Annotated in this window: 50 protein-coding genes and 1 tRNA gene; 37 read left to right on the top strand and 14 right to left on the bottom strand. The window is 46.7% G+C overall.

Annotated features, from left to right (window positions below; translation table 11 throughout):
• Window positions 1-320: 320 nt before the first annotated feature.
• From Q0386_RS06315 to waaC, 6 genes are all read right to left on the bottom strand, one after another.
• A complete protein-coding gene (locus Q0386_RS06315) occupies window positions 321-578 on the bottom strand; it encodes a hypothetical protein (RefSeq protein ID WP_299028662.1) in 258 nt (85 codons plus the stop codon).
• Window positions 575-892 carry a glycosyltransferase family A protein gene (locus Q0386_RS06310; protein ID WP_299028660.1) on the bottom strand — a complete coding sequence of 106 codons (318 nt, stop codon included), beginning with the start codon at window positions 890-892 and terminating at the stop codon, window positions 575-577. The genes Q0386_RS06315 and Q0386_RS06310 overlap by 4 nt, the downstream gene beginning before the upstream one ends.
• 139 nt (window positions 893-1,031) lie before the next feature.
• Window positions 1,032-2,117 (bottom strand): putative lipopolysaccharide heptosyltransferase III, encoded by a 1,086-nt coding sequence (gene rfaQ / locus Q0386_RS06305; RefSeq protein WP_299028659.1) that lies wholly within the window; start codon window positions 2,115-2,117, stop codon window positions 1,032-1,034.
• Window positions 2,114-2,878, bottom strand: a complete 765-nt coding sequence (locus Q0386_RS06300; protein WP_299028657.1) for a glycosyltransferase family 2 protein — start codon at window positions 2,876-2,878, stop codon at window positions 2,114-2,116. The genes rfaQ and Q0386_RS06300 overlap by 4 nt, the downstream gene beginning before the upstream one ends.
• On the bottom strand, window positions 2,872-3,765 hold the full coding sequence (locus tag Q0386_RS06295) for a lipid A biosynthesis lauroyl acyltransferase (protein WP_299028654.1): 894 nt from the start codon (window positions 3,763-3,765) through the stop codon (window positions 2,872-2,874). The genes Q0386_RS06300 and Q0386_RS06295 overlap by 7 nt, the downstream gene beginning before the upstream one ends.
• A complete protein-coding gene (waaC, locus tag Q0386_RS06290; RefSeq protein WP_299028651.1) occupies window positions 3,758-4,744 on the bottom strand; it encodes a lipopolysaccharide heptosyltransferase I in 987 nt (328 codons plus the stop codon). Before waaC ends, Q0386_RS06295 begins: the two co-directional genes overlap by 8 nt.
• Before the next feature lie 63 nt (window positions 4,745-4,807).
• On the opposite strand from waaC, the gene Q0386_RS06285 reads away from it, so the two are divergent.
• Complete coding sequence (locus Q0386_RS06285; RefSeq protein WP_299028648.1) at window positions 4,808-5,725, top strand: 3'-5' exonuclease; 918 nt, start codon at window positions 4,808-4,810, stop codon at window positions 5,723-5,725.
• Window positions 5,726-6,064: 339 nt separating this feature from the next.
• Here the strand turns inward: Q0386_RS06285 and Q0386_RS06280 are convergent, their stop codons facing one another.
• Window positions 6,065-7,387 carry a right-handed parallel beta-helix repeat-containing protein gene (locus Q0386_RS06280; protein WP_299028646.1) on the bottom strand — a complete coding sequence of 441 codons (1,323 nt, stop codon included), beginning with the start codon at window positions 7,385-7,387 and terminating at the stop codon, window positions 6,065-6,067.
• Between the two features lie 220 nt (window positions 7,388-7,607).
• Here Q0386_RS06280 and Q0386_RS06275 point away from each other — a divergent pair, with 220 nt between their 5' ends.
• Together Q0386_RS06275 and Q0386_RS06270 are read left to right on the top strand one after the other, a co-directional pair.
• Window positions 7,608-8,666 (top strand): NAD-dependent epimerase, encoded by a 1,059-nt coding sequence (locus Q0386_RS06275; protein WP_299028643.1) that lies wholly within the window; start codon window positions 7,608-7,610, stop codon window positions 8,664-8,666.
• Entirely contained in the window at window positions 8,663-9,574 is a 912-nt protein-coding gene (locus Q0386_RS06270) for a DNA ligase (protein ID WP_298790477.1), read from the top strand. The genes Q0386_RS06275 and Q0386_RS06270 overlap by 4 nt, the downstream gene beginning before the upstream one ends.
• On the opposite strand, the gene Q0386_RS06265 is transcribed toward Q0386_RS06270, so the two are convergent.
• The gene (locus Q0386_RS06265) at window positions 9,571-10,611 is read right to left on the bottom strand and encodes an LLM class flavin-dependent oxidoreductase (RefSeq protein ID WP_299028638.1); all 1,041 of its coding nucleotides are present in this window, start codon (window positions 10,609-10,611) and stop codon (window positions 9,571-9,573) included. The two genes, Q0386_RS06270 and Q0386_RS06265, sit on opposite strands and share 4 nt — an antisense overlap.
• Window positions 10,612-10,801: 190 nt before the next feature.
• Between Q0386_RS06265 and galE the strand changes: the two genes are divergently transcribed.
• From galE to Q0386_RS06140, 25 genes are all read left to right on the top strand, one after another.
• Window positions 10,802-11,788: a UDP-glucose 4-epimerase GalE gene (gene galE, locus Q0386_RS06260; protein WP_299028635.1), complete on the top strand. Its 987-nt coding sequence runs from the start codon at window positions 10,802-10,804 to the stop codon at window positions 11,786-11,788.
• Window positions 11,785-13,107 carry a UDP-glucose/GDP-mannose dehydrogenase family protein gene (locus tag Q0386_RS06255; protein WP_299028669.1) on the top strand — a complete coding sequence of 441 codons (1,323 nt, stop codon included), beginning with the start codon at window positions 11,785-11,787 and terminating at the stop codon, window positions 13,105-13,107. The genes galE and Q0386_RS06255 overlap by 4 nt, the downstream gene beginning before the upstream one ends.
• Window positions 13,104-13,547, top strand: coding sequence for an ecotin family protein (locus tag Q0386_RS06250; RefSeq protein ID WP_299028632.1), 444 nt, complete (start codon window positions 13,104-13,106; stop codon window positions 13,545-13,547). The genes Q0386_RS06255 and Q0386_RS06250 overlap by 4 nt, the downstream gene beginning before the upstream one ends.
• Window positions 13,544-14,776: a Vi polysaccharide biosynthesis UDP-N-acetylglucosamine C-6 dehydrogenase TviB gene (gene tviB / locus Q0386_RS06245; RefSeq protein ID WP_299028629.1), complete on the top strand. Its 1,233-nt coding sequence runs from the start codon at window positions 13,544-13,546 to the stop codon at window positions 14,774-14,776. Before Q0386_RS06250 ends, tviB begins: the two co-directional genes overlap by 4 nt.
• Entirely contained in the window at window positions 14,776-16,290 is a 1,515-nt protein-coding gene (locus Q0386_RS06240; protein ID WP_299028626.1) for an MATE family efflux transporter, read from the top strand. The genes tviB and Q0386_RS06240 overlap by 1 nt, the downstream gene beginning before the upstream one ends.
• Window positions 16,287-17,042 carry a glycosyltransferase family 25 protein gene (locus Q0386_RS06235; protein ID WP_299028623.1) on the top strand — a complete coding sequence of 252 codons (756 nt, stop codon included), beginning with the start codon at window positions 16,287-16,289 and terminating at the stop codon, window positions 17,040-17,042. The genes Q0386_RS06240 and Q0386_RS06235 overlap by 4 nt, the downstream gene beginning before the upstream one ends.
• A gap of 93 nt (window positions 17,043-17,135) precedes the next feature.
• Window positions 17,136-18,200, top strand: a complete 1,065-nt coding sequence (locus tag Q0386_RS06230) for a glycosyltransferase (RefSeq protein WP_299028621.1) — start codon at window positions 17,136-17,138, stop codon at window positions 18,198-18,200.
• Window position 18,201: 1 nt separating this feature from the next.
• Window positions 18,202-19,179, top strand: coding sequence for a glycosyltransferase family 2 protein (locus tag Q0386_RS06225; RefSeq protein WP_299028619.1), 978 nt, complete (start codon window positions 18,202-18,204; stop codon window positions 19,177-19,179).
• Window positions 19,176-20,303 (top strand): glycosyltransferase, encoded by a 1,128-nt coding sequence (locus Q0386_RS06220; protein WP_299028616.1) that lies wholly within the window; start codon window positions 19,176-19,178, stop codon window positions 20,301-20,303. Before Q0386_RS06225 ends, Q0386_RS06220 begins: the two co-directional genes overlap by 4 nt.
• Window positions 20,293-22,653 carry an STT3 domain-containing protein gene (locus Q0386_RS06215; RefSeq protein ID WP_299028613.1) on the top strand — a complete coding sequence of 787 codons (2,361 nt, stop codon included), beginning with the start codon at window positions 20,293-20,295 and terminating at the stop codon, window positions 22,651-22,653. Before Q0386_RS06220 ends, Q0386_RS06215 begins: the two co-directional genes overlap by 11 nt.
• 29 nt (window positions 22,654-22,682) lie before the next feature.
• Window positions 22,683-23,810 (top strand): N,N'-diacetylbacillosaminyl-diphospho-undecaprenol alpha-1,3-N-acetylgalactosaminyltransferase, encoded by a 1,128-nt coding sequence (pglA, locus tag Q0386_RS06210; protein ID WP_299028608.1) that lies wholly within the window; start codon window positions 22,683-22,685, stop codon window positions 23,808-23,810.
• Window positions 23,803-24,408, top strand: a complete 606-nt coding sequence (gene pglC, locus Q0386_RS06205; RefSeq protein WP_122871037.1) for an undecaprenyl phosphate N,N'-diacetylbacillosamine 1-phosphate transferase — start codon at window positions 23,803-23,805, stop codon at window positions 24,406-24,408. The genes pglA and pglC overlap by 8 nt, the downstream gene beginning before the upstream one ends.
• Window positions 24,395-25,000 (top strand): UDP-N-acetylbacillosamine N-acetyltransferase, encoded by a 606-nt coding sequence (gene pglD / locus Q0386_RS06200; protein ID WP_299028600.1) that lies wholly within the window; start codon window positions 24,395-24,397, stop codon window positions 24,998-25,000. Before pglC ends, pglD begins: the two co-directional genes overlap by 14 nt.
• Window positions 25,001-25,234: 234 nt before the next feature.
• On the top strand, window positions 25,235-26,323 hold the full coding sequence (gene pglE, locus Q0386_RS06195) for a UDP-N-acetylbacillosamine transaminase (RefSeq protein ID WP_299028597.1): 1,089 nt from the start codon (window positions 25,235-25,237) through the stop codon (window positions 26,321-26,323).
• Window positions 26,324-28,102: a UDP-N-acetylglucosamine 4,6-dehydratase (configuration-retaining) gene (pglF, locus tag Q0386_RS06190; protein WP_299028594.1), complete on the top strand. Its 1,779-nt coding sequence runs from the start codon at window positions 26,324-26,326 to the stop codon at window positions 28,100-28,102.
• Window positions 28,103-28,104: 2 nt separating this feature from the next.
• The gene (locus Q0386_RS06185) at window positions 28,105-29,001 is read left to right on the top strand and encodes a PDC sensor domain-containing protein (RefSeq protein WP_299028591.1); all 897 of its coding nucleotides are present in this window, start codon (window positions 28,105-28,107) and stop codon (window positions 28,999-29,001) included.
• A complete protein-coding gene (hisH, locus tag Q0386_RS06180; protein WP_299028589.1) occupies window positions 28,998-29,609 on the top strand; it encodes an imidazole glycerol phosphate synthase subunit HisH in 612 nt (203 codons plus the stop codon). The genes Q0386_RS06185 and hisH overlap by 4 nt, the downstream gene beginning before the upstream one ends.
• Complete coding sequence (gene hisA / locus Q0386_RS06175) at window positions 29,609-30,319, top strand: 1-(5-phosphoribosyl)-5-[(5-phosphoribosylamino)methylideneamino]imidazole-4-carboxamide isomerase (protein ID WP_299028666.1); 711 nt, start codon at window positions 29,609-29,611, stop codon at window positions 30,317-30,319. Before hisH ends, hisA begins: the two co-directional genes overlap by 1 nt.
• Before the next feature lie 66 nt (window positions 30,320-30,385).
• The gene (locus Q0386_RS06170) at window positions 30,386-30,751 is read left to right on the top strand and encodes a chemotaxis response regulator CheY (RefSeq protein ID WP_002952918.1); all 366 of its coding nucleotides are present in this window, start codon (window positions 30,386-30,388) and stop codon (window positions 30,749-30,751) included.
• A 12-nt stretch (window positions 30,752-30,763) separates the two neighbouring features.
• Window positions 30,764-31,594, top strand: a complete 831-nt coding sequence (locus Q0386_RS06165; protein ID WP_299028585.1) for a 50S ribosomal protein L11 methyltransferase — start codon at window positions 30,764-30,766, stop codon at window positions 31,592-31,594.
• Window positions 31,595-31,612: 18 nt separating this feature from the next.
• The gene (gene ftsH, locus Q0386_RS06160; RefSeq protein WP_299028580.1) at window positions 31,613-33,538 is read left to right on the top strand and encodes an ATP-dependent zinc metalloprotease FtsH; all 1,926 of its coding nucleotides are present in this window, start codon (window positions 31,613-31,615) and stop codon (window positions 33,536-33,538) included.
• A gap of 4 nt (window positions 33,539-33,542) precedes the next feature.
• On the top strand, window positions 33,543-34,187 hold the full coding sequence (locus Q0386_RS06155; protein WP_299028576.1) for a phosphatidylserine decarboxylase: 645 nt from the start codon (window positions 33,543-33,545) through the stop codon (window positions 34,185-34,187).
• Window positions 34,168-34,947, top strand: a complete 780-nt coding sequence (gene pssA, locus Q0386_RS06150; protein WP_299028573.1) for a CDP-diacylglycerol--serine O-phosphatidyltransferase — start codon at window positions 34,168-34,170, stop codon at window positions 34,945-34,947. The genes Q0386_RS06155 and pssA overlap by 20 nt, the downstream gene beginning before the upstream one ends.
• Window positions 34,948-35,070: 123 nt before the next feature.
• Window positions 35,071-36,588: a 2-isopropylmalate synthase gene (locus tag Q0386_RS06145; RefSeq protein WP_299028567.1), complete on the top strand. Its 1,518-nt coding sequence runs from the start codon at window positions 35,071-35,073 to the stop codon at window positions 36,586-36,588.
• 218 nt (window positions 36,589-36,806) lie between these two features.
• Window positions 36,807-37,505 (top strand): vWA domain-containing protein, encoded by a 699-nt coding sequence (locus Q0386_RS06140; RefSeq protein ID WP_299028564.1) that lies wholly within the window; start codon window positions 36,807-36,809, stop codon window positions 37,503-37,505.
• A gap of 222 nt (window positions 37,506-37,727) precedes the next feature.
• On the opposite strand, the gene Q0386_RS06135 is transcribed toward Q0386_RS06140, so the two are convergent.
• The 6 genes from Q0386_RS06135 to der form a co-directional block, all read right to left on the bottom strand.
• Window positions 37,728-40,118, bottom strand: a complete 2,391-nt coding sequence (locus Q0386_RS06135) for a tetratricopeptide repeat protein (RefSeq protein WP_299028561.1) — start codon at window positions 40,116-40,118, stop codon at window positions 37,728-37,730.
• Window positions 40,118-41,362, bottom strand: a complete 1,245-nt coding sequence (gene serS, locus Q0386_RS06130; protein ID WP_299028558.1) for a serine--tRNA ligase — start codon at window positions 41,360-41,362, stop codon at window positions 40,118-40,120. Before serS ends, Q0386_RS06135 begins: the two co-directional genes overlap by 1 nt.
• A 9-nt stretch (window positions 41,363-41,371) precedes the next feature.
• The gene (locus Q0386_RS06125) at window positions 41,372-41,812 is read right to left on the bottom strand and encodes a copper resistance protein CopD (RefSeq protein ID WP_299028554.1); all 441 of its coding nucleotides are present in this window, start codon (window positions 41,810-41,812) and stop codon (window positions 41,372-41,374) included.
• 15 nt (window positions 41,813-41,827) lie between these two features.
• The gene (gene trpS / locus Q0386_RS06120) at window positions 41,828-42,856 is read right to left on the bottom strand and encodes a tryptophan--tRNA ligase (protein WP_367272396.1); all 1,029 of its coding nucleotides are present in this window, start codon (window positions 42,854-42,856) and stop codon (window positions 41,828-41,830) included.
• Window positions 42,857-43,198: 342 nt separating this feature from the next.
• Complete coding sequence (locus tag Q0386_RS06115; protein WP_299028548.1) at window positions 43,199-43,726, bottom strand: shikimate kinase; 528 nt, start codon at window positions 43,724-43,726, stop codon at window positions 43,199-43,201.
• Window positions 43,719-45,122 (bottom strand): ribosome biogenesis GTPase Der, encoded by a 1,404-nt coding sequence (gene der / locus Q0386_RS06110; protein ID WP_299028545.1) that lies wholly within the window; start codon window positions 45,120-45,122, stop codon window positions 43,719-43,721. The genes Q0386_RS06115 and der overlap by 8 nt, the downstream gene beginning before the upstream one ends.
• 102 nt (window positions 45,123-45,224) lie before the next feature.
• Between der and Q0386_RS06105 the strand changes: the two genes are divergently transcribed.
• The 9 genes from Q0386_RS06105 (at window position 45,225) to Q0386_RS06065 (ending at window position 49,853) form a co-directional block, all read left to right on the top strand.
• Window positions 45,225-46,154: a DMT family transporter gene (locus tag Q0386_RS06105; RefSeq protein WP_299028542.1), complete on the top strand. Its 930-nt coding sequence runs from the start codon at window positions 45,225-45,227 to the stop codon at window positions 46,152-46,154.
• Window positions 46,154-46,960: a 3-deoxy-8-phosphooctulonate synthase gene (gene kdsA / locus Q0386_RS06100; RefSeq protein WP_299028539.1), complete on the top strand. Its 807-nt coding sequence runs from the start codon at window positions 46,154-46,156 to the stop codon at window positions 46,958-46,960. The genes Q0386_RS06105 and kdsA overlap by 1 nt, the downstream gene beginning before the upstream one ends.
• Window positions 46,950-47,279: a multidrug efflux SMR transporter gene (locus Q0386_RS06095; protein ID WP_002949808.1), complete on the top strand. Its 330-nt coding sequence runs from the start codon at window positions 46,950-46,952 to the stop codon at window positions 47,277-47,279. Before kdsA ends, Q0386_RS06095 begins: the two co-directional genes overlap by 11 nt.
• The gene (locus Q0386_RS06090; RefSeq protein WP_299028535.1) at window positions 47,276-47,599 is read left to right on the top strand and encodes a multidrug efflux SMR transporter; all 324 of its coding nucleotides are present in this window, start codon (window positions 47,276-47,278) and stop codon (window positions 47,597-47,599) included. The genes Q0386_RS06095 and Q0386_RS06090 overlap by 4 nt, the downstream gene beginning before the upstream one ends.
• 11 nt (window positions 47,600-47,610) lie before the next feature.
• A complete protein-coding gene (gene ribH / locus Q0386_RS06085; RefSeq protein WP_103576413.1) occupies window positions 47,611-48,081 on the top strand; it encodes a 6,7-dimethyl-8-ribityllumazine synthase in 471 nt (156 codons plus the stop codon).
• A 1-nt stretch (window position 48,082) separates the two neighbouring features.
• Window positions 48,083-48,478, top strand: a complete 396-nt coding sequence (gene nusB, locus Q0386_RS06080; RefSeq protein WP_299028531.1) for a transcription antitermination factor NusB — start codon at window positions 48,083-48,085, stop codon at window positions 48,476-48,478.
• Window positions 48,475-49,161, top strand: coding sequence for an orotidine-5'-phosphate decarboxylase (gene pyrF / locus Q0386_RS06075; RefSeq protein ID WP_367272395.1), 687 nt, complete (start codon window positions 48,475-48,477; stop codon window positions 49,159-49,161). The genes nusB and pyrF overlap by 4 nt, the downstream gene beginning before the upstream one ends.
• 214 nt (window positions 49,162-49,375) lie before the next feature.
• Window positions 49,376-49,618 carry a helix-hairpin-helix domain-containing protein gene (locus Q0386_RS06070; protein ID WP_299028664.1) on the top strand — a complete coding sequence of 81 codons (243 nt, stop codon included), beginning with the start codon at window positions 49,376-49,378 and terminating at the stop codon, window positions 49,616-49,618.
• 144 nt (window positions 49,619-49,762) lie between these two features.
• Window positions 49,763-49,853: transfer RNA gene (locus tag Q0386_RS06065), tRNA-Ser, on the top strand.
• The last annotated feature ends 803 nt before the right edge of the window (window positions 49,854-50,656 follow it).

Here is a 50,656-nt window from a genome sequence, read left to right as displayed (position 1 = left end):
TTTACTAGTACTGATGGATCTCTTAAGATTGATATAGATGAAGGTGAATTTAAAAAATTAAAAGATGATAATACTTATGTATATACATATGCTCAGTTGCTAGAAAATGCAAAGAATATGTATAAAGAATTTATGAATGTCATAAAAAAACAAAAAATAATTCCAAATTTATCATAAACTATAACTTTTGCGAACGGCGTTAATTAAAAATTAATGCCGCAAAAACCAAGGCATTCCGTGTTTTTTATCTTTGATATTTTGCGGAGTGTTTTCTCTTAAAATTTGCCAAGTAAAATTTAAAAACAATCTTGAATGCGCCGTTAAAGCGCCGAAATTTTGCATTTTTTCTCATAAATTTCTCTATTTTGACTATCGTCGCGGCGCAAAGAGCGATACGAGCCGTCGCGATTTACGTCGTCATTGTCTCTTTCGTGGTAAAAATATCTGCGTTTTGTAAAATATTTTCGTTTAAATGCAAGCGCTTCAAAATACTGGGCGTAAAAATTATCTTCGTGTCCGTAATTCCCGGCAAATTCTTCATCATATCCAAAGTGCGTCAAAAATTCGCCACGTCTCATCGCAAATACATTGCCGTGGATGGGTAATTGCCTGCGATAAAGCCATTTTTGTGAATGTGCGTACGTCTGAATTTATAAATTTCACCCCTTTTAAAATCACTATCCACCATAAATTTCAAAGTATCTTCATAAAAAACGTGGTCTAAATCAGTGATTATAAATTTATCGCTTTTTGCGCTTAAAATGCCTAAATTTCGAGCTCCTGCTTGATTCCATTTGATCTTTATCCAGCGCAAATTTAGATTAAATTCTGGGATTTCATGGTGCAAGGGTGATTTATTGTAGATTGTGATAAATTCAATAACATCTAGCAAATCAGGGCTGTATTTTTCATAGACTTTAAGTAAATCAAAACAGAATTTATATCGTTTTGATTGCATTAAAAGTGAGTAATATAGCTAAGCTTTATATGCGAGTAATAGTAATGGGGGGGGGTAATATGTGAAATCGTTTTTATCCTTTCAAACTTCCTCTGATTTTGCTCTTTATCGCCTCTAGCTCCTCGCCCTCAAACCTCATCAGCGTTCGCTCTACGCCGTGCTTTATCATCCCCTCTTTGTCGCACGGCACGAAGTCCCAGTCTTTTTGAAATACCGCGTGCTTGCCCATAGTTTGGTTGCCGTTGCGCTGTGTGTAGCCGTTTTCGTTTAGATCGTTATCCCACGGCCCCCACTCAAACGCCCCGCTAGGCCCAAACAGCGCGATCACGGGCACGTCGTTGGCCGCGGCTAGGTGCATGATCGCCGTATCTACGCCGATAAACATCGCGGAGCGCTTTGATAGCGCGGCGGTCTGTTTTAGAGTAAGCTTGCCGCCTAGATTTACGGGACTGGAGGAGCACAGCGCCAGCACGTCGTCCAGCTTTTTTAGCTCGGCGTCGTTGTTATCGGCCGTTAGCACGACCCGCACGCCAAGCCCTTCGCAAAAGTCGATTATCGCGGCCATAGTTTCGTCGTCCGCGCATTTAAACATCCAGCGGCTAGTTAGGTGCACGTGGATAAATTTGGGCGGCAAATTTAGATGGCTGATGCAGTCCGGATCAAAATACACGCTAACTCGTTTGCCGCTAGGCTCAAATCCTAGCGCGGCCAGGGCGTCTAGGTTTCTATCCACGGTGTGGCGCAGGCCGCCTATTTTAGGGGCTTTGTGCGTGATTATTTTATTTACGGCTTTGTTTTTGCCCTCAAAGCCCACGATGGTTTTTATCTTGGCGTATTTGGCGACGATGATACCGCGGTCGCCCGTCGTGGTTTGCACGGCGATGTCGTATTTTTGCTTTTTGATAGCGCGGATAAACTTTAGCTCGCGCCAAAGTCGTTTAAAAAAGCCGACCTCTTTTATATTTGCGCGGTCGTAGATGTGGATGTTTTGGATGTTTGGGTTGCCCTCGATCATCGCCTCGGTGCCCTTGTTTAGCGCGAAATCTATCTGCGCGTCAGGGTAGATGCGGCGCAGGTTTTCGATGAGCGGAGTCGTGAGCAGCACGTCGCCGATGTTTCTAAATTTCATAACTAGGATTTTGATTTTTTTATCTTTCATTTTACGTACTTCCAAAATGTATATTGCGCGTAAAGCCTTGCTATCACGTAGCCGCGCCAGCCCTCGCGCCAGCCGCCTTTTAGGAAAAATAGCTTAAAAAACGTCCATGCGGGATTTAAAACGGCCTTAAATTTGCTTGATTTAGCGCCCTTTGCGCCAAGGCTCGAGTAGCGATTTTGCTTAGCGATAAACTGCTCGATACTGTCGTAGGCATAGTGTTTGAAGTGGTTTTTTAGCCTGCCGATTTGATTTTTGGCGGCGGTTAAATTTGCGCCGTCTGCTTGGATTTGTTCGCCTGTATTCGCCGCGCTTTTTAAAACGACCTTTTCGTGTATCTCGCGCCCGTCAAACTCCGCCCGCGTCTTGTCAAAAAGTCTAACCGTGCAGTCCGGGTAAAGCCCCATCGTGCGCACTTCTTTGCCGAAAAATATATTTGCGCGCGCCACCTCGTATGCGCAAAACTCGGGGCGCTGTAAAACCTGCAAAATTTCCTCCCTCAGCGGCTCTAAAATCACCTCGTCGCTATCTAGCACGAAAACCCAGCGATTACGCGCTAGATCGACGCCCAGCTGCTTTTGCGCGCTAAATCCCAGCCATTTTTGCTTGTGAAATTTGACGTTTTTAAACCCAGAGCAAATTTGCTCCGTAGCGTCCTGCGAGCCGCTATCGACCACGACGACTTCATCTGCGAATTCGCAGCTTTTTAGCGCTTCGGCGAGGTATTTTTCGCTGTTAAGCGTGAGGATAACGACGCTTAGCATTTATAAATTTCCTCATTAAAATGCTTAAAGCGTTTATGAAACCAAAAATACTCGTCCGGCTTCTCGCGTACAGCAGCCTCGGTGGCGTCTGATTGAGCTTGCGTGGCTTTTAGTGCAGCGCCTTCTTTGTCAAAATCCCTAACGTCAATCGGCGGAAAAAAGCAAATTTCGCTGAGGTTTGCCCCTTTTTCGCGGATAAAGGCCGGCACGATGAGCGCGTTGGTTTTTTGCGCGAATATGCTAGCCGCAGGCGTATGCAGGACCTTTCGTCCGAAAAATTTAACCTCTACGCCCTCGTCTTTGGCGGTGTTTTGATCGACCAGAATGCCGACTAAGCGGCGCGCCTTGACCGCTTTTAGGATTTGCTTGGCACCGCCCATTTTGTCGATGAGTTCAATATCAAAGCGGGTGCGATTTGCTGCCAAAATGCGCTGCATGACCGCGCTATCAAGCGCGCGTCCGACGATGCTAACGCCGCCAAATTTCGCCGCCATCGCCAGCGAAAATAGCTCCCACTGCCCGTAGTGCGCCGTTTGCACGATGATCGGGCGACCCGAGGCAAGTGCGTTTTGAAAGATTTGCTCGTTTTTAAATTCGACTTTTTCTAGGATTTTTTCCTTGCTCGCGTTTTGATTTTTTATAAAATTTACTGCAAATTTGGCGTAGTTGCGGTAGGTGTCTTTTATGATTTGTTCTTTTTGCTCGGCCGTTAGCTCGTTTACGTAGGCGAAATTTAGATTTGCCCTGATGATTTTGGTGTGTTTGGCGTCAAATTTATAAAACAAAAACGCAATGAAATTTAAAAAAGGATCAAGCAAAAACGCGGGCGTAACGGTAAAAATAAATTTAAAAAATCTATAAAGCCAAAGGTAAAATAAATCACGCATCAAGTAGCCTTTTTGCCGCGTTTGCGATAGCTTGCGGCGCGATATCTCGCACGCAAAAGTCGCTTTTATCTATCTTTTTTGCGTCTATTTTTTTGCCCGCGTCGATGGTTAAATTTACGGGCGTCGCGTAGGCGTTTCGCTCTGCAGGCCGGTTACCAAAAAGCGTGATAGAGGGGCGATTTTGCGCCCAGGCGATATGTGTCACGCCGCTATCGTTGCCGATAACAAGATCGCAGCTTGAGATGAAGCTTACTAGCTCTTTTAGGCTCAAATTTAGAGTTTTTACGTTTGAGTTTTTTATCAAATTTAGAGCCTCTTTTTCCTCTTTTTCGCCGTTATAGCAGACGAAAATTTCATTTTTCGGCTCGTCTAGCAGCGCGATAACATCGCCAAATTTATCGTAAATTTTACTCGGCTCGCTAGCAAAAGGCGCTATCAAAATTTTCTTTTTTAAGCTTTTAAATTTACTTTGCGAGGCGCTAAAGCAAGGCTGTTTGGCTAAAATTTCATCCTCGCTAAAACTAAACCCCAAAGCAAAAGCCGTAAGGCTCAAATTTCGCAAGATAATATTTTTGGCGTAGTCGCAATTAAATTTATGCCTGTAAAACAGCGCCGCAATCGGCTCTTTCACGCTAAATTTATCAAATCCGTAGCTATTTTTGCCAAGAAGCTTCGCAACCGCGGCGGATTTGATCAGCCCTTGCAGGTCGATGACGTAGTCAAATTTGCCTTCTTTCTTAGCAGAGGCGATCAGCTCCAAGCTTTTTTTGTATTCGCCGTTTTTTAGCGGTAGCGATACGACGCGCGAAATTTGCGGGCAAAGAAACAAAATCTCGCTAAATTTAGCGTCGGCAAACCACGTTATTTTGGCTTTTGGCAGGTGTTTTTCGATAAACTGCAAAATAACTACCGCGTGGACGATGTCGCCCAGGGCGGAGAGCTTGATAACGGCGATGTTTGGGCTTAAATTTTTACTCATTTACCGCTTTTATAAAGATTTTTAGCTATCATTTTAGGCAAAAATAGCTAAAAAAGGTTTGAAATGGCTAAAAATTATATCTGCGTTTTTGACTGCGAGACGGTGCCCGACACCGCACTTTTGCGTAAAATTTACGGCTTTGAGGGAAGCGACGCGGAGGTGGCGAGGCAGGCGTTTGCCGCGCAAAAGGCAGCAAGCGGAAGCGAGTTTTTGCCAGTGATGTTTCACCGCGTCGTGGCGATTTCAGCTGTGATGGCGGACGAATACGGTAAATTTTTGCGCGTAAGTACGATGAAGGGTGCAAATGAGCGTGAAATCCTAAATAAATTTATCGGCTTCGTAAACTCGCACAACCCGCGCCTAGTGAGCTTTAACGGACGGGGCTTTGATCTGCCGATGATTTTAACTCGCGCGATGAGGTACAACGTCTCGTTTCCGAGCTTTTACGAGGTCGAAAACAAGGAGCTTGGCAAGGGCAAATGGGACGGCAACTACCGCGACCGATATAGCGGCAAATTTCACTTTGATCTGCTCGATCACGTGAGCGAGTTTGGCTCCGTGCGCGGGCTAAAGCTCGATACGCTGTGCGCTAGCTTAAATTTGCCCGGCAAATACGACGTCCACGGCGATCAGGTGATGGAGCTGTTTTTTGACGGTAAGATCGACAAGATCAACGAATACTGCGAAAGCGACGTGCTAAACACATACTGGCTTTTCCTAAAATACGAGCTTTTGCGCGGAAATTTGATGCTTGATGATTACGCCGACGACATCTCGGTGATGAGCGAGTGGCTAGCGGCAAACTGCGCGCAGATGGGCTATACGCCGGTATTTTGCGAGGCAGTCGAGCGCGAACTAGTGCGCCTCGAAACGCAAAACTACGAGGATGAGCCGGAGCTTGATGAAGACGGCGAGCAGATCGGGGCAGAGGAGTACTACACCGAAGAAAATATGCCTGAGATAAATTTGGATGAGCAGTGAGAGGTTTGGAAAATTTGGCGAGATAAAACGGGCTCGAAGCGGCACGGGCTTGGTAATTTTGACGCGCATTTTGTTTTTAGGGTGCGGTCAAATTTGACGTAGCTTGGCGAGCGATTAGTAAATTTGGCTTTTACTGGGCAAATTTTATTTCGCTTTAGCGGCTACAGCATCAAATTTGACGAAAAAGACACGCAACCTAACGCCGCAAAAATAGCTGCAAATTTGCAAATTTGACCGCGACTAAATCAAATTTGACTAAAGACGGCACGAAAACAAACCGCCAAAATAGCTAAAACCGATCTCACAAACGTCAAATTTCTAGACAAAACGCCTGGCAAATCAGTACTTTATCTCCTGCGCGCCGTAGCCCTCTACCGCGCCAAAGAGCCTAACCGCGTCTTTTAGCGGATATTTGTTGACAAACATCGATATTTCGCTTTGTCCCGTTGCGATTTGATTTATCCCAAACACCCTTCTTAGCTCATTTGTAAACGAATTTGGATCGTAGTCCACGCTCTCTTTGTATGAAGCGTCCAAAAATCCTTCCATATATGCCTTGTTTATGGCTTTTCTTAGCGATCTGTCGTCCTTTAGCTCCTCATTACCGACCGCCTCGTCAAAGAGATCCACATCTGCAAAATCCTTTGCAAATACGGTCTCGAAAAGTCCGAGCCCCGGCAGGATGACGTCGGCTTTTTTGTTGAGGAAAAAGCGGTTGTCGTTGACGCGTACTTTTCGCCCTTTTTCCATGGCTACGGGACTATCGATGCGGGCGCGTTCTATTGCCGCAAAGGCCGAGAGACCGATGATGTTGCGGTGTATGATGACGTCTGCTTTGGTCATGATCTTAAAGCCTTGGCCGCCGTCGCCAAAGCTAGCCGTTCGCGGCCAGGTAAAAAGCATGGTGTTGTAGCTAAAGTCGATTTTGACGGCGTCGGCTTGATTTTTCGCGCCCCAGATTTCGCAGGCGCTGATGGCGTTTGCGACAAAGACGTTGTTTGTGATATTTACCTCGCCGTGAGCGCCTAGTCTAATCGCCGAGTTGTTGCCGTTGCCAAAGACGCTGTTTCGTATCGCAAGCTCTCCGCCGCCTAAAAATTTACCGCCCAAAAGCGGTTTTGCCGCAGTGATGACGTTTGTAGCCTTACCGTTTTGACCAACTCCTGGCGGCAGGACTAGCATGCCCGTTTCTACGCCTCTTGGCTTGCCTCTGCTTGGATCATAGGCGTTTGAGTCGCCCTTGTCAAAGATAATGCCGTCAAAAACGAGCCTCTCTCTGGGCGCTGCGACGACGTCTAGCTCGACTAGCGGATTTGACGAGCCTGTGCCGTTAACGGACGCAGGCGGCATGATGCGGGTTTGGTACTTTAAAACATCGCGCGCGACGAAGTCCTTGGAGTAGCCGCCGTAGATCTCGACGGGCTTTTTGACGATGATAAAGCCCTTGTCTCTTAGCCCGTAGTAGTTGCCCTCGGCGACGTAAATTTTATCGCCTATTTGGGCTATCTGGGCGGCTTTTTCTATATTTTTTAACGGCGCTTCTTTGGTACCCGCGTTTGCGTTGTCGCCCAGATCTTTTGAGACGTAGAGCTCGGCTGCGTGTCCGAGCAGGGCAAATGTGCTAAAAAGGCAAGGCAGAGCGGCTTTTTTGATACTAAGCATCGTCGTCTCCTCATGTAAATTTGGCTAGTTGATTATAGCAGTAAAATAGTAAAATTTTTAAAAGTTCGTTTAAGAATCTCCGCTTAAATTTGCAAATTTAAACGTCAAATTTGACCCCAAGGCCGCGCAAATTTGCTCAAATTTTACCTCGAGGTGCGCAGGCTAACGGCGAAATAAATGAGATTGTGCTAAAATAACGTCAAATCACAAAGGAAAAAACATGAAAATTTTAGTAACCGGAACGGCGGGATTTATAGGATTTCATTTGGCAAACGCCCTCGTAAAAAGGGGCGACGAGGTCGTCGGATACGACGTGATAAACGACTACTACGACGTAAATTTAAAGCTCGCGCGCCTAAAAACGGCCGGTTTTGATGTGAGCGAGATAGACTATGGCAAGCTTACCACCTCAAAAACGCAGCCTAATTTAAAATTTATAAAAGCCGATCTAGCAGACGGGGAGACGATGAAAAAGCTTTTTGAGAGCGAGAAATTTGACTGCGTCGTAAATTTGGCCGCGCAGGCAGGCGTTCGCTACTCGCTAATAAACCCGCAAGCCTACATCGACAGCAACGTCACGGGATTTATGAATATCCTTGAGTGCTGCCGCCACAACCAAACTAAAAATCTAGTCTACGCAAGCTCGAGCTCGGTCTACGGCCTAAACGAAAATATGCCATTTAGCACGCACGAGAGCGTAAATCACCCGATCAGCCTCTATGCCGCGACTAAAAAAAGCAACGAAATGATGGCGCATACGTACTCGCATCTCTTTGGCGTACCTACTACGGGACTGCGATTTTTCACCGTTTACGGTCCGTGGGGACGCCCTGATATGGCGCTATTTTTGTTCGTCGACGCCGCGCTAAAAGGCAAGAAAATCGACGTCTTTAACTACGGCAAGATGAAGCGCGACTTTACCTACGTGGACGACATCGTAAAGGGCATCATAAAATGCATCGACAACCCTGCCAAGCCAAATCCTGCGTGGGACGCAAAGTATCCCGATCCCGCCACCTCTAGCGCGCCGTTTAAGGTCTATAATATCGGCAACAACAGCCCCGTAGAGCTCATGGACTACATCAAGGCCGTCGAGCTTAAAATCGGCCGCGAGATAGAGAAAAACTTCCTCCCGCTTCAAGCCGGCGACGTGCCTGCGACCTATGCGGACGTGAGCGATCTGGTAGCAGACTTTGACTACAAGCCAAACACTAGCGTAAATGACGGGGTGGCTAGGTTTATCGAGTGGTACTGCGAGTTTTACGGGGTTAAAATTTGAGATTTTTCGCGCTATTGCTGGCCGCCTTTTTAAATTTCGCTTTGGCGGCGCAGAGCGAAAACCTAAGCGACGCGGGTGTAGATACTGCTAAAAAAGATAAATTTGAGCTTTTAAAACTTAGCGAATACAAAGGTCAAAACGTCGGCGGCTGGCTAGCTAGCGAGAAACTAGACGGCGTGCGCGCCTACTGGGATGGGCGAAATTTGCTATCCAGAAACGGTAAAATTATAGCCACGCCAGGGGGCTGGAGCGCGCATTTTCCGCCGTTTGCACTTGACGGTGAGCTTTACACTGCGCGGGGCGAATTTGAAAAAATCCAATCGATCGTAATGGATAAAACGCCAAATGAGGCAGCGTGGAGTGAGATCAAATTTTATGTTTTTGACGTACCTGAGGCTAGCGGCGGGCTTTTAGAGCGGCTTAGCGAGCTTGAAAAATTTATCTTGCAAAATCCGCAGGCAGGGCAAAATTTAAAGATAATCAAGCAAGTAAAAGTAAAAGATAACGCCGAATTTGAGGCGTTTGCGGAGGCTGTCATCGCAAAGGGCGGCGAGGGTGCGGTCGTGCGCGAGCCAAACGCGCCGTATGAGCGAAAACGAAGCAAAAATGCTCTGAAATATAAAAAATTTAAAGACGCCGAGTGCGAGGTTGTCGCCGTAAATAAAGGCAGCGGCAAATACGAAAAATTTGTAGGCTCGCTTACCTGCAAGGCGCTTGGCGGCAAAGATGATAAAGAAAGAGCTGGCGAGCCAAAAGAGGGCACTATCTTTAAAATAGGCTCAGGACTAAGCGACAAAAATCGTCAAGATCCCCCAAAGATAGGCTCTATCATCACATATAAATTTCAAAATTTAACCGCCAACGGCAAGCCAAGATTTCCTATATTTTTAAGGGTTAGAGAGGATTAAATTTGATCCGTGATCTCTTTTAACGCCCCAAAAGAGTCAAACTGCGCCTTTTCATCAAAAATAAAGCTTTGAGCCATGATCTCATCGACTGCTAGTCTATTTTGAAACTCTAAAATTTGCTCTTTAACGCTTTGCTTTGAGCCTATAAAAGAACACGCCATCATCTCTTCTGTGACGCTTCTTTCTCTATTTTTTAGCTCTATTTGCCTAAAGTCGATCGGCCCAAAATGTGGAGCCTTGGCACCTGTTTTGTAAGACATAGCAAAGACTTCGTCGTTATCCTTTTTTGGTGGCTGCAAATACTCTTTTTCGCCAGTTACTACGTTTAAGAAAAACTGCGTTTGCGTAGTGGCTAAACTCCTTGCTAGCTCGTCACTTTGGGCTATTATCACATTTGCTCCTGCGATGACATAGGGCGCTTTTAAAAAGGGCGATGATTTGAAATTTTGACGATAAATTTCTACCGCTTTTTCTAGCGCACGCGGTGCAAAGTGCGACGCAAAGGCGTAAGGCAGGCCAAACTCAGCCGCCACGTATGCGCTATATATACTTGAGCCAAGTATGTAAATAGGCGGAAAATTTTCAATTTTTGGATAGGCTTTTACGGCTCTTTTGGCGTTAAAATAGTCCATTAATTCGTTTATTTGCATGTTAAATTCCATCTCTCTTGCGCCACGTCTAAGCACTGCAGCCGTATCTTGATCAGTCCCTGGAGCTCTGCCTAGTCCAAGATCTACGCGGTTTGGAAATAGCGTCTCAAGAGTGGCATACTGCTCGGCGATAGAATAGGGGCTGTGGTTTGGTAGCATCACGCCGCCAGAGCCCACACGCAAGCTTTTTGTGTGCTCTAAGATGTGTGCGATGATGAGCTGCGTGGCTGAGCTAGCTAAGTTTTTCATATTGTGATGCTCTGCGACCCAGTAGCGCTTTATTCCGATATCTTCGGCAAATTTAGCCAGTCTGAGGGCCGCATCTATGGCATCTTTTGCGTCACCGCCTTGTTTTATCGGTAGTAAATTTAAGATTGAAACATTCATTTTTATCCTTTTTTTGTAGATGAGGAATTATAAAGATTAAATTTAAAACAGATTGTAAGTATATTTTAAATTTCTAAAGATAGATATCTATTTTGCAGCTTTTAGGCAAAATTTAAAAACTAACCTTGCTTTACTTTTGCTTTACTCTATTTTTGATAAAATTAACCACTTTTTTATGAAAGGCTTAAACTTGAAAATTTTAATAACAGGCGGAGCGGGCTACATCGGCTCTCACGTGTTAAAGGCGCTTTTAAAACAAGGCGGGCACGAGATAACGGTCGTGGATAATCTCTGCAAAGGCACTACAAAGGCGCTTGACGCGCTTGAGAAAATCGGTAAATTTAAGTTCGTAAAGGCAAATTTGGAGGATGATTTAAGCGGGATTTTTGCGGAGGGCAAATTTGACGCAATCATCCATTTTGCCGCATTTATCGAGGTTTTTGAAAGCACGCAAGAGCCGCTAAAATACTACCTAAACAACACCGCAAACGTAGCTAAAATTTTGACCTATTGCAAGCAGTACGGCGTAAATAAATTTATATTTAGCTCCACTGCAGCCGTTTACGGCGAGCCCGAGATCGGCGAGGTCGATGAGCAAACCGCGGCAAATCCGATAAATCCCTACGGCCGAAGCAAGCTAATGAGCGAGTGGATCATCAAAGACTACGCCGCTTCAAATGAAAATTTCAAATTTGCGATTTTGCGTTACTTTAACGTCGCGGGCGCCGACGAGGAGGGGCTCATCGGGCAAAACTATCCAAACGCCACGCACCTGATCAAAGTCGCCACGCAGACGGCTCTGGGCAAACGCGAAAGCATGGGAATTTTTGGCAGCGACTATCCGACGACAGACGGCACCTGCGTGAGGGACTACATCCACGTGAGCGACCTAGCCGACGCGCATCTAAGCGCGCTGGAGTATCTAAACGAGCATGAAAAAAGCGAGACCTTTAACGTCGGCTACGGCCGCGGTTTTAGCGTAAAAGAGGTTATAGAAACGGCTAAAAAAGTAAGCGGGGTTGATTTTAAAGTAGTTAGCGCGCCTCGTAGAGAGGGCGATCCGGCGTGCCTCATCGCAAAGCCGGGAAAGATAAGAAAATTAACTAACTGGCGGCCTAAGAGAGAGGATCTGGCGCTCATCATAAAAACCGCGCTTGAGTGGGAGAAACGGCTGTGAGGATCGCAGTCGTAGGCACGGGCTACGTGGGGCTAGTTAGCGGCGCGTGCCTAGCTAAAATGGGCAACGACGTCATATGCGTGGACGTGGACGAAGCAAAGATAAACGCTCTAAACAGCGGCGTTATACCGATCTATGAGCCCGGACTTTCTGAAATCGTGGCTGAGTGCAGGGCAAACGGCGCGCTCAAATTTAGCGTCGATATAAAAGAAGCCTTGGCGCACGCTAGCGTGCTATTTATCGCGGTGGGTACGCCTATGGGCGCGGACGGGCAGGCCGATCTGCGATACGTGCTAGAAGTCGCAAAAAGCATCGGGCAAAATTTAACCTCGCCGTTAATCGTCGTGGATAAATCAACCGTCCCCGTGGGTACGGCGGAGAAGGTAACCGAAGTGATCGCGGGCGAGCTAAAAAAGAGAAACATAGACGTCAAATTTGAGGTCGTCTCAAACCCCGAGTTTTTAAAAGAGGGCGCGGCGGTTGAGGACTTTTTAAAGCCAGACCGCGTCGTAGTGGGCGCTAGTAGCGAGTGGGGGCAAGGCGTTATGCGCGAGCTTTATGCGCCCTTTATGAAAAATCACGATAGATTTATCGCCATGGACGTAAAGTCCGCCGAGATGACCAAATACGCCGCAAATGCGATGCTAGCGACTAAAATCAGCTTTATAAACGAGATCGCGGGGATCTGCGAACGCGTGGGAGCGGACGTAAATTTGGTGCGAAAAGGCATCGGCAGCGACTCTCGCATCGGTTATAGCTTCATCTATCCTGGCTGCGGATACGGCGGCAGCTGCTTTCCAAAAGACGTCGAGGCGCTCATCTACACCGCTAGGCAAAACGGCTTTGAGCCGCAGGTTTTAAGTGCGGTTGAGGCTAGAAATGCGGCGCAAAAAACGGTACTTTTTGAAAAAATTTCAGCATTTTTCGGCGGAAATTTGAGCGGCAAAACGGTGGCGATTTGGGGTCTAGCTTTTAAACCAAATACCGATGATATGCGCGAGGCTAGCTCGCTAGTGCTCATAAAGGCGCTAGAAAACGCGGGCGCAAACGTCGTCGCCTACGATCCAAAGGCTGCAAACGAAGCAAAAAAATATCTACCTAACTCAAATTTAAAATTCGCCCCAAACAAATACGACGCGTTAAACGGCGCCGATGCTCTCGCGCTCGTGACCGAGTGGAGCGAGTTTAGGTCGCCTGATTTTATGGAGATGAAACAGCGGCTAAAAAATGCCGTGATCTTTGACGGACGCAATCAATACGACGCGAAAAATCTGGCAAATTTAGGCTTTAAGTATTTTCAAATCGGAGTAAAGGCATGAGGAAAATTTTACTTTTTATCGCGGCTTGCGCGTTGCCGTTTGCGCTTTTGGCGGGCGAAAATGCGGCAAAAACCGAGGAAAATATTTTCGAGCTACCTATCTCAAAGATGCCGCCTGATTATTTTAAATACGAAGTCGCATTTTTTAAAGAGATGCTAATCGACTGCAACTATGCCTATTTACTCGGCGGAAAACTCGAGGAAAAAGAGGGCGCGCGCGGGATTTATTACGAATTTAGCGGCGGAGATGAGCTGGCGCAGACGATGATGCTTTGCAAGGACGGAAAGAAAAAGAGGCGGGTTTATTATGAGCTCACTCAAATTTTACCCGGCGTTAGCCCTATTAAAATCATAACTCCGCAAGGCGTAGGCGCGGAAATAAGAATGTATGAACGCGTAAAAACGATAGAACCAAAAAAATTAAAAAGGAAAAATAAATGAAAATAGCCGTTATCGGACTAGGATACGTCGGGCTGCCTTTGGCGGCTGCATTTAGCGAGAAATACGAAGTCACGGGCTTTGACGTCAATGCCGCCCGTATCGAGGAGCTTAAAAGTGGGTATGACCGCACGCTAGAGCTAAGCGCTGAGCAGATGAAAAAAGCGATAGAGAACGGTATGAAATTTAGCCTAAATTTGGACGATATAAAGGAGTGTAATTTCTTTATCGTTACCGTTCCGACGCCGATAGATAAGAACAAACGTCCCGATCTAACGCCCGTCGTAAAAGCCACGCAAAGCGTCGCTAAGGTGCTAAAAAAAGGCGATATCGTCGTGTATGAAAGCACGGTGTATCCGGGCGTTACGGAGGAGATTTGCGTGCCGCTACTTGAGCAAAGCGGGCTTAAATTTAACGAGGACTTTTTCTGCGGATACTCGCCTGAGCGCATAAACCCGGGCGACAAAGAGCATACCGTAACTAAAATCAAAAAAATCACTAGTGGTTCGACGCCGGAAGTCGCCGAAAAGGTCGACGAGGTCTACCGCTCGATTATTACGGCTGGCACGCACAAAGCGCCTACTATCAAGGTCGCCGAGGCCGCCAAAGTCATCGAAAACACGCAGCGCGATATAAACATCGCCTTTATGAACGAGCTTGCGATGATATTTAACAAGATGAACATCGACACGAACGCTGTTTTGCAGGCTGCGGGCACGAAGTGGAATTTCTTAAATTTCCGTCCTGGGCTAGTGGGCGGCCACTGCATCGGCGTGGATCCGTATTATCTCACGCACAAGGCGCAGGAGCTTGGCTTTCACCCCGAGATGATCCTAGCCGGACGTCGTATAAACGATAATATGGGCAAATACGCCGCCGACCAGGTCGTAAAACTAATGATAAAAAGGGGCATTTTGATAAATTCGGCTCGCGTTTTGGTGCTTGGGCTTACGTTTAAGGAAAACTGCCCCGACATCCGTAACTCGCGCGTGATAGACGTGATCGAGGAGCTTAGAGATTTTGGATGCCGCGTGGACGTCTACGATCCGTGGGCGGATGAAACCGAGGTGAAGCGCGAATACGGTATCGCGCCGCTAAAAAGCTTTGACGAGGCGGACTACGACTGCGTCGTGATCGCCGTCGCACACGATAAATTTAAAGGGTTAAAATTTAGCAAAGCGCTCGTTTACGATATCAAAAACGTTTACGAAAACGCCGACGCAAGGCTGTAATGCTCGTAAATTTGATCAGCTCCATCGTCGTTTTTATCGTCTCGATGGGGATAAATTTTTTCCTCACGCCCTACATTCTAAAAAGCCTAGGCAACGAGGCCTACGGCTTTGTCGGGCTATCTAACGCTATCGTGGCTTACGCCCTAGTCGTGACTGCTGCGATAAACTCCGTTAGCGGCCGCTTTGTCGCGTACGAGTGGCACAGAGGGGGCACCCGCGCGGCAAACGCCTACTACTCGTCGGTTCTAGTCGTAAATATCTTTTTTTGCGTTCTGATTTTGCTGGGTGCCGGCATTTTTATCTTAAATTTACAAAGCGTGCTAAACGTGAGCGACGCGCTGCTAGGCGACGTACGGCTTACTTTCGCGTTTTATTTTATAAATTTTTGCGTCGGACTTTTTAACGGTGTCATCAGCGTCTCGATGTTTATCAAAAACAAGCTCTACATCATCTCCGTTCGCAACGCCGCGTCTAGCGCCATTTTGGCCGCTCTCATCGTCGCGCTTTTTTATTTTTTCAGACCGATGATCGCCTATATCGCGATCTCCGCTCTAGTCGCGTCGCTCTTTGTTTTTTTTACGAGCGTTTGGGTTTCGCGCCGCATCACGCCCGAGCTTAAATTTAACCCAAGCGAATTTGACTTTACGCGGATAAAAGAGCTGCTAAAATCAGGCGTCTATAATAGCTTTAACGCCCTAAACCGCGTGCTTATGAGCGGTATGGATCTGTTTATCTGCAATATCTTTTTAAGCGCGAACGCGACTGGAATTTTAGCTGTTTCAAAGGCGGCTCCGATCATTTTGGAGAGCTTCGTGGCGCAGCTTAGCGCGATATTTGCGCCAAAATTCGTCGAGCACTACTCCAAATCAAATTTGACCGCGCTTGTTGCGGAGGCTAAATTTTCGATGCGAGTTACGGCTTTTGTCATGAGCGTACCGGCGGCTATTTTCGTAGCTTTCGGGCGCGAATTCTACATGCTTTGGTTGCCGTTTAAAAGCGCGGACGAGATAAGCCTAATCTATAATCTCTCGATGATAACTCTAGTGCCGATTATATTTATTAGCTATGTTTTTTCGCTTTTTAATCTCGACAGCGCGACAAATAAACTAAAACGTCCTGCGATAGCAAACACGATTTTGGGTGCCGGCACGATTTTGGCGCAGATTGCCGTGCTTAAATTTACGACTTACGGCATTTACGGTATGGCGATCGTCGGCGCCGCGCTTTATTCGGTACGCATTTTGGGATTTGACCTCATAAACGCTGCGTTAAATTTGAGCTTGCCGCTTACGACTTTTTACGGCGTTTATTTTAAAAATTTAGCCGTTTTTGCGGCAGTTTGCGGACTGTTTTTTTGGCTGCGAAATTTCGTGCAAATTTCAAACTGGGGCGAATTTGCCGCATATTCGGCGGTTTTACTTGCAGTGGGATACGCCGCGAGCTTGTTTTTGATATTTGACAAAAGAGAACAACTAATCGTGATAAATAAAATCAAATCGAAGTTTAAAAGATGAAAAATTTAGTATTCGTTATTTCGCTAAAAAGCGACGAGGCGCGCAGGCAAAAGCTAAAAGAGCGGTTTAAAAACTACGGCGAATTTAAACTCGTCGAGGCAACCGACGGTAGAACAATGAGTGCAAAGGAGTACTACGGCTACGCGCTGCCTAGCCTCGAGGCTTACGGCAGACTATTGAGCCCGTCCGAGGTCGGCTGTTCGCTATCTCACGCGCGCGCTTACGAGGAGTTTTTAAAAAGCGACGCCCGGTTTGCGCTCATCTTAGAAGACGACGTCATCGGAGATGAAAGCGGCGTAAAAAAGGCGTTTGAAAAAGCTGCCAAGATGGACGAGGGTTCGGCTCTAATCTGCGGTGCGCAAGACGGGCTAGAGGGGCGATTTAGCGCATTTGGCAAAAAGCTGAATGAGGATTTTTGGCTAGTCTCAAAGCGATCTTACGGCACGATTTACCGAGCGGCTGCTTACGTGCTTGATAGGCGCGCGGCGGAAAAGATCTTGCAAACGCACAAAAAGGCGCTTTGCGTGGCTGATTTTTGGCGGATTTTGCTTTTACAAAACGGCTTAAAGATGTATTTTAGCGATATTTTTGCGCATCCAACCGATCTAACAGACTCAAATATCCAAGCCGAGCGAGCGCAAAGAGCGCAGGCAAAAGTCTCTCCGCTAGCTCGCCTAAATAGCTTAAAATATGTCGCCGCAACGCGCTTTGAAGCGGCAATTTTGGGCTATGAGCGGATATTTAAAAGATAGGAAACTAAGCGATTATAAAGCTCAAAATTTATAAAATCAATAATTTTGAAGATTTATTAAATTTTCACGCATTGATTAAAATTTGGAGAGAGAATGAAGGTTTTATTTATAATTTCGACCCTGCAAGCAGGCGGCGCCGAGCGTGTGATGAGCTTGCTAGCGAGCTATTTTGCGAAATTTCACGACGTAACGCTTTTAAAATTTGACACCAAACCACCGTTTTACGAGCTAGACGAGAGGATAAAGCTGATAGATCTGCCTTTCCCGATGGTGAAAAAAGGGTTTTTTGCAAATTTAATAAGGCGCGTGAAAAAGTTTTTTTATCAGCGAAATTTGATCAAAAACGGCGGCTTTGACGTCGTTATCTCCTCGATGGACAGCACCAATATCAACGTGATTTTGTCGAATTTATTTATCGGTAAGCCGCTTTTTATCAGCGAGCATTCAAGCGCCGATTTTTTCAAGGGGCGCGGCTGGCTGTTTTTACGCCGTATGCTCTATCCGCTAGCTAGCGGACTCACGGTACTTACGAAAGAAGACTACGAGTACTATAGCTTCGTAAAAAATAAAACCGTGATGTATAATCCGATGTTTGAAGCCAAAAAACAGGGCTTGCCGAAGGAAAATATCATCCTTTTCGTCGGTCGTCTCATCTCGCTTAAAGGCTGCGACGTATTTTTAAAAGCCATGAGCCTAGTCGATAAAGAGCTTTTAAAAGACTGGAAAATCGTGATAGCGGGCGCTGGCGAAGAGAGGCAAAGGCTAGAGCTTATCGCGCACGAGCAGCTTCATCTGGATGCCGAGTTTATCGGGCAAACGAGCGATGTAGCTTCGCTTTACGAAAGGTCTAAAATTTTAGTCTCAAGCTCCAAAACCGAGGGCTTGCCAAACGTTTTAATCGAGAGCGTATTTTTTAACTGCGCCAGGGTGGCGACTGCGACAAGCGGCGCAAAAGAGCTCATCGAGGACGGCAAGGACGGATTTTTAGTGCCGATAGACGACGTAAAAGCGCTCGGAAGCAAAATCGAACTTTTGATGCGCGACGAGGGGCTAAGACAAGAGCTTGTAAGTAATGCTAGCGAGCGTGAAAATAGCTTTAAAACCGATCAAATTTATCAAAAATGGATGGATTTTATCACTCAAAATATAAAGAACTAAAATGCTAAAAGTAAGCATAATAATCCCAACCTACAACCGCAAAGAGCTTTTTGAAGCCGCCCTAAAAAGCGCGCTGGCTCAAGACTACGAAAATAAAGAAATCATAATCAGCGACGACAACTCAAACGACGGCACGCGCGAGCTCGCGCAAAGCTATGTCGCTAAATTTGACAACGTAAAATACGTCCTAAACCAAACCTACGATCGCGGTCCAAACGGCAATAAAAACAACGGTTTTGACCACGCTAGCGGCGATGTTTTCGTGATACTAGACGACGATGACTTGCTGATAGAAGGCGCTATAAGCAAGATGGCGGCCGTGCTGGAGCAGGGGTATGCTAGCGTCTGGGCGAACTGTTACTTTGAGATTGACGGCGAGCTGACGACGAAATTTTCGGGATTTGGACTAAGTAAAAGCGGGGAAATTTCGCCGCAGGACTATTACGACGGCAAGATAACTGGCGAGTTTTTGATAATGTTTCGCCGCGACGCGATCGGTCAGAGGCGCTTTGAAAAGGGGCTTTACGGTAGCGAAAATACGCTTTGGATCTACCTTTTTGATTTTCCTGCTTACTATCTACACGATGCAGTGCGTATTTACCGCTTTCATCGCAGCGATAGCGTCACGATAAACTCGTTTAAGCGCCCGCTTTGCATCATGAAAGGCTACGCGATGACTGCGGAGCTCATTTTGCAAAAGATCGCCGAGAAAAACGCGCAAGCAAGCAACGCAAATTCGGCCGAGCCGAAATTTCGCGTAAACGATGCTCACATCGCGATCCTGTATAAAATGGCGGCGTATTATGCTAAATTTGGTGGCGAGTACAAAAAAATGTACGAGTATCTTTTTAAAAGCCTCAAATTTAAATTTACTAAAGAAGCGCTGGCGATGCTGATTTTAAGCCCGTTTCCAAAGTCTATGATTTTGTTTTTAACTAAAATTCGCGTTTGGATATACAAAAAAACGCGCGGCGAATGAAAAAATTAGCCGTTTTTCTCTACTCGATGGGGCCAGGCGGCGCGGAGCGCGTGGTCTCAAATTTACTCCCCGCTCTGTGTGGAAAATACGAAGTTCATCTCGTTTTGATGAGCGAGGTCGTGGCCTACGAGATACCAAGCGCGGTAAAAATTCACTTCCTCGAGCGCTCAGATCCCTATGAGAGCGGCGTCAAAAAGCTTTTTCGACTAGCTTTTGCGCTACCCTCTTTGGCTCTAAAATACAAAAAACTTTGCGAAAATTTGGGTATCGACGCGCATTTTGTCTTAATGAACCGGCCTTGTTATATCGCACTTTTAGCAAGGATCGCCGGAGTAAAAGGACGCATGGTGATAAGCGAGCGCAGCTGCCCGTCGGTCATCTATAAAAGCGGCCTTAGCGGGCTTGCTAATAGAATTTTAGTTAAGGCGCTCTATCCTAGAGCCGATCTTATCCTTGCTAACGCACAGGGAAATGCCGAGGATCTCGTGCAAAATTTCGGCTGCGACAGGGAAAAGACGAAAGTGCTATATAACGCGGTTGATTTGGCTGCGATAAAAACTCTTGCCGATGAGCCGATAGAGGGCAAATTTAAGCCGTTTTTTCTAAATATCGGGCGACTTGATAGCGGTAAAAATCAAGCGATGCTAATAAAAATAATCGCAAATTTAAACGACGAGCGCGCGACGCTTGGAATTTTAGGCAAGGGGCCTTTACAAGGCGAGCTTCAAAATTTGATCGACGAGCTTGGCGTGAGCGAGCGAGTAAAGCTGCTAGGCACGGATAAAAATCCGTTTAAATTTATTAGAAACGCCGAGTGTTTCCTCTGCGCTTCGCGCTTTGAGGGCTTTTCAAACGTGCTTTTAGAGGCGCTTGCTTGTGAGAGATTTATCATCTCTACCGATCACAAAAGCGGCGCTAGAGAACTTCTTGGTGATGACAAATACGGCATCCTTGTGCCAGTTGATGACGAAAAAGCGATGGAGTCGGCGATGAGGCGAGCGCTTGATGATGAAAATTTAAGGCAAGCTTATGAAAAAAGAGCTTATGGCCGCGTAGCAAAATTTGATAGAAACGCCGTCGCGGCGCAGCTCATAGGATATTTAGAGGGTGAAAATGGCGAGTAAAATTTCGGGACTCTTGGATAAATTTAAATTTTCAAAACAGACTTTCTTTTTGATGCTTGCGGCGTTTATTTTTAGCGTGGTTTGCAGGCTGTACTGGGTGTATTGGGCGGGCGAGTATCAGCACTTTTTCTGGAACGATCAGCTTATGATCAGCACGAACGACGGCTACGCCTTTGCCGAGGGCGCGCGCGACATGATAGCGGGCTTTCATCAGCCAAACGACCTTAGCTACTACGGCCGCTCGATGCCCACACTTACGTATTTTTTGTATCAAATTTTGCCTTTTAGCTTCGAGAGTATCTTGCTTTATATGAGCGTGTTTTTTAGCTCGCTTATCGTCATTCCAGTGATTTTGATAGGCAAAGAGTACGAGATGCCAGGAGTCGGCTTTGCGGCGGCCTTGCTAGCTAGTATCGCAAACAGCTACTACAACCGCACGATGGCCGGCTACTACGACACCGACATGCTCACTATCGTGCTGCCCGCGTTTAGCGTCTGGGCGATGATACGTCTGGTGCAGAAAAAAAACGTAAACGATCTTATTTTTATCCCGATTTTTATCCTGATAAACGACTGGTGGTATCCGAGCTCTTACTCGCTAAATTTTGCGATGCTGGGCGCATTTTTGCTCTATACTTTGGTTTTTGATAGAAAAAACGCGCTAAATTACGAGGCTGTCATTTTGATGATAGTGGCGCTTACGTATATCGATTTTTACGCTAAAAGCGCTCTTACGGTCGCGCTTTATCTAGCGATGAGATTTCGTCCACAGATCTGGGATAAACGCGTAGTAGCAGCATGCCTGGCTCTGGCCGTAGGTTTGCTTGGCTTTAGCGGCGGGCTAAATCAAATTTTATTTCAGCTTAAATTTTACATATTTCGCGGAGTTTCCGAGAGTAGCGAGCCGGTTTTTCATTTTTATAACGTAAATAAAACGATAATGGAAATGAGCGATTATTCGTTTGAGTTTGAGTCGATAAACGCCTTTGCTAAGCGTATCAGCGGTCATATCGTTACTTTTGCTTTATCACTCGTAGGAGTCGCGGCGCTTTGTCTTAAATTTCGCTCCTTTTTACTCGCGCTTCCGATGCTGCTACTTGGTTTTTTGGCGCTAAAAGGCGGGCTTAGATTTACGATCTACTCCGTACCCGTGATGGCAATAGGATTTGGATATTTTGCGGTGCTTTGCGTGAGTTTTTTTAAAAAAGATAAAATTTTAGACAAATTTTGCACCGTTTTCGTTACGGCGTTTTTCGCGTTTTTCTTTTTATATTTTGATAAATACTACAGCCTTTTGCATGGTAAATCTCCCGTTTTCGCGCCAAATTTTGACGGCGAGGCGAGCTTTGGCGTATATCTAGCCACGTTTGCCGCGGCGGCTCTTGTTTGCGGGGCGGCTTATTTTATGGTCTCAGGCCTAAGCTCGCTCAAAAAGCACGCGCTTTTAGAAAAAATTTGCGTCTTTTGTATCGCCGCGCTATCCTTGATGCCGTGCCTTGAGCATATTTACGGCTACAAAGTCGGCACGGTCTTTGCCAAAAGCGAGGTCGAGAGCCTAGATAAACTACACAAGATCGCGGGGCGCGAGGACTACGTGCTGGCGTGGTGGGACTACGGCTATCCGATCCGCTACTACGCGGACGTCAAGACTCTCATTGACGGCGGCAAGCACCTGGGCAGAGATAACTTCGCCGTGAGCTTCGCGCTAGCGGCTAATCAACGCATGTCGGCAAATATGGCGCGTCTAGAGGTCGAGTACACCGAGCGCAATTTTAGCGAGAAATTCGGGCTAAATTTGGCGCAGATGATGAAGGACTATAACGCGACTAACGTAAATTCGTTTTTGTATTCGCTAAACGACAAGGATTTTCGCCCGCCGCAAAAAACGCGCGAGATTTACTATTATTTACCGGACTCCATGCTTGATATTTTTAGCGCCGTTTTGCGCTTTTCAAACCTCGATCTAAACAGCGGCGAGGAGTACGGAGCGATATTTTATCCGGGTAAACCTTACTCGGTGGACGGCGATACGATAAATATCGGCGGAGGGTTTAGCGTATCTGGCGACGCGTCAAAAGTCTATATCGGCGAGCGCGAAATGCCCGTAAATACGTACTTTGAAACAAGCTACGACGAGAAAGACAAGCTGGTCGTCAAAAAGCATGAGATGGACTCGGACGGTAAAATTTATCTTATTTTTATGAAGGATTACAGGCGGTTTTTGGTGCTTGACGAAGCTGTGCTAAACTCGGCCTACATACAGCTTTTCGTGCTCGAAAACTATGACAAAGAGCTATTTGAGCCGGTCGTTTTAAACGGCGCGGTTAAGATTTATAGGCTGCTAAGATGAGGGCGCAAAATTTAAAGGATATTTTTTAAATGGTTAAATTTGGATTTTTATCTCACGCCGATATGAGCATCTACTTTTTCCGCGCGCCGATCATGCGCGAGCTAAAGCGGCTCGGGCACGAGGTTTTCGCTATCGCGCCAAAGGGCGACTACACGGATAGGCTAAAAAGCGAATTTAACTGCGTGATGTACGAGCTTGACCGCGCGAGCCTAAATCCTTTAACCGTGCTTGAAAACTCAAAAAAGCTCGCCGAGATTTTACGCGAGTTAAATTTAGATCTACTACAAACCTCGGCGCATAAATCAAACGTATTTGGCACCTTTGCGGCTAAAAAAGCGGGCATAAAGCACGTGATAAATTTGGTCGAGGGGCTGGGTAGCTTTTATATCGATAACGACTTAAAAACCCGTCTAGTACGCGCCGCGATTGAGACGCTTTATAAAAAAGCGCTAAATATGAGCGACGGCTGTGTGTTTGTAAACGAGGCCGATCCGGCGTATTTTCTAGCTCGCGGACTAATTGCCGAAGAGAAAATTTTTAAGATAAAAAGCGTGGGCGTAGATACGCTCAAATTTGACGAAAGCAGCGTGTCGGCTGCAAATTTAGGCGAGGATCTGCACGGCAAAAAGATCGTGCTGATGATAGCGCGTGCGATGTGGCACAAGGGCGTGCGCGAGTTTTATGAGGCCGCCGAGCTTTTACGCGGGCGCGAGGACTGTGCGTTCGTCTTTGCGGGCGAAGGGTTTGAGGGCAACAAAAGCACGGCCGACGCAAAGTTTTTAAAAGGCGGAGCCGTGCGGTATCTGGGTGCTAGAGACGACGTGCCCGAGCTTTTAAAGGCTAGCTATCTGCTTGCGCTTCCAAGCTACAAAGAGGGCTTTCCTCGCACGGTTTTAGAGGCGATGAGTATGGGTAGGCCAGTCGTTGCTAGCGACGTAGCGGGATGTAACGAGGCCGTGACGAACGGCTTTAACGGCCTGCTTTGCGAGGCGAAAAACTCGGCCGATCTAGCCGCAAAGATAGAAATTTTACTAAACGACGAAAATTTGGCCGCACAGATGGGACGAAACGGGCGGGAGCTCGCCGTGCGCGAGTTTGACGAGCGAGCGGTCGCTAGGAAATATGTAGAAATTTATAGGAAATTTATCGATGTATAGGGCGTTTTTCAAGAGATTACTGGATATTTGCGGCGCGATTTTTTTGATCGTGCTTACGTTGCCGATTATGGCGGTCGTCGCGGTTTTGATATATTTTAAGGTTAGCAAGGACGTCATTTTTACGCAGGCACGCCCGGGCTTGCACGCTAAAATTTTTAAAATTTACAAATTTAAAACGATGAGCGACGAGCGCGGCGCGGACGGCGAGCTACTACCCGACGAGATGCGTCTAAGCGGCGTCGGCAAGACTATCCGAAGCCTCAGCCTTGATGAGCTACCGCAGCTTTTTAACGTGCTAAAGGGCGATATGAGCTTTATCGGGCCGCGTCCGCTTTTGGTCGAGTACCTGCCTCTTTACGACGCCGAGCAGGCGACCCGCCACGACGTGAGGCCCGGTATCACGGGTCTAGCGCAGGTAAACGGTCGCAACGCGATAAGCTGGGCTGAAAAGTTTAAATTTGACGCGAGATACGTTCGCGAGCTTAGCTTTGCGCTGGACGTTAAAATCGCGATTTTAACCGTGCAAAAGGTGCTAAAACGAAGCGGCGTGAGTAAAGAGGGTATGGCTACGACGGAGAAATTTAATGGCCGCAACTAAAATTTACGTTTATGGCTTTAGCGGACACGGAGCCGTCGTCGCGGACGTAGCAAGAGCCTGCGGATACGGCGAGGTAGTGTTTTTGGACGACTCCAAATTTGACGGCAAAAACGTGCTCAAATTTGACCCGAGTCTGGAAAAAGCCGACATGATCGTGGCTATCGGAGATAATAAAATCAGACGTATCCTGCAAGAAAGAGTAAAAAACGCGGGCTTTGTCTTAGTAAATTTGATCCATCCAAGCGCGGTGGTAAGTAAGAGCGCGCAAATAGGCGAGGGTGCGGTCGTGATGCCAAATGCCGTCATAAACGCGCGAGCGGTGGTAGGCGAGGGGGCGATAATAAACACTGGCGCGATCATCGAGCACGACTGCGAGATCGGCGATTTTGCGCACGTTAGCCCAAATGCGGCGCTAGCAGGAGGCGTGATCGTGGGTGCAAATACGCACGTAGGCATAGGATCTTGCGCAGTGCAGTGCATAAAAATCGGTGCAAACTGTATCATCGGAGCGGGCAGCGTCGTAGTACGAGATATCGCAGACGGTAGCGTCGCCTACGGTAATCCCGCTAAAGTTAGGCGAAATTTGAGCTAAATTTGAGAGCCAAAATATCGCTCGTCAAATTTACGTCCGTAGCGACAAAAGTCGGCACAGGCAAAATATATAAATATCATTTGCTGCGTCAAATTTGCAGTTCCAAAATACATTTTGACGCAAAATTTAACAAAATCCCCATTTTCTACGGCCTAAAAGCAAATTTAAACGAGTTTTTATAAAAATATTTAGATTTTAAGTGCTACAATGCGTAAATTTATTTAAGGAATAATAATGCAAAGAATTTTCCTAAGTCCGCCGCACATGAGCGGCAAAGAGCAAGAGTACATAAACGAGGTCTTTAAGAGCAACTACATCGCGCCGCTTGGCGAATACGTGAATAAATTTGAAGCGAGCGTCTCAAGCTACGCGGGAGCGCCCGATGCATTAGCGCTAAATTCGGGCACGTCGGCAATCCACTTAGCGCTAAGGGTGCTTGGTATCGGCGCAGGAGACGTGGTACTAGCATCTACGTTTACCTTTATGGCGTCCGTTAGTCCGATACTCTATCAAGGCGCTACGCCCATTTTCGTAGATAGCGACGAAAGCTGGAATCTAAGCCCCGAGCTACTAAAAAAGGCGATCGCAAACTCGCCTAAAAAGCCAAAAGCGCTCGTCGTCACGCACCTTTACGGTCAGGCGGCAAAGATGAAAGAGATCTGCGAGATCTGCGAGCGGGAAAATATCGCCGTCGTCGAAGACGCAGCCGAGGCGCTGGGTGGCTTTTATAACGGCAAGGCGCTGGGCACTTTCGGACGGCTGGGCGCATATAGCTTTAACGGCAACAAAATCATAACTACAAGCGGCGGCGGTATGCTAGTGGGCGAAAGAGATCTCGTGGAAAAGGCGAGATTTTACAGCACGCAAGCTAGGGAGCCCTTTTTGCACTACGAGCACAAAGACTACGGCTACAACTACCGCCTGAGCAACGTCCTGGGCGCGATCGGAACGGCACAGATGGAGGTGCTCGAGCAGCGCGTGATAAAAAAACGAGAAATTTTTGAAAAATATAAAAAAGAACTTCCCGAGCTTGAGTTTATGCCAGAGATTGCAAATTCTCGCGGTAACCGTTGGCTAACGACCGCGCTGTTTAAAGAAAAAGGCGCGCACTTGCGCGTGATAGAAGCGCTTGCCAAAGAAAACATAGAAAGCCGTCCGCTTTGGAAGCCGATGCATATGCAGCCGGTGTTTGAAGGGGCGCTAGCGTTTACGGACGGCGCTAGCGAGGAGATGTTTGCGCGCGGTATCTGCCTGCCTAGCGGCACTGCGATGGGGGATGAGGAATTCGCGCGAGTGGTAAAAATCGTAAAGGAAAATTTATAAATGTTTAAAGCGACGAAGCTAAAGCGGCTTGCGTTTTTTCTAACCTTTGACATCGTGATATTTGCAGCGTCGTTTTATCTAGCGTATTTGCTTAGATTTAGCGGCGTGCTGCCTGATTATTTTAGGGGTGGGCTAGTCGCGGGCTGCGCTACGATGGTGGTTTTAAAGCTATTTTTTATGTGGCTTTTTAAAATTTATAAGGTGCCGTGGAGATTTTTCGGACTAAACGAAGCGAGGAAAATTTTCCTCGTTCATCTTTGCGCGATAGTTTGCTTTTGGATCGTTTATTTTGCGATGCCAGCCGTTTTCAACCCGTTTCCGCGAAGCGTGGTTTTTATAGACTTTATCATCTCGTGCCTGCTAATCGGAAATTTAAGAATCGCTAAGCGTATGTTTTTAGACTTTTCTAAAAAGCCTCATACGGGCGAGCCATGCGTCGTTATCGGTGCTACGTCAAAGGCGCTGCATGTTTTAAAGGGGCTTAGGCAGGGCTACATCGACCTTTATGCCGTGGGCGTCGTGGATGGTAGGAGCGATCTAGTCGGTACTTACTGCGACGGATTTTTGGTGCAGCCAAAGAGCGAAATTGCAAATTTGATCAAAGAATACAACGTAAAAACCGCTATCATCGCGCTAGCTCTGGGTCAAGACGAGCTAGCCGAGCTTTTTGACGAGCTTACGGCTTACGGTATCCGCGATATCAAGATTTTTTCTATGTTTGGCACTGGCAAGGACGCTATCAAGGACATCTCGATCGAGGATCTGCTAGCTAGAAAGCCAAAAGACCTAGATAGTAGTGCGGTGGAGAAATTTTTAGGCGGTAAGGTCGTTTTGGTTACGGGTGCGGGAGGTAGTATCGGTAGTGAAATTTGCAAGCAGTGCCTAAAATTTGGCGTTAGCAAGCTAATCATGATCGATCATAGCGAGTTTAATCTCTATAAAATCGGCGAGATAACCCACAGCGACAAAACCGTGAGCAAGATGATAAATATCGTAAACGAGGATGATCTGCGCGCGGTATTTGAGGAGTTTAGGCCGCAGATCGCTATCCACGCCGCAGCCTATAAGCACGTGCCGCTTTGCGAAGCAAACCCGAAAGCAGCTGTCGTAAATAACATAATCGGCACTAAAATTTTGATCGATTTATCTATCGAATACGGCGTTAGCAAGGTCGTGATGATATCCTCCGATAAAGCTGTGCGCCCGACAAACATCATGGGCGCGACTAAACGCGTGTGCGAGCTTTACGCGCTAAACTCAAATTTGCCAGCTAAAACCGAGATCGTTGCAGTGCGTTTTGGCAACGTTCTAGGCTCAAGCGGCAGCGTAATACCGAAATTTAAAGAACAAATCGAAAATAATAAACCGCTAACCGTCACACATCCTGATATCACGAGGTACTTTATGCTGGTCTCCGAGGCCTGTCAGCTCGTGCTTCAGGCTGCCTCGATCGCAAAAGGCGGCGAGCTTTTCGTGCTTGATATGGGTGAGCCGATAAAGATCGCCGATCTAGCTAAAAAGATGCTGATTTTATCAAACAAAGAGCACCTGGGCGTCGAATTCGTCGGCCTTCGCCCTGGAGAGAAGCTTTACGAGGAGCTTTTAATCAATAAAGACGACGTAAAAACCGAATTTCAGTCTATTTTCGTGACGCACTCGGGCGAATACGACCTAGCTAAACTAAACGAGCAAATTAAAAATTTAACGCACGCGGACGATGTCGCGGCGGCGCTTAAAGAGATCGTGCCCGAGTTTAATCACGCGCTAAATAAGGAATAAATTTGACGTTACAAGATATACAGAGGTTTTCGGAGTTAAGATACAAGGCTAGAGCCTATATATGCTATCTTTTTAGTAAAAATTTACCAAACAGGCTACCAGGGGTAAACGCCGAGTCGATAAAAAGCGGCTTTGATAAAATGGCTCACGAGATAGAGGGCTTTGACGCGTTTTACGTGCTTGACGCAAACGGCGTACAAATAGGCGACACCGTAAGCCTAAACGAAAAATACAAAGCCGGCGGCGGCGAAAACTGTAGCAATAAGTCTTATTATTACACCGCGGTGCGCGAGAAGCGCTGCGTGCTAAGCGACCCGTATCCGTCCTCGCTCACGGGCGAACTGTGCGTGACGGCGTCCACTCCGATATATGATGATAAGGGAGAGCTAAAATTCGTCGCGTGTATCGACGTTTCGCTAGAAAATATCCTAACCATCGTCTCCCACGGCAAGCTAGAGAGCTACTTCGGTAAATTTCTTAAGGTCGTTTACGCCGCATTTTCGGTCGCGCTTTTTACCATAGCCTTGTTTTTGTTCGCCGACGCGCTCAAGGGGCTTTTGGCTAATGATCTTTTAAATATCGAAGTAGAAAAGATGTTTGAGCACACGATCGTGCTGACGCTGGCGCTTGCGATCTTTGATCTGGTTAAAGCGATATTTGAAGAAGAGGTGCTGGGTAAAAGCAAGCGCAATGAAGATATGGAAAACAAAACGATGATTAGATTTATCGGGTCGATCATCATCGCGCTTGCTATCGAGGCGCTGATGCTCGTGTTTAAATTTGCCATCACGGCGCCCGATCACATCATAAACGCGATCTATCTCATCGGCGGCGTTGCGATATTGATGATCGCGCTTAGCATCTATCTTTTTGCTACCAAGCAAAGGAGCTCGCATTGATCGGCATCATCGACTACGGCGCGGGAAATTTAAGAAGCGTTTTAAACGCGTTTGAGAGTTTAAATTTAAAGGCGAAACTCGTCGGTCGCGGCGAGGAACTGGGTAAATTTGACAAGATTATTTTGCCTGGCGTCGGAGCTTTTGGCGAAGCGATGGATAAGCTAAAAGATAGAAATTTTATCCCCGCGATAAAAGAGGCCGTAGCCGGCGGAAAGCCGTTTTTGGGCATTTGTCTGGGTATGCAGCTGCTTTTTGAGCAAAGCGAGGAGTTTGGCGTAAATGAGGGGCTCGGGCTCGTAAAAGGGCGAGTGGTTAAATTTGACCCGTCCAAATTTGACGCTCCGCTAAAGGTGCCGCACACCGGGTGGAATACGATAAATTTTACCAAGCAAACACCGATAAATAAGGATCTAGCGGCTAGCGAGTATTTATACTTCGTGCACTCTTATCACGTAGTTTGCGATGATGACGCGGCGCTTGGCTTTACCGAGTACGGCTATAAATTCGTAAGCGCGGTACATAAAGATAACATTTTCGGCTTTCAGCCGCACCCCGAAAAGAGCCATGAGACGGGACTAAAAATTTTACGAAATTTCGGAGAGATGTGATGGAAATTTTCCCTGCGATAGATTTAAAAGAGGGTAAGGCGGTTCGGCTTTTTAAAGGCGAGATGAATAGTGCGAAAATCTACTCGGACGCGCCGTGGGAGCTAGCCAAAAGATTTGAAGATATGGGCGCAAAGTGGCTTCACGTCGTCGATCTTGATGGTGCGTTTGCGGGCGAAGCGGTAAATCTAAAAACCGTAGAAAAGATCGCAAAAGCCGCAAATTTACAAATCCAAATCGGCGGCGGGATACGCGACGAAGCGCGAATAAAAAGCTACCTTGATAGCGGCATAACGCGCGTTATCTTGGGCTCGGTCGCGCTAAAGGATCCGAATTTTACTAAAGAAATGGCGCAAAAATACCGCGTCGCCGTCGGCATAGACGCAAAAGAGGGCTTTGTTGCCGTGCAAGGCTGGGCGGAGGTGTCGCAGATGAGGGCGACTGAGCTAGCGTATAAATTTGCCGGAGCCGGAGTCGAAGCGATAATCTGTACCGACATCTCAAAAGACGGGACTCTTAGCGGCGTGAACGTGGAATTTACATCGCAAATCGCAAAAGCTAGCGGCATAAATACGATCGCAAGCGGCGGCGTAAAAGATATCTCGGATATCCAGGCGCTAAAGCACGCGGGAGACGTCTACGGAACTATCGTAGGCAAGGCGTACTACGAGGGGACGCTTGATCTAAAAGAGGCCTTTAAACTGGGTCGCTAAAATTTTAAAGTAAATTTAAATATAAAATTTGCTAGAATTGGATATTTTTTAAAAAAGGATACGATTGTGAAAATACTAGTAGTCGACGACAGCTCAACTATGAGAAGAATCATAAAAAACACCCTGCAAAGGCTCGGGCATCAAGAAATTTTAGAGGCCGAGCACGGAGTAGAAGCGTGGCAAATTTTGGGCCAACACAGCGATATAAACGTGCTTATCACCGACTGGAACATGCCTGAAATGAACGGCCTTGAGCTTGTAAAAAAGGTCCGCGCCGAGGCAAAATACGTCGATATGCCTATCATTATGGTAACGACCGAGGGCGGTAAGGCCGAGGTCATCACCGCGCTAAAAGCAGGCGTCAATAACTACATCGTAAAGCCGTTTACGCCGCAAGTTTTAAAAGAAAAACTTGAAGACGTCTTAGGCTAAAAGAGCGTAAATTTGAAAGATAAATTTTACGAGCTTGAAGTTCTTTGTTCGCAGGAGCTTCGCGAACTTTTTGAAGATCTTGTTTTTTCTTTGGGCGTTACTTGCACGCAGGAGACTACGGGCGGGTTTATCATCCGAGACGAAGACGAGTTAGACGAAGTGGAATTTGGTCTGCAAGAATACGCAAAATCTCTACAGGACGCGCTTGGTCGCGAGATCGAATTTAAGATAACAAAAAGCCAAAAAGAAAATAAAGACTGGCTAAACGAATACAAAAAAAACGTAAGACCGATAGAGATCGGCAAAATTTACATCCACCCAAGCTGGGAAGAGTCTAAAGACGGGTTTGAAAACATCATCATCGACCCCGCTCTTGCCTTTGGCTCTGGTCACCACGAGAGCACGAGCGCTTGCATAGAGTATCTGCAAAAATACGCTGCAAACGGCATGAGTGCGCTTGACGTGGGCTGCGGAAGCGGAATACTAAGTATCGCTTTAGCAAAACTAGGCTGCGTTACGGACGCCTGTGATACCGACGAGCAAGCAGTGCAAAGCTCGCAGAAAAATGCCGAGCTAAACGGGGTTAAATTTAATCAAATTTGGACCGGTTCGGTGGCGAATTTGGATAAAAAATACGACGTCGTCGTAGCAAACATAATCGCCGATGTGATACTAATGCTAAAAAATGATTTGATAAATTTGCTAAAAGAGGGCTCATATCTCGTTTTAGCAGGCGTTTTGGATAAATACGAAACGCGAATTTTAGAGGCTTTTTCGTCGCTCAAACTGGTAGAAAGTCAAACCAAAAACGAGTGGAAAAGCTTCGTATTTCAAAAAGCGTAAAATAATTTAAGGAATGTAATGGATAACAGAAAAAACGATGATAAAAATTTAAATAACGGCGGAAATAATTTTTTTAATAAAAATCCGATTTTGATTTTCGCCATTTTTGCTATCGTGATAGTGGTAGCATTTCGCGGGCTCGGAGGCGGCGATATGGACGGCACGCTGCTAGGACAGAGCGCGGCCGGTTCGAAAAGCACATCGTACTCCGAGATAAAAGAGATGATAAAAAACAAGCAAGTAGCGCAAGTAGGCATCTCGGAGACTTCGATAAAAGCCGTGGATAACGGCGGTAGAACATACTTTGCCAAAAGAGTAAACGATCCGACTCTAGTGCCGATTTTGGAGGAGCAAAAGATTCCCTACGGAGCGTATAGCGAGACGAATTGGTTCACCGAGATGATTTTCTCGTGGGTGCTTCCTATTTTTATTTTCTTTGGAATTTGGATGTTTTTGGCTAGCCGAATGCAGCGAAATATGGGCGGCGGTATCCTTGGAATGGGGAGCTCTAAAAAGCTAGTAAACTCTGAAAAGCCGAAGGTTAAATTTACCGACGTGGCGGGCGTGCAGGAAGCAAAAGAAGAAGTTAAAGAGATCGTGGATTTTCTAAAACACCCGGATAGATATATAAATTTGGGCGCAAAAATCCCAAAAGGCGTACTTTTAGTAGGGCCTCCGGGTACGGGTAAAACTTTGCTTGCAAAGGCTGTTGCAGGTGAAGCTGACGTACCGTTTTTCTCGGTTTCTGGATCGAGCTTTATCGAGATGTTTGTCGGAGTGGGTGCTAGCCGCGTAAGAGACCTCTTTGAAAATGCGAAAAAAGAAGCGCCGGCGATCGTTTTCATAGACGAGATCGACGCCATCGGCAAGAGCCGCGCAGCTAGCGGCATGATCGGCGGAAACGACGAGCGCGAGCAGACGCTAAATCAGCTTTTAGCCGAAATGGACGGCTTTAGCTCGGATGCATCGCCGGTTATCGTGCTTGCCGCGACGAACCGTCCCGAGGTGCTTGACGCCGCGCTTTTAAGGCCGGGCAGATTTGACAGGCAGGTGCTCGTCGATAAGCCTGATTTTAAAGGTAGGATCGAAATTTTACGCGTACATATAAAAGATATTAAGCTTGATCATAGCGTTAGTATCGAGGATATCGCACGCATGACGGCAGGTCTTGCGGGAGCGGATCTAGCAAATATCATAAACGAAGCCGCGCTACTGGCGGGCAGAAAAGAAAAAGGCAAAGTCGAGCAGGCTGATTTACTTGAGGCTGTCGAGCGAGCGATCGCTGGTCTTGAGAAAAAATCTCGCCGTATAAATCCGAAAGAAAAGCGCATCGTGGCCTATCACGAGAGCGGACACGCGCTCATAGCAGAGACTACCAAAGGCGCAAACAGAGTCACTAAGGTATCGATCATACCGCGCGGACTTGCGGCGCTTGGTTACACGCTTCATACGCCTGAAGAGAATAAATTTATGATGCAGCGCCACGAGCTGATGGCTGAAGTGGACGTGCTTTTAGCGGGGCGCGCAGCAGAAGAGGTCTTTATAAAAGAGATCTCAACTGGCGCTGGCAACGACCTAGAGCGTGCGACCGATATACTTCGCTCGATGATCTCGATATACGGTATGAGCGATATCGCGGGACTTATGGTGCTTGAAAAGCGCCGCAGTACTTTCCTAGCCGGCGGTCAGGCCGATAGGGACTATAGCGATAAAACGGCGGAAAAAGTGGATGAATTTATCAAAACCACGCTTGATGAGCGCTATAAACACGTACTAGAGACGCTGCGAACCTACGGCGACGCGATAGAAAAGATGGTAGAGGCGCTTTACGAAGAGGAAACTATCGAGGGCGCGAAGGTTAGAGAGATCATCGCAAACTACGAACAAGAGCGCGGCATGCCTAGCAGGCTCGTAAATTTAGAAGACAAAGAGGAACAAGCGTAAAGGTATGCAAAACATCGGACTAATCGCAAAACAGGGCTACAAATACGTTTTTGCTTTAGGGCTTTTGCTTTTGCTTGCGCTGATTTTGGGTACGTGTCAAATTTTATTCTTCTCGCTTTTTGCGCTCTGCGTATTTTGGTTTAGAAATCCTGAGCGAGCGCTAGGCAGCGACGATGCGTACGCCGTGCTTAGTCCGATCGACGGCAAGATAAAAAGCATAGATAAAATTTACTATTTTGATACGCAGTGCGTAGCTATAACCATCCGTAAGGGCGTATTTGACGCAGGCGCACTCAGGGCTCCTTGCGATATGGAGCTTTTAGAAGCCAAACAAAGGCACGGCCTATTTTTGTGTAACGCTATGGAAGCTTCTAAAAATTTAAACGAGCGAGCATTGTTCGTATGTAAAAATTTAGATAATAAATTTGCGATCCGAGTCATCGCCGGACCTCTTAGTAAGGGTATTTCTTTTGAAAATTTTAGCCGACTAAAAGCCGGCAGGAGATTTGGCTTTTTAGGTAGCGGCGAGGTAGTTTTGATACTGCCTGCAAATGTAAGAATAAGCGTCAGCGTAGGCGAAAAGGTCGCTAGTGCGGGCATTTTAGGTTTTTTTAGCTACGAGGAAAAAGATGCAAGACAATCAGCATAAACTTCAGTTAATGTACATTTTGCCGAATTTATTCACGGCGGCTTCGGCATTTTTAGGTATCATCAGCATAATTGCATCCGTTCGTGGCTACATCGCGGCCGGCGCAGGGCTAGACGATGAAGCTAACGGCTATTTTTTCAAGGCTATTATTTACATAGTTTTATCGCTATTTTTGGACGGACTTGACGGACGAGTGGCGAGGCTAACTAAAACTACGTCGAAATTCGGCGTAGAGTTTGATAGTCTTGCCGATGTGATAGCTTTTGGCGTCGCGCCGGCGATGCTTTTTTATTTTACGGTCGGACACAGCTTTGGGCGTTTGGGTTCGCTTGTCGCTGCACTGTTTGTAGTTTTTGGTGCTATTAGACTTGCACGGTTTAACGTAATGACCGGCACATACGAGCCGTCCGTTTTTATCGGCCTTCCGATACCTACGGCTGCGATAGTCTCGGCATTTTGGGTCGGGCTAAGCTTAGAATACGACTTTACAAGAAGCGCCGAGTGGTTTTTGATGTTTTTGCAAATTTTGCTCTCTATTTTGATGGTAAGCAACATTCGTTACCCGAGCTTTAAAAAAGTAGATCTCAAAAGGGCTGACTTTTTGCGCATCTTAGTCGGACTTACGGTTGCGTTTTCGGCTATTTACGTTTGCCCCATCGAAGCGGTTACGACTTTAATGAGCGTTTATGTTTCTTACGGTATAATCCGCTATGTTTTTATGAGATTTAAAAACAAAAAAATTCAAAAGGAGAGCGAATGAACGGTAACGTCAAATTTAACGCATTTTTCTCCCTACTTCTGCTGCTGCGTTAGGCAGCGACTCTTTCACACCCCAATAATCAAATTTAACCGCACAAACTAAAACTATAAAAAAGGATAAGAAATGAACGAAAATAAAATTATAATATTTGACACTACGCTTCGCGACGGCGAGCAAAGCCCCGGCGCATCAATGAATACCGAGGAGAAAATCCGTATCGCGCGCCAGCTAGAGCGCCTAAACGTAGACGTCATGGAGGTCGGTTTTGCCGCGGCTAGCAGGGGCGATTTCGACGCGATACATCAGATCGCTAAGCAAGCCTCAAACGCCTCTATCTGTTCGCTCGCTCGCGCTGTGGACGGCGATATAAAGGCTGCGGGAGAGGCTATCGCTCCGGCAAAAAATAGGCGCATCCACACCTTTATCGCCACAAGCCCGATCCATATGGAGTTTAAGCTAAAAATGTCTCCAGATGAAGTGATTAGACGCGCCGTGCGAGCCGTGGAATACGCTAAAACCTTCTGCGAGGACGTTGAGTTTAGCTGCGAGGACGCATGCAGGAGTGAGATGAGCTTTTTAAAAGAAATTTGCGACGCCGCTATAAACGCCGGAGCAAAAACCATCAACATCCCAGACACCGTGGGGTATCTATATCCCGAGGAGATTACCGCTCGCATAGGAGAAATGGTTAAATTTATAAACGGTCGCGCAGTCATCTCCGTGCATAATCACAACGACCTAGGCCTAGCTACGGCAAACTCGCTAGCCGCGATAAAAGCGGGCGCCAGACAGGTCGAGTGCACGCTAAACGGCATCGGCGAGCGTGCCGGAAATGCCGCGCTTGAAGAGATCGTGATGGCGATAAAGACGCGTAGCGACGTATTCGCACCGCTTTACACGGACATAGTATATAAAGAAATTTATCCTAGCTCGCGCCTGCTAGCGGGCATCATCGGTATCGAGCCTCAGCCAAACAAAGCCATCGTCGGTAAAAACGCCTTCGCTCACGAAAGCGGCATCCACCAAGACGGCGTGCTAAAACACAAAGAAACCTACGAAATCATCAGTGCCGAGAGCATCGGACTGGATAAAAACTCGCTGATACTAGGCAAACACTCGGGTCGCCACGCCTTTAAAGATAAGCTAATTAGCCTTGGTTTTGAGCTAGAAGATAGCGCGATAAACGAGGCGTTTGAGAAATTTAAGGCGCTAGCGGATAAGAAAAAAGAGATATTTGACGACGATTTGCGCGCGCTGGTAACTAGCGAAATCATCAAGATCCCCGAAGTTTTCGAGTTTTTGACGCTAACGCAAAGTAGCTGCAACAAAGGCCTAAGTAGTGCAGCTATCACGCTTCGCCACGCAGACGAGATCAAGAGCGACGCGGCGCTTGGCAACGGTACGGCGGATGCGATATTTAAGGTTATCGACCGTCTAAGCGGCATAAACGGCGTACTAAAAGACTATAAGGTAAACGCCGTTTCGCAAGGCAAAGACGCGCTGGCAAACGTCGTAGTAAAGGTCGAATTTGACGGCAAGACCATTATCGGACACGGACTTGATATCGATACGATGACGGCGAGCGCTAGAGCGTATATAGGTGCGCTAAACAGCTACGTAAAAATCACCGCTGCAAAGTAAAATTTGAGCGGTTTGACCGCGTCTCTTAGTAAATTTAAGGCTCTATTCGGGTCTTAAATTTCTAAATTTAGCCTTTAAATTCGGCCGTAAATTTTGAAGTAAATTTGACCGTGTTTTTGGCGAACAAAAATACAAAACTAAAATTTAAACCCCCTCGCATTTACCGACGAGCCGTTAAGTTTTGCTATAATCAAACCAAATTTTTCAAAGGAGAAAATATGAAAAAAATCGCGTTTTTGTTGATGATTATCGGGGTATTTGCTTTTGCTAAAAGCGAAGAAGCGCCGCAAAAATCAGAGCCAAAGCAGCTTGAGATGGTGCTAATCCTAGATAAATCAGGCTCTATGAGCGGGCTTGAGAGCGATACTATCGGCGGCTTTAACTCCATGATTGACAAGCAAAAAGAAGCCGGCGTAGACGCAAAAGTAACTACGGTGCTCTTTGATACGCATTTTAAGACCCTGCACGATAGAGCCGATATCAAAAAGGTCGAGAAGCTAACGAGCAAGGACTATGTCGCGGGCGGCAATACTGCGCTACTAGACGCTGTCGGCGAAACGATAAATAAAATCTCAAAAGTCGAGGACATCTACGCTAAAAACAGAGCCGTGCTTTTCGTCATCATCACCGACGGGCAAGAAAACTCGAGCAAGGAGTACTCAAAGGCGCAGATCAAAAAAATGATAAGCGATAAGCAGGAAAAATACGACTGGGAGTTTATATTTTTGGGAGCGAATATCGATGCGGCTAGCGAGGCCGAGAGCATCGGTATACAGCGTTCAAATGCCGTAAAATATCAAAACAGCAGCGAAGGTGTGCAGAAAAACTTCGAGGCCGCTGCCGAGATGTCCAAAGATATGGTGATGGATAAAAAATCAAGCTCGAAGTGGCGCGAAAAGGTGCTTGAGGATAAGTAAAATTTGACTTGAAACGCGGTTTATTGCCGTGCTTTGGTTAAATTTGCGGTTGTTTTTTAACCTGCGAGTTATAGAACGGGGCGGAGTAAGGCGTTAAATTTGACGAGGCGAGTTGCTTTTGCTTTTGTCAAATTTAACAAAACTGCTTTGACGCTGTAAATATACAAGAATTATTAAAAATTATTCGGGCGAATTTGCAACGAGTTTATCGCCCGCATAAAACTACTTTTTCAGCTTCTCGTAATCAATCATAAAATCCACGAATTTGCTTTTAAAATTTGGATCTTTTATCAGTCCGTATTGTATCGTTGCGGCTTCGATATTATCGATCTCTTGATATAGGTGTCCTAGCGCCACGCGGCTTTCCATCTCGTTTGGATCGGTGAGCTTTGATAGCTCCAAAAGTGCGGTGGCGTTTTGCGGGTGGTTTGAGCCGATGGCAGCCACGGCAGCTAGAAATAGCGTGCCCGCGTCGTTTATCTTAAACTCGTCGATTATGCGGTTGTAGATCTGATAGCTCTCCTCAAAATCGTTCGTAAAAATGTCGATATAAGCTAGCGTCTGGAGCAAGTCGGCGTTATTAGCGCCTTGTTTTAGCAGTGCTTTTATCTTCTCGCGTTCGTAGTTTAGTAGACCCGAGATTTGCAAAAGCTTGATGTATTGCTCTTTGATGATGTTTGCGCCATGATAAAATGCTGCGTCGTTTAGCCGCTTGTCGTGGAAGTAAATTTGTATCTGCTCGACGTATTTTTTGATGCCTTCATCTTTGTAGTTTGCGATAAAATCAAGGATATTTGCCACTATATCATCAGGTAGCTTAGCCTTTAAAATTTGCGTCTTTTTAGCAAACTCTGAGCCCTTGTCGGTCATCTTTGCGATTATCGCGTCAAAGGCCAAATTTAGCGCGCTCTCTTCCTTATCTTCTTCTAGCCAGCGCATGAGAGCGCCGCTATTGTTTGCGATGAGGGCCATTAGAGCTTGGCTTACGGGCGCGTCTTTTGAGCTTGCGTCGTGGTCGAGATTTTCAGAAATTTCTTGCAGTAGTTTGGTGTTATCTACGGCATTTATGTCGTTTGCGATGGCGCCTAGCACGCCTGCTAGATGATTTGTAGGGTCTAGGTGATAGCTCATGATAAAGTGCTTTGCCGCCATGCTAAAGTTGCCCAGCTGCGCGTAGCTAAGCGCTAGGTCGTAGTGTAAAACCGAGTGTTCGGGATAGAGCGAGATGAGCGAGGCAAACTGCGCGTTGGCCTGCTTTAGCTTGTAGTTTAGGGCGTTTGCAATGGCTGAGGATAGCTCTAAATTTACCTTTGAGAGCGCGCCGCTAGCGTTTAGGTAGTTGCCCGCAGCGCTTGCATCGTCTAAAAATAGGCTCACTCCGCCTTTTCTTATGTAGTTTATCGTTTGGGTAGGATCAAAAACCTTATAAGGCGCGAAGTAAAACAGCGTCTCGTAGCGCTTGGTTTTGTCAAAAAATAGGTCGTTTCTAAAGTGCGCCTGAGCTAAATTTACGTCAAAAAGTTCGGGATTTAGTATCGTTTTTATAGGGAAATTTGCGTTTAAAAACAGCGGATCCTCGTGAAATACGGCCTTTATTTCGTTTGTCGCGGCTTCAAATTTGCCGTCTTTTAGGTTTATGATGGCTATCATCGAGTTTATTTTATTTGAGTCGCCGCCCTTGTTTAGCGCTAAATTTAGCCTATTTCTGGCCTTTTCATACTGCCCGAGTCTTGCGTAAAGCATGCCAAGCGCCAGGTCTGCGTCAAATTCTTTTTGCGCTTCTAGCTTTTTTATCGCTTCGGCATCGTCGCCGATAAAGCTTAAAATTTTAGCCGCGAGGTAGTCGTAGCGGTCTTTATAGTATCCGTTTTCGGCGTGCGAGAGAGCCGCTAGAGCTTCGACGTATTGACCTTTGTAGTAGTTTATTAGCGCGTAGTAGTAGTTGTATAGCGGAGAGTCTGCTTCCTTGTACAAAAACGAATTAGCGAGATTTATGTAATAGTTAAAATTTTGCTCGTTTTTTAGCTCCAGCGAGCTAACCGCGGCGTTTATGGCGCTAACGGCGACGTTTTCGTCGTTAGCGATCGCTTTTTTAAAGCTCTCTAGCGCGTCTTCGAATTTACCTTGCCTCATCTGTGAAACGCCGAGATTATAGTTTGAGAGGCTTTGGTTGTAAACTGCGATGTTTTCGTAGATTTTCAGCGCCTCAAATTTATTGCCCTTTTCGTAGAGTAAATTTGCCTTAGCGATCATGTCGTCGATCTTCGAGCTGCCGAATTTTTGCGACTCGTAGTGCTCCTCGATATCTTTTACGATCTGTTTTTCGTCTATCGGCGGCTTTTTCTCGCCTCTAAAAACGAAAAACAAAACTACGGCCAAGATTATGACGGCCGCGCCCGCCGATCCTCCGATAATAAAAAGCTTTTTCTTGCTTTTTTTGGCGTCATCTTGCGCGTCTGCGGTTTGTTCGGGGACTACTGGTTCTAGCTCGTCGAGCGAAACCAGCTCGTCGCTTTCACCGCCTTCTTGCTCTTCCGGTCGGGGCTCTTTGTCGCTTAGCTGGGTTTCGGCCTCTTCGAGGATTACTACGTTTTCATCGTCGTTTTGCGCCACTACATGTACCTTTTAAGAACTTCGGGGATCTCGATGCTGCCGTCTGCTTTTTGGTAGTTTTCCATTATTGCTATTAGCGTCCTACCGACTGCGAGAGACGAGCCGTTTAGGGTGTTTACCAGAGCGTTTTTCTTGCCGTCTTTGTAGCGGATTTTAGCTCTGCGCGCTTGGAAATCGCGGGTATTTGAGACCGAGCTTATCTCGCGGTATTTGTTTTGCCCCGGTAGCCAGACTTCGAGGTCTATCGTCTTTGCCGCGCTAAAGCCAAGATCCCCGCTGCAAAGCAGCATGTGGCGGTGCGGCAGCCCAAGGCTAGTTAGTAAGTCGCTAGCGCACGCCACCATCTCGTCTAACATCTGCGCGCTTTGCTCCGGAGTCGTGATAGCTACGAGTTCTACTTTTTCAAACTGGTGCTGGCGGATCATGCCGCGCGTGTCGCGTCCTGCTGAGCCTGCTTCTTTACGGAAGCACGCCGAGTAGCAAGTCATCTTTATCGGTAAGCTCTCGACGGGCAAAATTTCGTCGTTGTAAAGGTTTGTTACCGGCACCTCGCTAGTAGGGATCAGGTACAAATCCTCGCCCTGAGCCTTATATAGATCGTCTTCAAATTTAGGCAGCTGTCCTGTGCCGTAAAGTGTGTTTGCGTTTACCAAAAACGGCACGTTAACCAGCTCGAAGCCGCGCGCGCTGTTAAAGTCGATCATGTAGTTAACTAGCGCTCTTGATAGGCGCGCTCCCATGCCCTTTAGCACGCAAAAGCGCGAGCCTGAAAGCTTAACGCCGCGCTCGAAATCAAGCCAGCCTAAGCTCTCGCCAAGCTCCCAGTGCTCCTTTGGCGTGAAGTCAAATTTGGTCGGCTCAAGCACGGTTTTTACGCAGACGTTATCGTCCTCGTCCTTGCCAAACGGCACGTCGTCGTCGGTGATATTTGGCACGCAGCTTGCGATGTTTTCTAGCTTTTCCTCATATGCGTGCACGATTTCGGCGGCATCGCCCATCGCGGCTTTGTTCAAATTTAGCTCGTTTTTTAGCTCGTCGGTGTTCTCGCCGTTTCTAGCCTTTATGCCTAGCTCTTTGCTCTTAGCGTTTTGGATCGCTTGGAAATTTTCTAGCGCTTGGCGTTTTGCTTTTAGCTCGTTAAACGTCGTCAAAAGCTCGTTTAAAACCTCGGGCTTTACGTTTTTTCCTTGTAATTTTTTTACGAACTCGTCGTAGCGAGTGTCGAGTAGTTTTAAATTTATCATATCCTCTCCTTAAACCATAAACATAACTTTAGCAAGTATCACGATGATCGCCGCAGCCACAAACGCAAACGGATGAATGTTGCCTAGCGGGCTAGGGCGCTTTAGTATAAATTTGCACGTGAGATTGGTCGCTACCGCCGCAAATATCAGCATCGCTAAAATAACTTTTATCATCAAGGCGGCTTGTAAATTTGACGCGAAATATCCGCCCGCCTTCGAGCCGACCCAACTGCTCATCATTATGCCGCCCGTTAAAATCAAAATCAGCACGCAAAGCGGCATAATCTTTATCGCGACGCTTGATATAGCCTGCTGCGCTTTTTGCGCTATTTCTACGGGCAGTTTCTTTTTAGCTCTTGAAAAAATAATCACGTCGAAAAATAAAAATCCGACGAAAACGATAGCGCAGATCAGGTGAATAAGCTGCGCGTAAGGGTAGATTGCTTGCACTTTTTTCCTTTAAATTTATTTGTAAATGCCGGTTGCGGCGCGTATTTTTTCCATTATTGGCGCTGCTACGGCTCGCGCTCTTTTGGCGCCTTCGTTTAAAATTTCATCCACTTCGCCAGCGTGATTTAGATAATAATCAAATTTCTCCCTCGCATCCGCGAAATAGTCCCAAACCAGCTCGTTTAGATACATCTTAAAGTGTCCGTGTCCTTCGCCGCCTCGCTCATATCTAGCCTGCAAGTCGCGCTGTCCGTCCTTGTCTAGGAATAATTTAGCGATATTATAGACGTTGCAGTTTTGCCACTGCTTAGGCGCTTCAAGCGGCTCCGAGGTCGTCACGATGCTTGAGATTTGCTTTTTTAACTCTTTGGCGCCGGCGAAAATATCTATCGTGTTGCCGTAGCTTTTGCTCATTTTCGCGCCGTCTGTGCCGGGCACCGTAGCTACGTTTTCATCGACTTTATACTCAGGCAGGACGAAGATATCGCCGTGCTCGTTGTTAAATTTGATCGCTATGTCGCGCGCGATCTCGACGTGCTGGATCTGATCCTTGCCTACGGGTACGACCTGCGCGCCGTACAAAAGGATATCGGCCGCCATCAAAACGGGGTAACTAAAAAGCCCGTGATGCGAGGTTAAGCCCTTTGCGACCTTATCCTTGTAGCTGTGCGCTCGCTCGAGAAGGCCCATAGGCGTGTATTGGCTCAGTATCCAGTAGAGCTCTAAAACCTCTTTTACGTCGCTTTGCACCCAAAATACGCTCTTTTGCGGATCGATACCCAGCGACAAAAACGCGCTCGCCGCCTCATAGGTGTTTTGTTTTAGCTTCCCTGCGTCGGCGACCGAGGTCATGGCGTGGTAGTTTGCGATAAACATAAACATCTCGCTTTGCCCCTGCGCCTCAACCATTTGTTTAATTGAGGCGAAGTAGTTGCCTAGGTGTAGTTTGCCGCTTGGTTGCAAACCCGTTAGTACTCTCATTTTTCTCTCTTTCTTATTGCTGCGCGTTGTCTTTTGAGCGTCTTTGAATGAGTTTGCAAAAATTTAGCTCGGCGGACTATATGTCCAGCCTACGCTAAATTTTTACTGCACAGCATTCAAATCCATCTCAAAATACTTCCGCTTTAAATTTTACAATCTGCAAATTTAAAAATTTTTTATCTATCTTTTTTGTTCTAAATTTTGCAATTCGTTAAATTTAGATTCGAATTTTTTAACTCGCTTAAAAATTCGACGTTTACCGTTTAAATTTCAGCGATACAAACCGCTCCGAATTTTCACGCCGATACTGCCAAACGCTTTCGCATTAAATTTAAACCGCTCAAATTTAAAAAAGAAATTTAAAGCCGCAAATTTAAAATTTACGCTCAAATTTCAACCGAAATTTTACTTAGTCCTTTTTCTTGATTTTAGTTGCGCCTCGATCTCTTTTGCGACTTGCTCTAGCCCTTTGCCTTCGACGTCGATTATGAGATCGGCGACGTTTTTATACATCTTTTTTCTCTCGTCAAAAAGCTTTTTGGCTGCGTCTAAATCCTTTAAAAGCGGGCGCTTGGCGTAGTGCATCTGCGCTTCGCCGCTCTCGTCTATGCGCTTTAAAATCGCCTCGAAACTTGATTTTAGATAGATGATTTTACCGATTTTTTTAAGGCCTTTAACCTTTGCAAAGCCGCCGCCTGCCGCTATCACCGAGGATTTTACGTTTTTAGCCAGCTTTTTAGCGAGTTTTGCCTCGCATTTTCTAAAATACTCCTCGCCTTTTTTCTCGAAAATTTCTCGTACTTTTAAATTTTGCTCGCTTTCGATCAACTCGTCGGTGTCTAAAAACAGTTTGCCCGTTTTTTTCGCGATATGCCTTGCTACCGTGCCCTTGCCAACGCCCATAAAGCCGATGAAAACTAGATTTTTACTCACTTTTTCCCTCGTTTTCCTCGTCCGAACCGCTACGATTTTTTGGTATCAGTACGATCGGAGTGCCTGATAGATCAAATTTTTCGCGTAGCTTGTTTGTTAGATAACGCTTGTAGCTAAAGTGCAGGGCGCGCGGACGGTTCATCACGAGCGCGATTTTTGGCGGCGCGAAACCAAACTGCACCGCGTAGTAAATTTTCACGCTCTTGCCCTTTTCGCGCGGTATCGGGTGCGCTTTTACCGCCTCTTCGATAGCTTCGTTTAGCCTTGCGGTTTGGATTTTTTGCGTGTAGTTTTTGTAAACTTCTAAAATTAGTGGGTAAATTTTATGTACTCTTTTGCCGCCCAGAGCCGATACGCTGATGATTGGCGCGTAGGCGAGAAATTTAAATTTATCCCTGATCTCGCGGCTAAATTTATCAAAATCTTCCTCGCTTTTGTCCCATTTGTTTAGCACAATGATGACGCCCAGCTCAAATTTGGCCGCAAGGCCTGCTATACGCTCGTCAAGCTCGGTTAGCGGCTCGGAACTATCAAGCACCAAAAGCGCGATATCGGCAAGCTCTAGCGCAGACTCCGTGCGGTTTAGCGCGTATCTTTCGATGCCTTCTATCTTGCCGCGTTTTCTGATGCCAGCCGTATCGACGAACTCAAAAATCCTATCCTCATAGACGAAAGTCTCGTTTACTGGGTCTATCGTCGTGCCGGCTACGTCGCTCACGACCGCGCGGGACTCTTTTACAAGCGCGTTTAGCAGTGAGCTTTTGCCGACGTTTACGCGTCCGATGATGCCTACTTGGATATTTTTGCGCTCATAGTCCTCGCGAGCTGATATTTCCTTGACTACCTCGCCGTCGTCGCCGAAATTTTCTAAAAACTCGTCTAGATCCTCGCCTACGTCGGGGCGGATTTCGTCTTTTAGCTGCTTATAGATCCAGTCTGCTAGCTCGTCTATGCCTGCGTTGTGACTAACCGAGATGGCAAAGCTCGTTTTCGCGCCGAAATTTGCAAACTCGTAGCTTCGCAGCTCGTCTTTTTTGCTATCGACTTTGTTGATTACGAGCGCGGTGGGTAAATTTAGCTTTAAAAGCGCGTAGTATAGGGCTTTGTCCTCGTCGCTAGGCATCATTTTGCCGTCGACCATAAAGATTATGGCATCCGAGCTTCTAGCTTCGGCTAGGGTTTTTGCCTTGACGTTTTTAAAGAGCTCGCTACTATCGTCCAGTCCGCCGCTGTCGATCAAAACGCAGCTTTTGTCGTAAATTTCTATAATCGTTTTGTTCGTATCTCGCGTCGTACCGCTAACGTCGCTGGTGATGGCTATACGTCTGCCGGCTAAGCGGTTAAAAAGCGAGCTTTTGCCGACGTTTGGCTTGCCGACTAAAATTATCTTTTGCAAAATTTTCCCTTAAAAATCCCGTTAAATTTACGGCGAAGTTTGCCGCGTTAAATCCCAATTATACAAATTTTTTGCTTACATTGTTTATAAATTTAAGCCGTTTTGCATTACAATACGCCTAAATTTAAAGGAAAAATTTTGTTTCGTAGATACGTTTTGCACCATTTGGGCGCTTATTATATGATCATCGCGTGTATGTTTTTTGCCGCCGTCGGAGGCTTTGCGAAAGTTTTGAGCGAGCAGATGTCTAGTATCGAGGTCGTATTTTTTAGAAATGCCGTCGGTCTTGCTATCGTGCTTTACGCCATTTACAAAAAGCCGCCGACGCATCAAAAAGGCGGGCAGTTTTGGGTGCTGATGTTTCGCGGATTTATCGGTACGATCGCGCTTTTTGCTCTTTTTTACAACATCGCTCACATAAATTTAGGCGCGGCTTATACTTTTCAAAAAACCAGCCCCATTTTCACGGCGATTTTTGCGGCGATTTTCTTAAAAGAAGCGCTTAGCAAAAAGGGCTGGGGCGCGATATTTCTGGGCTTTATCGGGATACTTTTTATCATCCAGCCAAATTTAGGCATCAGTAAAACCGACTGGCTGGGGCTTAGCAGCGGCGTGGGAGCGGCGCTTGCGATGCTTAGCGTGCGAACTCTGCGAAAAAGCTACGACACGAGCGTCATCGTGCTTAGTTTTATGGCGTGGGGAACGGCTCTGCCGATGCTTTTGATGGGCTCTGCCGAGTGGGTCAAATTTGAGCCACTGGATTTTTTGCTTTCGCCGTTTGTTGCGCCAAATTTTAAAGGCGTAATCCTAATCGTGCTGATGGGGCTTGCGGGCTATTTTTTCCAGCTTTATATGACGAAGGCGTATGCGGCGAGCAAAAAGGCGGGCTCGGTCGCCGCGATAAGCTACATGGACGTCGTGTTTTCGCTCGTCGTCGGCTTTTTTATGGGCGATGCGCTACCTAATGCGGCGGCGTTTTTTGGTATAATGCTGGTCGTTATCAGCGGAATAATCGTAGCAAGGGAGAGATGATGATACTAATAGCAGGGCCTTGCGTCATCGAGAGCGAGCAGCTCGTTTTTGACGTGGCAAAAAGGCTAGTTAAATTTAACGAAGATAAGCGGATAGATTTTTATTTCAAATCAAGCTTTGACAAGGCAAATCGCACGAGTATAAGCTCGTTTCGCGGGCCCGGACTTGAAAAAGGGTGCGAAATTTTAGCTAAGGTAAAAAAGGAATTCGGTTTTAAAATTTTAACCGATATCCACGAGAGCTATCAGGCTGGGCCTGTTGGCGAAGTGGCGGACGTGCTGCAAATCCCTGCATTTTTATGCCGCCAAACCGATCTGCTCGTGGCTGCGGCTAAAACAAAAGCGGTCGTAAATATCAAAAAAGGGCAGTTTTTAGCTGCATCTGCAATGAAGCACTCGGTTAAAAAGGTGCTAGAAACGCGCGGCGTGAGCGGCGATGGATACGAGATCGCTAAACAAAACGGCGTGTGGCTAACAGAGCGAGGAAGTACCTTTGGCTATGGAAATTTGGTCGTGGATATGCGAAATTTGGTGCTGATGAGAGAATTTGCGCCTGTGATTTTCGACGCTACTCACAGCGTGCAAATGCCAAGCGCTCTTGGCGAAAAAAGCGGCGGAGACGCGAAATTTGTGCCGTATCTGGCGCGAGCTGCGGCAGCTGCAGGCGTGGACGGATTTTTCTACGAGACGCATATTAATCCTTGCGAGGCGCTTTGCGATGGGCCGAATATGCTAAATTTGGACGAACTAGACGCAAATATCGCTCAAATTTTTAAGATAAAAGACGCCCTGGGCGATGCAAACTAAGGGCTTTTTGTGGGTATTAGGCGGCGCGGTCGCCGAGTGCGGCTGGGCATACGGGCTAAAGCACGCATCAAGCGCGCCAGAGATCGCGCTCACTGCGATGCTTGTTTGCGTTAGCTTCACATCCTTTATTATGGCGATGAAATACTTGCCCATTAGTATCACGTATACTGTGTTTGTGGGGCTTGGGGCGTTTTTCGTCGTGATCGCCGAGATCGTGAGCGAATTTCGCGCGAGCGGCCAGACGCCGGATTTATTGCGACTATTTTTTATAGCGACGCTGATCGTGGGCGTGCTGGGGTTAAAAAGGCTAAAATCTTGACGCACGTTTTGGCTCTTTTGGCGGCCGGGTTCTGCGAGGTCTCGGGCGTATTTTTTCTAACTAAATTTCAAAAAAGCTTCGGCGTGAAAAAGGCGGCCAATTTTTTGATTTTGGTCGTAAATTTCGCCATTTCTCTCTGGCTTTTGAGCTACGCGATGCAGGCTATGCCGATGTCGGTAGTGTACGCGATCTGGACGGGTATCGGAGCGGTTGGAGCCGTGGGTGTCGGGATAGTGTTTGATAAAGAAAAAATGAGCGCGCAAAAGGCGTTTTATCTATCGCTAATAACGCTAAGCGCGATAATGTTGAAAATAATCTAAAAGGAGAAACCATGAAAATAATCGAAGGAAATTTGGCTTTAAAAGGCGGCGAGAAGATCGCTATAGTGGGCGCGAGATTTAACCACATCATCACCGATAGGCTGGTCGAGGGCGCAAGGGACGCGTTTTTGCGCCACGGCGGGGATGAGGCGAATTTGAGCCTCATTTTGGTGCCGGGTGCGTTTGAGATACCGATGGCGCTTGAAAAGGCGCTAGCCAGCGGTAAATTTGACGCCGTTTGCTGCGTGGGAGCGGTGATCCGCGGCTCTACGCCTCACTTTGACTACGTTAGCGCCGAGACCACCAAGGGCATCGCAAACGTCACGCTAAAGTACGGCAAACCTGTGACTTTTGGCGTGCTAACGGTCGATAGCATCGAGCAAGCCATCGAGCGAGCGGGCTCAAAGGCCGGAAACAAGGGCTTTGAAGCGATGACGGGCGTGATCGAGATGCTAAGCTTATATAAAAATTTGGAGGCGTAAAATGGCGACTCGTCATCAGGTTAGGCAGGCCGTCGTTTCGCTACTATACGCACGCGAAATGGGTAGCTGCAGCGAGGAGTTCGTCGAGGAATTTTTAGAAGAAAAAAAGATCCGAAACGATCAGCGAAGTCTCGCGCTGTCGCTTTTTCACGGCATTTTGGAGCATGCGGATGAGCTTGACGGGCTACTAAACGCGCGCTTAAAAGAGTGGAAGATAAACGAGATCGGCAGCATCGAGCGCGCTGTGTTGCGGCTAGGGGCGTACGAGATGAAATTTACCACTACCGATAAGGCCGTCATCATAAACGAGGGCATCGAGCTTGGCAAGGAGCTGGGCGGCGACTCGGCGCCAAAATTTATAAACGGCGTGCTAGACGCGCTAAAGGCTGATCTGTGAAGCTCTGCGTCGCGCTTGATCTGGGCTCAAAGCAGCAGTGCTTACAGTTAGCGGAAGGACTTGCGGACTTTTCGGATAAAATTTGGCTAAAAGTGGGCTTGCGAGCTTATTTGCGCGACGGTGCGGGATTTGTGGATGAGCTAAAAAAGCTCGGGAATTTTAAAATTTTCCTCGATCTAAAGCTCTACGACATCCCAAACACGATGGCCGACGCCGCCGAGGAGATCGCCAGGCTCGGCGTAGATATGATAAACGTGCATGCAAGCAGCGGCAAGCGCGCGATGGCTACGGTGATGGGGCGACTGGACAGGCTAGCTTCGCGCCCGCTAGTGCTTGCGGTCTCTGCGCTAACGAGCTTTGACGAGACCGAATTTAGCGCGGTTTACGGGCAAAATTTGAGCGATGCCGCGCGCAAATTTAGCGTGATGAGCTACGAAGCAGGGCTTGACGGTATGGTCTGCTCGGCGTTCGAGAGCCGCCTGATAAAGGACGCTACGAGCGCAGATTTTATCACGCTCTGCCCTGGCATAAGGCCGTTTGGCGAGAGTGCGGGGGATCAAAAAAGGGTGGCGGATCTGGCTTTTGCGCGCGAGGCGGGGGCTGATTTTATCGTAGTCGGTCGCCCGATATATCAGGCGCAAAACTCACGCGAAATTTGCGAGCGGATTTTGGGGCAAATTTAACGCTCGAGTTTGCGTAAAATTTGACGCGAAATTATTTTAAACAGTGCTCATGCGCGCGAGAATTTTAATAAAATCACCTCGCGAGTGTGGCTTAAACGGCGAGCCGGCACGGCAGCAGGATAAAATTTAGCGAGCTTCGTAGCGCGCGAATGAAATTTAAAATTTCATTCGAAGCGACAAGTTTGGCGGAGCCTAAAAGAAATTGGAAGTAAATTTGAGCGATTTTAAGAAAATCCCCTATGTCGGCGAGGCGACAGAGGCGGATCTGCTGGCGCTCGGCTACGAGGATATCGCTTCGCTAAAGGGCGCAGATCCGGACGAGATGTATGAGCGCACAAGGGCGCTTGGGCGTGGCAGCGACAAGTGCATCCTCTACGTTTACCGCATGGTTTGCTACTACGCAAACACTCCGCACCCCGACAAAGCCAAGCTAAAATGGTGGCTTTGGAAGGATTAAATTTACGAATTTGACCCGCGGCGAGTCGTTTAAATTTGATCAAAATTTACTCGATCATCTTTCCAAACAAGAGCAAGAGGCGCGAAAATGCAAATTTAAGCAAGATATCAGCGCTATTTAATTATAATGCGGTTTCTTTTTTGTGGACAGATGGGTGAGTGGCCGAAACCACACCCCTGCTAAGGGTGCAGCTTCTAACTGGGGCTCGAGGGTTCAAATCCCTCTCTGTCCGCCACCACTTCAAGCAGTATACAAAACCCCCGCAAATTACGGCAACAAAAAGAAACTACCAGAAGTGTTTTTTGCTGATATTTTCTCTGACTATCCAATAAAAATAGTCAAAATTTACACATCCAATCAGCCAAAATGATATACAATGCCCAAAATATTAGCACGGATCAGTAATCCAAGTTAAAGATAAACCGTATTTTGTAAGTGGTAGCGACAATCTACCATTAAAATAATGTCTAATGGCGGTAAATTTTATCTACGAGTTTCGCAGTAAAGTAGTGAATAAGCCCAAAGGAATTATTATAGCAAATAGGCGATATAAGCCTAGTCAAAGCTGCGACGAGCTAAAGCGATACTTTGATTTTTGGACGACGGATCTTAAAGTATCGTAAGCTGTTTAAGTCTGTAGAATCAAGCTAAATTTAAACTTGCAGATACTTTTTATTCTATGCTATTTTGGGCGGTTTTGCGCGTAAATTTAGATTTTAAAAATATTAAAAAATAAAATTTGCACTAGAAGCGAAATCAAAATAAGCTAGTTTTTTATCCAAATTTAGCTTTGCAAGGGTATTGCAAGTTAAATTTCTAAAATCGGACCGCATTTTAAATAAATAGATTGATATTAAAAAGCGAAAACCGTTATTTTGCTACTTTTGTTTTTATCGATATGAAAATTTAACGAGCGGCTCAGTCTCTCGCATCTATAAACTTGTGCTTACGCGATAAAATTTACCGCAAAAGTAAGCCGCCCGTTTTTTTATTTATTTTTTAGTTTCAGATTTTAAATTTTTTAAAAGAAAAAAATAT

The organism is uncultured Campylobacter sp., from assembly GCF_938045625.1.
Lineage (GTDB): Bacteria > Campylobacterota > Campylobacteria > Campylobacterales > Campylobacteraceae > Campylobacter_A.
This window is presented reverse-complemented; position numbering and strand designations above follow the sequence as displayed.

What these genes read in the sequence shown, in the direction of transcription:
- waaC (WP_299028651.1), bottom strand. Translation starts at nt 4,744, where the DNA reads ATGAGTAAAAATTTAAGCCCAAACATCGCCGTTATCAAGCTCTCCGCC.
- Q0386_RS06295 (WP_299028654.1), bottom strand. Translation starts at nt 3,765, where the DNA reads ATGCGTGATTTATTTTACCTTTGGCTTTATAGATTTTTTAAATTTATT.
- ftsH (WP_299028580.1), top strand. Translation starts at nt 31,613, where the DNA reads ATGGATAACAGAAAAAACGATGATAAAAATTTAAATAACGGCGGAAAT.
- Q0386_RS06155 (WP_299028576.1), top strand. Translation starts at nt 33,543, where the DNA reads ATGCAAAACATCGGACTAATCGCAAAACAGGGCTACAAATACGTTTTT.
- Q0386_RS06280 (WP_299028646.1), bottom strand. Translation starts at nt 7,387, where the DNA reads ATGCTTAGTATCAAAAAAGCCGCTCTGCCTTGCCTTTTTAGCACATTT.
- pglE (WP_299028597.1), top strand. Translation starts at nt 25,235, where the DNA reads ATGCAAAGAATTTTCCTAAGTCCGCCGCACATGAGCGGCAAAGAGCAA.
- Q0386_RS06300 (WP_299028657.1), bottom strand. Translation starts at nt 2,878, where the DNA reads ATGCTAAGCGTCGTTATCCTCACGCTTAACAGCGAAAAATACCTCGCC.
- pssA (WP_299028573.1), top strand. Translation starts at nt 34,168, where the DNA reads ATGCAAGACAATCAGCATAAACTTCAGTTAATGTACATTTTGCCGAAT.
- serS (WP_299028558.1), bottom strand. Translation starts at nt 41,362, where the DNA reads ATGATAAATTTAAAACTACTCGACACTCGCTACGACGAGTTCGTAAAA.
- Q0386_RS06145 (WP_299028567.1), top strand. Translation starts at nt 35,071, where the DNA reads ATGAACGAAAATAAAATTATAATATTTGACACTACGCTTCGCGACGGC.
- Q0386_RS06315 (WP_299028662.1), bottom strand. Translation starts at nt 578, where the DNA reads ATGAGACGTGGCGAATTTTTGACGCACTTTGGATATGATGAAGAATTT.
- pglF (WP_299028594.1), top strand. Translation starts at nt 26,324, where the DNA reads ATGTTTAAAGCGACGAAGCTAAAGCGGCTTGCGTTTTTTCTAACCTTT.
- Q0386_RS06140 (WP_299028564.1), top strand. Translation starts at nt 36,807, where the DNA reads ATGAAAAAAATCGCGTTTTTGTTGATGATTATCGGGGTATTTGCTTTT.
- pglA (WP_299028608.1), top strand. Translation starts at nt 22,683, where the DNA reads ATGGTTAAATTTGGATTTTTATCTCACGCCGATATGAGCATCTACTTT.
- nusB (WP_299028531.1), top strand. Translation starts at nt 48,083, where the DNA reads ATGGCGACTCGTCATCAGGTTAGGCAGGCCGTCGTTTCGCTACTATAC.
- Q0386_RS06285 (WP_299028648.1), top strand. Translation starts at nt 4,808, where the DNA reads ATGGCTAAAAATTATATCTGCGTTTTTGACTGCGAGACGGTGCCCGAC.
- Q0386_RS06095 (WP_002949808.1), top strand. Translation starts at nt 46,950, where the DNA reads ATGCAAACTAAGGGCTTTTTGTGGGTATTAGGCGGCGCGGTCGCCGAG.
- pglD (WP_299028600.1), top strand. Translation starts at nt 24,395, where the DNA reads ATGGCCGCAACTAAAATTTACGTTTATGGCTTTAGCGGACACGGAGCC.
- pglC (WP_122871037.1), top strand. Translation starts at nt 23,803, where the DNA reads ATGTATAGGGCGTTTTTCAAGAGATTACTGGATATTTGCGGCGCGATT.
- Q0386_RS06250 (WP_299028632.1), top strand. Translation starts at nt 13,104, where the DNA reads ATGAGGAAAATTTTACTTTTTATCGCGGCTTGCGCGTTGCCGTTTGCG.
- hisA (WP_299028666.1), top strand. Translation starts at nt 29,609, where the DNA reads ATGGAAATTTTCCCTGCGATAGATTTAAAAGAGGGTAAGGCGGTTCGG.
- ribH (WP_103576413.1), top strand. Translation starts at nt 47,611, where the DNA reads ATGAAAATAATCGAAGGAAATTTGGCTTTAAAAGGCGGCGAGAAGATC.
- Q0386_RS06275 (WP_299028643.1), top strand. Translation starts at nt 7,608, where the DNA reads ATGAAAATTTTAGTAACCGGAACGGCGGGATTTATAGGATTTCATTTG.
- rfaQ (WP_299028659.1), bottom strand. Translation starts at nt 2,117, where the DNA reads ATGAAAGATAAAAAAATCAAAATCCTAGTTATGAAATTTAGAAACATC.
- kdsA (WP_299028539.1), top strand. Translation starts at nt 46,154, where the DNA reads ATGATACTAATAGCAGGGCCTTGCGTCATCGAGAGCGAGCAGCTCGTT.
- Q0386_RS06225 (WP_299028619.1), top strand. Translation starts at nt 18,202, where the DNA reads ATGCTAAAAGTAAGCATAATAATCCCAACCTACAACCGCAAAGAGCTT.
- Q0386_RS06215 (WP_299028613.1), top strand. Translation starts at nt 20,293, where the DNA reads ATGGCGAGTAAAATTTCGGGACTCTTGGATAAATTTAAATTTTCAAAA.
- Q0386_RS06235 (WP_299028623.1), top strand. Translation starts at nt 16,287, where the DNA reads ATGAAAAATTTAGTATTCGTTATTTCGCTAAAAAGCGACGAGGCGCGC.
- Q0386_RS06240 (WP_299028626.1), top strand. Translation starts at nt 14,776, where the DNA reads ATGCTCGTAAATTTGATCAGCTCCATCGTCGTTTTTATCGTCTCGATG.
- Q0386_RS06230 (WP_299028621.1), top strand. Translation starts at nt 17,136, where the DNA reads ATGAAGGTTTTATTTATAATTTCGACCCTGCAAGCAGGCGGCGCCGAG.
- Q0386_RS06220 (WP_299028616.1), top strand. Translation starts at nt 19,176, where the DNA reads ATGAAAAAATTAGCCGTTTTTCTCTACTCGATGGGGCCAGGCGGCGCG.
- Q0386_RS06265 (WP_299028638.1), bottom strand. Translation starts at nt 10,611, where the DNA reads ATGAATGTTTCAATCTTAAATTTACTACCGATAAAACAAGGCGGTGAC.
- tviB (WP_299028629.1), top strand. Translation starts at nt 13,544, where the DNA reads ATGAAAATAGCCGTTATCGGACTAGGATACGTCGGGCTGCCTTTGGCG.